The organism is Actinoplanes sp. URMC 104, assembly GCF_051386375.1.
Taxonomy (GTDB): domain Bacteria; phylum Actinomycetota; class Actinomycetes; order Mycobacteriales; family Micromonosporaceae; genus Actinoplanes.
In genome coordinates, this window is sequence record NZ_JBPQTO010000012.1 from 388,897 (window position 1) to 444,502 (window position 55,606).

Genomic DNA, 55,606 nt, shown 5'->3' on the forward strand with positions numbered 1-55,606 from the left:
CCTGGCCGCCGACGACGCGGTAGGCGGTGATGTCGCCCTTCAGGTAGCCGGCCAGCTCTGCGACCGAGGCGGGCGCCTTCCCGTGCACGCCGACGTAGGCGACGATCGCGGAATCGACCGCCCGGCACGTGGCCCGGTCGGCGACGACCTGGGCCTTCCGCTCGACCGCCTCCGAGTCCAACTGGCTGTAGCAAACGCCAGCGACACTCACCGTCACCACGGCAGCCATAGTTACCTGAGACAAGCGCACGAGGGCAGCCTAAGCGTCATCACTCTGCGTACCCACCTGGCCGTTCGGACGAGATCCGACGACTCTCGGTGTTACTCCTCAGGTCCGGCGACCGGCACGTGAGCAGCGAGAAAGTCCAGCATCCGAGCAGAGACCCGTGCATACCGAGCGTCACCCGGCAACAGGAACTCACCGTGACGAGCACCCCGGACGGTCACGAACTGCTTGGGAAACGGCGCGAGTGCGAAAGCCTCCCGACCGGCCGCGAAAGGCACCACCAGATCACGATCGCCGTGCACGAAGAGCAGCGGCACGGCGCCCCCGCCGAACCGCGCGGGAGCACGCCCGCTGATCGACACCCCGGCGCGCAGATAGGCCGGATGCCCCGGCCCGAACAGCCCGAGCGTGGTGGTCCCGCCCGCCGAGAACCCCACGGCGGCGACCCGGTCGACGTCCAGATGCCCGGCCAGCACGTCCCCGCCCGTACGGTCCAGGGCCCGCACGGCCTCGATTACCGCCAACGCGTCCGCCGGCTGCCGGGCGATGTCGCGGCGGTCGACGAGCACCCGCGCGTTCGTGTGCGGATAGGCGGGCGCCGCCACCACGTACCCGGCCTCGGCCCACCCGGCGGCGAGCGGCGCGAACTGCTGCGGCAGACCGCCCAGCCCGTGGCTGAACAGGATGATCGGGTGACGCCCGGTGAGCCGTCCCCGGTACCACAGCGTGGTCGGCAGCGGCCGGTCCGCGCCGCGGGCGAGGCTCAGCGTGCGCGTCACCACGGACTCGCGCGCGGACGCCGGCCGGGCGGGGGCGAACCCGTCCAGCAGCAGCGCCACCAGGGCGAGCACCACGGCGAGTCTGCGCACGCCGTGAGCGTAGGAACGTGACGCAACGACGGCGATCGCCGTTGTGGGTGACGATGAGACGACGAACCTTCCTGGCGCTCGGCGTAACCGCGGGCGCGGCCGCCGGATGGGCGGGGTACCGCAGCCGACCGGGTGACTTCGACCCCGTCGTGCCGGACGCCCCGGCGGGTGACGAGCGACTCGAACGGCGGACGTCGCAGGCCCGCGGCAAGCCGGTCGACTTCTACACCGCCGTGCCCGCCGGCCATGGCGACGGGCGCGGCCTGCCCGTCTGCCTCGTGCTGCACGGCGCCTCCAAGACGGCGGCCGACTTTCCCGCGCTGGGCTTCGGCCGGTTCCTGACCGACGCCGTACGCCGTGGCTCCGAGCCGTTCGTGCTGGCCGGCGCGACCGGCGACCGGCTGAACTGGCGCCCCGCTCCGGGCGGCGACGACCCGCAGCGGATGGTGCACGAGGAGCTGCCCCGCTGGTGCGCCGAGCGCGGCTTCGACGTCTCGCGCACGGCGCTGCTCGGCTGGTCGATGGGCGGGTACGGGTCGCTGCTGCTCGCCGGGACGTACCCGCGCTCCGCCCGGGCGGTCGCGGCGCTGTCCCCGGCCGTACGCCTCGGGGGTGAGATCTTCCAGAACGCAGAGCGGCTGCGGGGCACAAGGGTGGGCCTCTGGTGCGGGCGCCAGGACGGGCTCGTCGACGACGTCCGGGCGCTGGCCGAGGCCCTGCCCGAACGGCCCGTGGCGGGCAGCTTCACCGACGGCCGGCACAACTTCGGCTACTGGTCGCGCTGCCTCCCCGCCGCGATGGACTTCGTGAGTGAAGCTTTACGGCGCTGAGGTCACGTCCGTACCGTGGTGACACAGAGCAACGGCCCACTCGCGCTGGAGGATCCCATGCGTCGTGCCGCCACCGTCCTCGCCCTCGTCCTCGCCGGCCTGTGGATCGCCACGCCGGCGCAGGCCTTCGCCCACAACGCGGTCCACCAGCCCGCGCTGCACGCCCTGCTCGACGCCCTCACGCTGGTCGTGGCGTCCGCTCCGGTCTGGACGGCGCTGCTGTGGAGCCGCGGCAACCGCTGGTGGCTCGCCGCGCTGATCGCCGTCGTGCAGCTGCCCGTCGCGATCATCGGCTTCGTGCCGATCGCCGACCCGGCCCTGCACCTGTCACTCTTCGTGCTCGCGCTCACCCTCACGGCGGTCTCGCTGCGGGTGGTGCGCCGCCAGGCCCGCGCCGCCGCTGCGCCGGTCGAGCCCTGACGAGGAAGCGGTCGCTGCGCCGGTCAAGCCCTGACCAGAGAACCGTCCGGAGCCCGTACGGCCAGACCCACCACGGCCTGGCCGTCGCGCACCAGGTCGACGTCGGGGCACCCCTCGGCGGCCTCGTGCCAGCCGTCGCCGTCGCGGACCGCGTGCCGCCGGCAGTGTTCCTCGTCCACATAGCCCCAGGCCCGCAGCAGCTCGCGCCCGCCCATCGAGTAGCACCCGACGGTCGCGACCCGATCGCCCTCGGGGCGCCGGAAGTAGTCGGCCCGCAGGCCGGGCACGGGTTCCCCCTCGAACGGCGCGTCGAGCACGGTCCGATGCGGTACGAAACCCTCCAGGTCAGGCAGCACCCGGTCATCCCATCACGACGGGACCGGCCGGTGACCGAGTTTTAACCTGCGTGTCAAGTGTGATGCCGGACAATGAGCCGGTGCTGACCGAGACGATGATGCCGGTCAACGGCATCGAGCTGTGCGTGGAGACGTTCGGCGAGCCCGGCGACCCCGCGCTGCTGCTCATCGCGGGCGCGACCGGCTCGATGGACTGGTGGGACGACGAGTTCTGCCGGCGGCTGGCCGCCGGCGGCCGGTTCGTCGTCCGCTACGACCACCGGGACACCGGCCGGTCCACGTCGTTCCCCGCGGGCGCCCCGCCGTACTCCGATGTGGACCTGGCCCACGACGCGCTCGGGGTGCTCGACGCGCTGGGCGTGCACCGGGCGCACCTGGTCGGGCTGTCGATGGGCGGAGGGCTCGCCCAGCGCATCGCGATCGAGCGCCCGCACCGCGTGCTGTCGCTCACGCTGATGTCCACCAGCACCGACCCACCCGCGTACGCGGTGACGCCGCCCGCCGGCGACCCGGGCGAGCCGCCCGAATGGTCCGACCGCCGGTCCGCGGTGGCGGGCATCGCCGCGGCCGCGCGCAGGCTCGGCGGCCCGTTCACGGCCGACGACCCGCACCTGCGCCGGCTCGCCGAGCGGGTCTTCGACCGCACCCACGACATGGCTGCCGCGCAGACCAACCACCTGCTGTGCGCGGGCGGCCCGCCCACCCGCGACCGGCTCTGCGGCATCACCGCGCCCACGCTGATCCTGCACGGCACGCTCGACCCGCTGTTCCCGCCCGCCCACGCGCGGGCCCTGTGCGCCGAGATCCCCGGCGCGCGGCTGGTCCTGCTCGAGGGGGTCGGCCACGAGGTGCCGCCCGCCGCGGTGTGGGCCCAGGTCATCGGCGAGATCCTCGGCCAGGCCGGCCGCCGCACCCAGCCCGCTTGAACGGGCCGGCCTGAGAGGTCAACGGCGGCGCAACATGTCGAGCATCCGCATGCCGGCGAACAGCCCGCCGCCCACCACGATCATGTAGCAGAACAGCAGCGCCGCCGGGCCCGCCGTGCCGGACACCGCGAAGAAGAACGCCGCGGCGAGGGCGGCCGTCCCCGAGCCGACGGTCAGGAACCAGCCGGTGGCCTTCTCGGCGGGCTGCCAGTGCGGCGACGCGCTGGCCATCAGCATCCCGGCGACCGGGCCGACGCCCGGCAGCACGAAGGCGCCCGCGGTCATCAGCCCGACCGCGGTGTATTCGGCCGCTCCCCCGCTGCCGGTGGCGGCCGGCGGCGGGGGAGGCGGGATCAGGGCGGGCAGGCGGATGTGCGCGGGCACCTTGCCGCGCCGGGCCGCCGCCACCAGCGCCTCCGGGGGCCCTAACCGGCGCACGATCTCGGCGGGGTCCTCGAGCGGCGACGCCGGCGAGGTGCGCCGCAGCGCGATGTAGTCGGCAACGGTCGACATGAGCTCGTCGCGCAGCTCGGGCGCGAGGTCCTCGCTCTGCGCCCACAGCGCGGCGAGGTAGTCCAGGACGATCACGTCCGTGTGCTCGAGCGGTGCCGTCGTCATGGTTGTCCCCCTGCCAGGAAATGGTGGATCCAGCATCGGCCCGCGCCCGCCGCGGGACATCGGTCCGGGGACCGGATTCCGGCTATGACTTTCGGCCGAGGACACTCGGGGGATGCGCGTCGTGTCGTTGCTGCCCTCCGCCACCGAGATCGTCTACGCCCTCGGGCTCGGCGGCGACCTGGTCGGCGTCACCTTCGAGTGCGACAAGCCGCCGTCCGCCCGCGCCGAGAAGACCGTGGTGGTGGGCGGCAAGGACACGCGCGGCATGACCCCGGGCGAGATCGACGCGTACGTGCGGGGGCGGCTCGCCGAGGGCGGTGAGCTCTACACGCTGCACGCCGGCGCGCTCGCCGGACTGGCGCCCGACCTGATCCTGACGCAGGACCTCTGCCGGGTGTGCGCGCTGCCGTCCGGCCACGTCACCGACGCCCTGGACCACCTGGGCTGCCGCGCCGACGTGGTCTCGCTCGACCCGTACACGCTGGACGAGGTGCTCGGCACGATCCACTCGGTCGGCGAGGCGGCCGGCGTGCCCGAGCGGGCCGAGAAGCTGGTCACCGGGCTGCGGGAGCGGCTGGACGCCCTCGCGGCGGCCGTGGCCGGGCGGCGCCGGCCCCGCGTGGCGATCGTCGAGTGGGTGGACCCGCCGTTCACGGCCGGGCACTGGGTTCCCGACCTGGTGACGGCGGCGGGCGGCGAGCCGGTGGCGGCGAGCGCGGGGCGGCGCTCGGTGCAGACGACGTATGCCGAGCTGGCCGCGCCCGCCCCGGAGGTCGTCCTCGTCACGCCGTGCGGCTTCCACCTGGACGGGGCGGTCGAGCAGGCCCGGCACGTGGCGCCGCACTTCCCGGACGCCCAGGTGTGGGCGCTGGACGCGGACGGCCTGGTCGTGCGGCCCGGGCCCCGCCTGGTGGACGGCGCCGAGGCGATCGCCGCGATCCTGCACCCGGAGGCCGTGCCCGTTCCGCCGCCGGGCGCGATCGCCCGCGTCAGCTGACGAGAGCCGGCTGGGGCAGATCGGACCAGCGCTGCCGAGCGGCGACGCGGACCCGCTGGGCGCGGTAGAGCCAGAGGGTGTCCAGGCCGAACGACCAGGTCACGGCGGCCAGCGCGACGGCGAGCGCGGCCTGGGCCGTTGCGGTGGGCAGCACGCCGGCCATCACCGCGGCGAGCACGACGCCCTGGAGCGCGGCGACGACCTTGCGCGAGAAGCGGAACGGCAGCGCGGCGTTGAGCCACGGGAACACCCAGGTCGCGACCGCGAACGCGTACCGGTAGAGGCCGAGCGCCAGCCACCACCAGCCGAACTCGTGGCCGACGTAGGCGCCCAGCACCAGCACGAGCACCGAGTCGATCTCCATGTCGAAGCGGGCGCCGAGCGCGGTCGTGGTGCCGGTGCGGCGCGCGACCTGACCGTCCACGCCGTCCATCGCCAGCGCCACCCCGGCGATCGTGGCCAGCACCGGGATGCTGACCGGCTGGACGAACGAGGTGACCACCATCGCGATCACGCCGCCGACCAGCAGGGCGCGGGCCAGCGTCACCGCGTTCGCCGGGCCGAGGCGGCCCATGCCGGCCCGGGAGAGCCCGGCGCCGAGCAGACCGCAGAGCACCAGGCCGTACGCCGCCCCGGTGAGCAGCCCCGCCGTGGTGAGCCCGAGCGTGCTGCCCAGCAGCGCCAGCAGCGCGAGCTGGGCGGCCAGGCCGACCACCGGCGCGCGCGAGGAGTCGCCGACGGGTGCGGGTCGTGGGTTCACCAGAGCCTCCATGTGCAAGATCGGCCGCCGCGTATGGTTGCCGTCGTCAGCTAGGAACACGAGCGCGACCGGCGAACGGTTCAGCGGGTGAAGGGACTTCGGCGATGACGGACGAGGCGTACGCGTTCTGGCTCGCCGAGCCGGGCCGCGGCGAGATCCGCCCGGTCGCGGTGCCGGAGCCGGGCCCCGACGAGGTGCTCGTGCGCACGCTGCACACGGGCGTGAGCCGCGGGACAGAGACCCTCGTGTTCACCGGCGGCGTGCCGCAGAGCCAGTGGGCGGCGATGCGGGCCCCCTTCCAGCAGGGCGACTTCCCGGCCCCGGTCCAGTACGGCTACCTCAACGTCGGCGTCGTCGAGCAGGGCCCGCCCGAGCTGCTGGGACGTACCGTCTTCAGTCTCTACACCCACCAGACCCGGTTCGTGGCGCCGGCGAGCGCTGTCACCCTCGTGCCCGACGGCGTGCCCGCGGCGCGCGCGGTGCTCGCCGGGACGGTGGAGACCGCGGTGAACGCGCTGTGGGACGCGCGGCCACTGGTCGGCGACCGGGTCGCGGTGGTCGGCGCGGGCATGGTCGGGGGCTGCGCCGCGGCGATGCTGGCGAGCTTCCCGGGCGTACGCCTGCAGCTCGTCGACGTCGACGAGGGCCGCGCCGAGCTGGCCGCCCGCCTGGGCGCCGGCTTCGCCCTGCCCGGCGACGCGCTCGGCGACTGCGACCTGGTGATCCACGCCAGCGCCACCTCGGCCGGCCTGACCCGCTCGCTGGAGCTGCTCGCGCCCGAGGGCACCGTCGTCGAGCTCAGCTGGTACGGCGACCGGCAGGTCAGCGTGCCGCTGGGCGAGTTCTTCCACTCGCGCCGGCTGACCGTGCGCGGCAGCCAGGTCGGCGGCATCGTGCCGGGCCGGCGCCGCACGTACGCGGACCGGCTCGCGCTCTCGCTGGAGCTGCTCGCCGACGACCGGTTCGACGCGTTCGTCACCGGGCACTCCCCGTTCGCCGACCTGCCCGACGTGCTGCGCCGGCTGGCCGACGGTAGCCTTCCGGCCCTCTGCCACGTGATCGACTACCCCTGAGGAGCAGGCCTTGTTCAGCGTCACCGTCCGCGACCACATCATGATCGCGCACAGCTTCCGGGGCGAGGTCTTCGGACCGGCCCAGAGGCTGCACGGCGCGACCTTCGTGGTGGACGCCACGTTCCGCCGGCCCGAGCTGGACGACGACAACATCGTGGTGGACATCGGCCGGGCGAGCGAGGAGCTGCACGCCATCTGCGGCGGGCTGAGCTACCGCAACCTCGACGACGAGCCCGACTTCCTGGGCATCAACACGTCGACGGAGTTCCTCGGGAAGCTGATCGCCGACCGGATCGCCGAGCGGATCGCCGCGGGCGGCCTGGGCCCGGGCGCCGCGGGGCTGACCGGCCTGGCCGTGACCCTGCACGAGTCGCACATCGCCTGGGCCACCTACGAGCGCGACCTGTGACCCTGTGGGCGGTGCTGCCGGGGTCCGTCGACGACCCGGCGGCGCCGAGCGGAGGCAACCGGTACGACCGGGCCGTCCTGATGATGCTCCCGGACGTGCACGAGGTCGTGGTGCCCGGGTCGTGGCCCCGGCCAGGCGCGGCCGCCCGTGCCGCCCTCGGCCGCGTCCTCGCGGACATCCCGGACGGCTCCGACGTGCTCGTCGACGGGCTGGTCGGCTGTGGCGTGCCCGAGATCCTGGCTCCGCACGCGCAGCGCCTGCGGCTGGCCGTGCTGGTGCACCTGCCGCTGGGCGACGAGACCGGCCTCTCCCCCGCCGACGCCGCCGAGCTGAGCGGCCTCGAGGGCGAGACGCTGCGCCTGGCCACGACGGTGATCGTCACCAGCGACGCGGCCGCCGACCGCATCCGCGACCTGCACGGCGTCGCGCGGGTCGGTGTCGCCGCGCCCGGCGTCGACCCCGCGAACCTCGCGGTGCCGCACCCGGACGGCCGGCGGCTGCTCTGCGTGGCCGCGGTGACCCCGCGCAAGGGTCAGGACCTGCTGGTCGCGGCGCTGGAGCAGGACCTGGCCGGGCTCGACTGGGAGTGCACGTTCGCCGGGGCACTGCGGCAACCCGTCCCGTACGCCGATCGGCGGCTGCGCTTCGCCGGGCCGCTGGCCGGGGACGCGCTCGACACCGCGTACGAGTTCTCGGACCTTCTGGTTCTGCCGTCGCGCGCCGAGACGTACGGCATGGTCGTCACGGAAGCCCTCGCGCGCGGCATCCCGGTGCTCGCCACGGCCGTCGGTGGCGTGCCGGAGGCGCTGGGCACGGCGCCGGACGGCAGCCTGCCCGGCATCCTGATCCCGCCGGACGACCGCCCCGCCCTGGCCGGGGCGCTGCGGGCCTGGCTCACCGACCCCGCGCTGCGCGAACGCCTGCGCGGGGCCGCCCGCGCCCGCCGGGACACCCTCCCGACCTGGGACGGGACCGCCCGCCGGCTGACCGCCATCCTGCGAGGAGACCCCCGATGACCGGAGAGTTCAGCGAGTCCTGGCTCGGCCTGCGCGAGCCCGCCGACGCGCAGGCGCGCGCCGCCGACCTCGTCGCGCTGCTGCCCGCCGGCGTCCACGTGATCCGCGACCTGGGCTGCGGCACCGGCTCGATGAGCCGCTGGCTGGCCCCGCGGCTCGGCACGCCGCAGCACTGGATCATGGCGGACCGCGACCCGGCGCTGCTGCTCCACGCCACCTCGCACCTGCGCCTGCCGGGAGTCACCGCCGAGGGCGCCCTCGGCGACGTCACGACCCTGACCGCCGCCGACCTGGCCGGCACCGACCTGGTGACGTGCTCGGCGCTGCTCGACCTGCTCACCGAGCCGCAGATCGACGCGCTGGTGGCGGCGCTGGCCGAGGCCCGGGTGCCGGCCCTGTTCACCCTTTCGGTCGTCGGCGAAGTGACCTTCGACCCGGCCCTGCCGCAGGACGCTACGGTGGCCGCGGCGTTCGACGAGCACCAGCGGCGCGGCGCCAAGCTGGGGCCGGACGCGCCGGCGTACACCGCCGCGGCCTTCGAGAAGGCGGGTGCGACGGTGGTCACCCGGCCCAGCCCGTGGCGGCTCGGGCCGGACCGGCCGGAGCTGACCGCCGAGTGGCTGCGGGGCTGGGTGGGCGCGGCCCTCGAGCAGCAGCCCTCGCTCGACCTGGACGGCTATCTGGCGGACCGGCTCGCGCGGCTGCCGCGGGCCTCGGTCGGACATGTCGATCTTTTGGCGACGTTCGGCTGAACCCTTTGTGCCCGCCCCGGCGTACTAGGGGAAAGACGGGCTACTCGAAGGGAACGGCGACGTGGGGCGTATCTGGGCTTGGGCACGGATTCTGGGCGGGGCCGGGATCCTGGCCTTCCTGCTGTGGCGGCTCGGCACCGGCGCCTTCGTCGACGGCCTGCGGGTGATCTCCGCTCCGGCCCTGGCCGCGGCGTTCGGCATCGGGGTCGTGACCACCGTGTTCAGCGCCTGGCGCTGGTGCCTGGTGGCGCGCGGCCTGGGCCTGCGGCTGCCGTTCGGGTCCGCGGTCGCGGACTACTACAAGGCGCTGTTCCTCAACGCCGCGCTGCCGGGCGGGGTGCTCGGCGACGTGGACCGCGCCGTGCAGCACGGCCGCGACGAGGGCGACGTGGCCAAGAGCGTGCGGGCGGTCGTGCTCGAGCGCACCGCAGGCCAGCTGGTGTTCCTCGCCATCGCCGTGTCCGTGCTGCTCACCGTCCCGTCCCCGGTCCTGACCGTGATCGGCCGGCACGGCTTGCCGGTGCTGGTCGTCGCGGGCGCCGCGCTGATCGCGGCGGCGCTGGTGCTGCTCGCCTGCCGCCGGCTGCGCCAGGGCGGCTCGCGGCTCGCCTCCGCCGTGCGCACCGGGGCCGCGGAGATCCGCACCGGCGTGCTGGCCCGCCGCAACTGGCCGGGCGTCACGCTGGCCTCGGTCATGGTGGTCGCCGGGCACCTGGCGACGTTCGTGGTGGCGGCCCGGGCGGCCGGTTCGGCGGCTTCGCTGCCCCGCCTCGTGCCGTTGATGCTGCTGGCGCTGCTGGCCATGTCGCTGCCGCTCAACATCGGCGGCTGGGGGCCGCGCGAGGCCGTCACGGCGTGGGCCTTCGGGGCCGCCGGGCTGAGCGCCACCCAGGGCCTGACGATCGCCGTCGTGTACGGGCTGTTCGCCTTCGTGGCGGCGCTGCCCGGCGCGGCCGTGCTGGTGGTCCGGGCCGTCGCCCGGCTGCGGGTGTCCACCGCCGTACGCCTCGCCGCGCCCGTCTCCCCCGTCCCCTACGGCGCCGCCTCCGCCGCGCCGGCCGTGGCTCTCTCCCAGGCCGCGGCTCTTTCCCCAGCCGCGGCTCTCTCCCCAGCCGCGGCTCTCTCCCCAGCCGCGGCTCTCTCCCCGGCCTCGGCTCTCTCCCCGGCCTCGGCGGCCGCTCCCGCGCCGGCCGGTCACGCTCCCCGGGTGGAGCCCGTCGCGCCCGAGCTGCTGCTGGGCCGCGAGCTGGCCCGCGCCGGCGCGTGACGCATGCCCGGCCTATCCGGTCTCGCCGAAACGGTCCGTGAGCGCGTAACGCAGCAGCACCACGTCGCCGATCTGGCGCACCTCGGCCAGCGTCGCGCGGTGCGCCGGCCCCCACGGGAAGTCGCCGTCGTTGACGAAGCGCGGCGCCCGCGAGTCGCCCACGAAGAACGGCGCCACGACCAGCTGCAGCTCGTCCGCCAGGCCCGCGGTGAGGAACTGCGTGTGGATCGTCCCGCCGCCCTCGACCATCAGCCGCCGCACCCCGCGCGCGGCCAGGTCGGCGGTCACCCGGTGCAGGTCCACCGGGTCGCCGCCGTCGACGACCGTGGCGACCCCGCCCAGTCGCTCCCGCGCCGCGCCCAGCGCCGGCGTCGCGCAGTAGACCAGCTTGTCGGCCTCGCCCACGGCGAAGAACCGGGCGGCCGGGTCGATGTCGCAGCGCCCGGTGACCGTGACCTTGACCGGGTTCGCCGGCTCCCCGCGCGCCACCCGGGCCGCGCGGCGCTCGGCCGAGCGCACCAGCAGCCGCGGGTCGTCCTGCCGGATCGTCGCCGCGCCCACCAGGATCGCGTCGCAGCCGGACCGGACGTCGTCGACACGGTCGAAGTCGGCCTCGTTGGACAACAGCAGCCGCTCCTGCGCCGCGTCGTCGAGGTAGCCGTCGATCGACATGCCACAACTCAGCAAGGTATAAGGACGATCAACCACCGATGACGCCTCCAGGAGAGAGCGACGATCGTCACCCCGGCCGAACAGTTGCGTCCAAGATAATCCGCGACACGATTACAGGCACGTTCGCGGTCAGTTGCCCCTGCGTCACACCGGCGACGGCGACAGCGCACCAACGGGGACCCACAGAGGAGGACCGATGTTGAAAGCAACGGTGCGGCAGCAGGTGAGCGTCCCGCTCCGGTTCGGCGACGGGTACGCCACCACCGCGCGGGTGCTCACCTTCGACGGGCTCGCCGACGGCAAGGAGCACCTGGCCCTCGGCCTCGGCGACTGGCAGCGTGCCCTGAAGAAGTCCGCGGCCGGCGGCCGGGCGCCGCTCGTGCGCCCGCACAGCGAGTGCCTGACCGGCGACGTGTTCGGCAGCGAGCGCTGCGACTGCGGGCCGCAGCTGCGCGAGGCCGTCGAGCGGATCGCCGAGCAGGGCGGCTTCCTGCTCTACCTGCGCCAGGAGGGCCGCGGCATCGGCCTCTACGCCAAGCTCGACGCGTACGCCCTGCAGGACGCCGGCCTGGACACCTACGAGGCGAACGTCGCGCTCGGCCGCGGCGAGGACGAGCGGGACTACACCGCCGCCGCGCAGATGCTGCTCGCGCTGGGCGCCGACCGGATCCGGCTGCTGAGCAACAACCCGGACAAGGCCATCCAGCTCGAGAAGTGCGGCATCGACGTCACCCAGCGCGTGCCCACGGGGGTGCACATGTCGGCCGCCAACGTGCGCTACCTGGCCACCAAGGCGTCGCACACCGCTCACACCATCGACCTGCCGCTGGCCGAGTGACCGGCCCCACAGCCCGTCGGGCAGGATGAGCTGATGGACGACCCCTCGCTGCTGCTGACCGCGGTCGACCAGGTGCCCTTCATCATGGCCGTCTGCGAGGGGCCGGAGCTGCGGGTGCTCTCGCTGAGCGCGGCCACCCGCTCGGTGCTGACCGGCCGCGAGTTCGAGGGCCGGCCCATCCGCGAGGTCATCAGCGACCTGGCCGGGCAGCAGTTCGCCGACGCGTACTACGAGGTCTACCGCACCGGCGAGCCGATTCACGGCCGCGAGTGGCGGGCGCACATCAAGGCGCCGGACGGGTCGGTGCACGAGATGTACGCGACCTTCACCATCACGCCGTGGGAGGTCGGCGGCGAGCGGCGCGGGGTCATCGGCGTGGGGTTCGACGTCACCGACATGGTGCGCGAACGGCAGGCCGCCGCCGACCAGGCGGAGAGCCTGCAGCGGCGGTACGAGCAGAGCCGCACGGTCATCACGGCCCTGCAGCGCGAGCTGCTGCCGCCCGGGCTGCCCGTGCTGCCCGGCGCGCAGGTGGCGGCCAGCTATCTGCTCGCGGAGGCCGACACCGGCGCGGGCGGCGACTGGTTCGACGCGGTGCCGCAGAACGACGGCCGCGTCGCGCTGATCGTCGGCGACGTGGTCGGGCACGGCGTCACCGCGTCGGGCGTGATGGGGCAGCTGCGTGCCGTGCTGCAGGACCGGCTCCAGGACGGCGCGGGCATCGTCGAGGCGCTCACCGCGGCCGACCGGTTCGCGACCCGGCTGCGGGCGGCGCACGCGACCACCGTGGCGCTCGCGGTGCTCGACCCGGTCAGCGGCGAGGTCACGTACTGCACCGCGGGTCACCCCGCACCGCTGGTGGTCACCTCCTCGGGCGCCACCCGCTATCTGCCGCCGACCGGCGGGGCGCCGCTGGGCACGGGAGGATCCTTCCCCGTACGCTCCGACCGGCTCGGCCCCGGCGACCTGCTGCTGCTCTACAGCGACGGCATCCTCGAACGGCCCGGGCGCGACCACGCCACCAGCGCCGGCGAGCTGGCCCTCGTGGCGGCCGACAGCGCGGCGGGCCGGGCGCTGCACGACCCGGGCGCGACCGCCGCCGAGCGGGTCTGCTCGCAGACGGTCGAGCTGCTGGTGCGGGCCACGGGACACACGGACGACATCACGCTGCTCGCGGTGCAGCGGGTGCCGGTGGTCGAGGACCTCGCGGTCGACCTGCCGGCGAACCCGGACGAGCTGCACGGCGCCCGGCAGCGGCTGGGCGACTGGCTTGGCCGGCTCGGCGCGTCCGGCGAGGACGTGTTCGCGCTGCAGCACGCGCTGGGCGAACTGCTGGCCAACGCGATCGAGCACTCCGGCGCCGCCGGCGAGGCCACTGTCTCGCTGCGGGCGACGCTCGACCCGGCCGGCGTGGTGCTGGCGTCGGTCGCCGACCAGGGCAAGTGGCAGGAGCCGCAACGGCAGGTCAACCGCGGCCGCGGGCTGGCGCTGGCCGCCCAGCTGGTGTCGGCGCTCGACCTCGGGCACGAGCCGACGGGCACGGTCGCCCGGGTGTCGAAGGCGCTGTGCCGGCCCGCGCGGCTGCTCGACCTGGGGGCCGGCTCGCCGGCCCGGACCGGCGCCGCGGGCGACCCGGGGTTCCGCATCGTCGAGGACGGGGACGACGAGACCCGCGTGCGCCTCGAGGGCCCCCTCGACCTGCGGACGGCCACGTCGGCCCGGCAGGAGCTGCTGCGGCGCAGCCGGGGCGGCACGGTGCCGCTGACCGTGGACCTGTCGGGGGTCACCCACCTGTCCAGTGCGGGGGTGTCGGCGCTGCATCAGGTGGCGGGACAACACACTCATCGGGACGCTCCTCTCGTGCTGGACGCCGCGCCGGGCTCGCCCGCCCAGGTGATTCTCGAGCTGGTGGCGTTGCTGCCGGCGCGCTGAGATTCTGCCGCCCCACGAGGCCGCCGGAGAGTTATCCACATTCCGGCGTCGTCCACAGGGCTTCGCACGACGGCCGCGCTTCTCTGTACTGTCGCGGGGTGACTTCGACATCCCAGGCTCCCGCCCCCGGTTCGGCGGCCGTCGACGTCCTCAACCGGGTGTTCGGCTACCCGTCGTTCCGCGGGCAGCAGCGCGACATCATCGAGCACGTCGCCGATGGTGGCGACGCGCTGGTGCTCATGCCGACCGGCGGCGGCAAGTCGCTGTGCTACCAGATCCCCGCGCTGGTGCGGCCCGGCACGGGCGTGGTCATCTCGCCGCTGATCGCGCTCATGCAGGACCAGGTCGACGCGCTGCGGACCCTGGGCGTGCGGGCCGGCTTCCTCAACTCCGCGCAGGACTACGACGAGCGCCGCCTGGTCGAGGCCGAGTTCACCAGCGGCGAGCTCGACCTGCTCTACGTCGCGCCCGAGGGGCTGGGCGTGGCCGCCACCCAGCGGCTGCTCGACCGCGGCAAGATCTCGCTGTTCGCGATCGACGAGGCGCACTGCGTGTCGCAGTGGGGCCACGACTTCCGCCCCGACTACCTGGGCCTGTCGATGCTGCACGAGCGCTGGCCCGACGTGCCGCGCATCGCGCTGACCGCCACGGCGACCACCGCCACCCGCGACGAGATCGCGACGCGCCTGCAGCTGACCGGCGCCCGCCACTTCACCGCCAGCTTCGACCGGCCCAACATCCAATACCGGATCGTGCCCAAGGCCGAGCCCCGCAAGCAGCTGCTCGAGCTGCTGCGCACCGAGCACGCGGGCGACTCCGGCATCGTCTACTGCCTGTCCCGCGCGTCGGTCGAGCGCACGGCCGAGTTCCTGGTGCAGAACGGCGTCTCCGCGCTGCCCTATCACGCGGGCCTCGACAACCGGGTGCGCGCGGCCAACCAGTCCCGCTTCCTGCGCGAGGAGGGGCTGGTCATGGTCGCGACGATCGCCTTCGGCATGGGCATCGACAAGCCGGACGTCCGCTTCGTCGCTCACCTCGACCTGCCCAAGTCGGTCGAGGGCTACTACCAGGAGACCGGACGCGCGGGCCGGGACGGGCTGCCGTCGACGGCCTGGCTGGCGTACGGGCTGCAGGACGTGGTGCAGCAGCGCAAGATGATCGACAGCTCCGACGGCGACCTCGCGCACCGGCGCAACGCCGCGCAGCACCTCGACGCCATGCTCGCGCTCTGCGAGACCGTCTCGTGCCGCCGCGCGCAACTGCTGAACTACTTCGGGCAGACCGCCCCGGGGGACAACTGCGGCAACTGCGACACGTGCCTGGCCCCGCCGGAATCGTGGGACGGCACGGTCGCCGCACAGAAACTGCTGTCGACGGTGCTGCGCCTGCAGCGCGAGCGCGGTCAGAAGTTCGGCGCCGGCCAGTCGATCGACATCCTGCTGGGCAAGGAGACCGACAAGGTCCTGCGCTTCCGGCACCAGGAGCTGTCGGTGTTCGGCATCGGCACCGACCTGCGCGAGTCCGAGTGGCGCGGCGTGGTGCGCAAGCTGCTCGCCGAGGGGCTGCTGGCCGTCGAGGGCGAATACAGCACGCTCGCGCTCACCGACGCCAGCGCCGGGGTGCTGCGCGGCCAGACCAAGGTCATGATGCGGCGCGAGGCTCCCGTCAAGGTGCGCACCCCCAAGGCCCGCACCGCCGCGGGGGTTCCCGCGGCCGACCTGTCCTCCGCCGACGCGTCGACCTTCGAGCGGCTGCGCACCTGGCGGGCGACGGTGGCCAAGGAGCAGGGCATGCCCGCCTACGTGATCTTCCACGACGCCACGCTGCGGGCCATCGCCACGCTCAACCCCAAGACGCTCGACGAGCTGGGCACGGTCAGCGGTGTCGGCCAGAACAAGCTGGCCAAGTTCGGCCAGGCCGTCCTCGACACCCTGCACGGCGACGCGCCGCCCGCCCCCGCCGGCGCCGCCCCCGCCCGGCCCCCGGCATCCCGCTTCGGCGACCCGGACCCCACCCCGCCGCTCATCTTCGACGAGGAGCCCCCCGACTACGACGACGAGCCCCCACCCGACTACGCCTGACCCCGGCGGATCACACCCGGCCGTTCGCCCGACGACGCCGAGCCCCCAACGGACACGCTCCGGCCCCCACCCGACGGGCCCGAGCCCCACAGGACACGCCCCAGCCCTCACCCGACGGGCCCGAGCCCCACAGGACACGCCCCCGGCCTCATCCGACGATGCCCGGGCGTTCCACCAAGTCAGGCGTGAGTTCTCGGTCGATCGGACGCGCGCGCCGACCCGAGCACGCCCGAGGGGCTCGGCAGCGGCGGGTTCGGCTCGGTGGGCGCGGCTGACCGGTCGGCGGCGAAAGTCGGCCGGGTGTTGGTGGTGCGGGTGGCGCGGGCACCGTACCGTGCTCGGCGGTAAACGGTAGTGAAGATCGAATACGAGGGGGACGCAACGTGGGGGCACGTCTTGTCGTGACGGGCGCGGTTCTGGTGGCTCTGGCCGGGCTGGGCACGCTGTCGGGGTGCTCGGACGACGAAGCCAAGGAGCCGGCGAAGGTCTCGGACACCGCGCCGAGCCTGCCCAAGGGGGACGAGGCGACCTACCTCAAGGCGCTGCGGGCGCTGGACGCCAACCTGGTCGCGGACGAGAAGACCGCGGTCGACAACGGCTACAACCTCTGCCAGGACAGCGCGAACGGCATGTCGACCAGCGAGCAGGTCGCCGACGCGGAGAACCTGTTCCAGGTGGACGCGAAGAAGGGTCAGCGGATCGTCGCCATCGCGGCGTCCAACCTGTGCAAGACGCCGGCCTCCGCCGGCAGCTGACGCCGCAACCGGCAACTGACGGCGCAACCGGCAGCCGACGGCGAAGTCGGCAGCCGACGGCAAAGTCGGCAGCCGACGGCGAACCCGGCACCTGAGGCCGGGCCAGGAGCGGCCGGACCGCACCGGGATCGGCCGGGCCAGAGCTGCCGGGCCGGGCGTCCTCGACGGGGCGCCCGGCCGGCAGCGGCCGGGTCACTGCGGGGCCACGACGTCGACCATCCAGGGGATGCCGAACTTGTCGACGAGCTGACCGTAGAGGTCGCCCCACATCTGCTTCTCGAACGGCATCTGCACGGTGCCCTCCTCGGCGAGCTTTTCCCAGACCTCCTCGAGGCCCTCGCCGGGGTCGCCGCTGAGGCTGACCGTCATGGCGTCGCCGGGCTTGGCGGTGCCCATGCCGGGCGCCGTGTCGGAGGCGAACAGGATGTAGCCCTTCTCGGTGGTCAGGCTGGCGTGCATGACCTTGTCGGCGATCGCCGGGTCGTCGGACCCGAACTCGCCGAAGGTGTTGATCCGCAGTTCACCGCCGAAGACGGAGTGGTAGAACTCCATCGCCTCGCGGGCGTTGCCGTTGAACGTCAGGTAGGGGTTGAGCTGGGATGCCATCACAGACTCCTTCGGCTGGAACGACCTGTCCGGGCTGACGTTAGACCCGCCGTACGACAAAAAGTCATCGGTGGTCGGATCCGGCGGACTCCACCGCGGCGCGGCCTGCCTCGAGGCGGGCGATCGGCACCCGGAAGGGGGAACAGGACACGTAGTCCAGCCCCACCTCGTGGAAGAAGTGCACCGACTCCGGGTCGCCGCCGTGCTCGCCGCAGACGCCCAGCTTCAGGCCCGGACGCGTCGAGCGCCCCTCGTCCGCGGCGATCCGCACCAGCCGGCCCACGCCGTCGCGGTCGATCGACTCGAACGGCGAGATGCCGAAGATGCCTAGTTCCAGATAGCGCCAGAAGAACGCGCCCTCCACGTCGTCGCGGGAGAAGCCCCACGCCATCTGGGTGAGGTCGTTGGTGCCGAACGAGAAGAACTCCGCCGCCTCGGCGATCTGCCCGGCGGTCAGCGCCGCCCGCGGCACCTCGATCATCGTGCCGATCAGCACCTGGACGCCCGAGTCGCCGACCACCTCCGCGATGATCTTCTCGGCCTCCGCCCGTACGGTCTCGAGCTCCTGCACCGCACCGACCAGCGGCACCATGATCTCGGGCCGCGGCCGGCCGCCCTCGGCCGCCAGCGCGACCGCCGCCTCGGCGATCGCCCGCACCTGCATGGCGAACAGCCCCGGGATGACCAGGCCCAGCCGCACACCGCGCAGGCCCAGCATCGGGTTCTGCTCGTGCATGCGCCGCACGGCCGCGAGCATCCGCTCGTCGCGCTCGACCTGCTCGTCCGACGAGCCCCGCGCCTTGGCGACCGCCACCTGCACCGCGAGCTCCTCCAGCGAGGGCAGGAACTCGTGCAGCGGCGGGTCGATCAGCCGCACGGTGACCGGCAGCCCGTTCATCTCGCGGAAGATCTCGAGGAAGTCGGCGCGCTGCAACGGCTGCAGCGCGGCCAGCGCGTCGTCGCGCTCCGCCTTGCTCTGCGCCAGGATGAGCCGTTCGACCAGCTCGCGCCGGTCGCCCAGGAACATGTGCTCGGTGCGGCACAGCCCGATGCCGCGCGCCCCGAAGCGGCGGGCCCGGGCGGCGTCGGGCCCGGTGTCGGCGTTGGTGCGCACCGCCAGGCGGGCCCGCGAGTCGGCGTGGGTCATGAGCAGGTGCACCGCGGCCACCAGCGGCTCGTTGGCGAGGGCCGGGTCGAGGTCGCCCTCGAAGTACTGCACCACCTCGGACGGCCGGACGGGCACCTCGCCGAGGTAGACGCGGCCGGTCGTGCCGTCGATCGAGATCACGTCGCCCTCGCGGACCACCTGCCCGCCGACGGTGAACTGGTCGCGGCCGACCTCCACCTGGTCGGCGCCGCAGACGCAGGTCTTGCCCATGCCGCGTGCGACCACGGCCGCGTGCGACGTCTTGCCGCCGCGCGAGGTCAGGATGCCCTGCGCCGCGATCATGCCGGGCAGGTCGTCGGGGTTGGTCTCGCGCCGCACCAGGATCACCGAGCGTCCCTCGGCGGCGAGCGCGACCGCCTGCGCAGAGGTGAAGACGACGGAGCCGTACGCCGCTCCGGGCGAGGCGCCCACGCCCCGGGTGAGCGGGGCCGGGTCGCCCGAGAGGTCGAACCGCGGGAACATGAGCTGCGCGAGCTGCGCCCCGCTGACCCGGGTGAGCGCCTCGTCGAGGTCGATCATGCCCTCGTCGACGAGCTGCGCGGCGATCGTGAAGGCCGCCGCGGCGGTGCGCTTGCCGACGCGGGTCTGCAGCATCCACAGCTTGCCGCGCTCGATGGTGAACTCGATGTCGCACAGGTCGTGGTAGTGCCCCTCGAGCGTCGCCATGATCTGCAGCAGCTCGTCGTACGACTTCTTGTCGATCCGCTCGAGCTCGGCCAGCGGGAGCGTGTTGCGGATGCCGGCGACCACGTCCTCGCCCTGCGCGTTCTGCAGGTAGTCGCCGTAGATGCCGCTCTCGCCGGTGGCCGGGTCGCGGGTGAACGCGACGCCCGTGCCGGAGTCGGGTCCGAGGTTGCCGAAGACCATCGCGACCACGTTGACCGCCGTGCCGAGGTCGGCCGGAATGCGTTCCTGCCGCCGGTAGAGCACCGCCCGGTCGGCATTCCACGAGCGGAAGACCGCCTCGATCGCGAGGTCGAGCTGCCGGCGCGGATCCTGCGGGAAATCGTGACCGACGTGCTTGACGAAAACCTTCTTGTACGCCGCGACGAGCGCCTGGAGATCGTCGGCGTCCAATTGCACGTCGTCCGTGACGCCCTTGGCGGTCTTGGCCCGGTGCAGCGCGTCCTCGAATTCCTCGCCCGGCACGTCGCAGACGGTCTTGCCGAACATCTGGATGAGGCGGCGGTAGGAGTCCCACGCGAACCGGTCGTTGCCGCCGGCCTGACGCGAGAGGCCCGCGACCGACTCGTCGTTGAGGCCCACGTTGAGGACGGTCTCCATCATGCCGGGCATGGAGAACTTGGCGCCCGAGCGCACCGAGACCAGCAGCGGGTCGGCCGGATCGCCGAGCCGGCGGCCCATCGACTCCTCGAGCGCGGCGAGATGCCGGTCGATCTCGGTATCGAGCCCCTCGACGTGCGCGCCCTCGGCGAGGAACCGCTGGCACGCCTCGGTCGTGATGGTGAAACCGGCCGGCACGGGCAGGCCGAGGTTGGTCATTTCCGCGAGGTTCGCGCCCTTGCCGCCGAGCAGATCCTTCAGATCCTTGTTTCCCTCGGCGAAGTCGTAGACGTACTTCTGCATCGCCCGGTCACCTCCGGTTTCGATTCAGCGGCCGGACTGGCTTCTGCCGCTGGATTCGTAAGGCTAAGCAGATCGTGGCCGAATAGTTAATAGTGCCGTGGCGTTTTCCACAGGCGTTGGACACTCGCTGTTCGGTAAGCGCTTTCTCCGCGCAGTTCCGCGCAGCCGGGCGTGCGGGTAGCGTGTCCGCGGTGGAGGGACTGCGTCGGCGCTGCGAGGCGAGGCTGCGGGGCGTCCGCGTGCCCGACCCCTTCGACCTCGACGCGTTCTGCGACGAGGTCGCCGCCCGCCGCGGCCGCCCGCTGATCCGCCGCCCGGTTCCCGGGCTGAGCGCCGACGCGCCCTGCGGGATGTGGATCGGCACCCCGCGCGCCGACCACGTCTTCTTCGACCCCGGCACCTCGCCGCTGCACGCCGAGCACATCGTGCTGCACGAGCTCGCGCACATCCTCAGTGGGCACTCCGGCGGCGACGCCACGCTGGCCCGGCTGTTCCCCGACCTCGACCCGGCCACGGTCAGCCGGATGCTCGGCCGGGTCAGCTACACCTCCGAGCAGGAGCGTGAGGCCGAGATGATGGCCTCGCTGATCCGGGGCCGCTCCGGCGGCCCGCCGGGCACCGTGCTGGGCCGGGTCATCGGCGCTCTCGGCCTGGACCGATGATCCTCTCCGCCGCCCTGCTGGTCATGCTGTGGGGGCTGGCGGTGGCCCGCCTGCCCACGATCTGGCGCGACGCGACGCAGCGCGCGCTGACGGCGGCCGTGGTCGCGCTGGCGATCTCGCGGACCGCGGCGTTCGCCGTCGAGCACCACTGGGCGCGCGCGGCCGTCCTGCAGCACCTGGCCGCGCTCGTGGCCGCGTACTTCCTGCTGCGGTTCCTGCTGCTGGCGACCGGCCGCGGCCGGCGGTGGCACGTCGCGTCGGCCGGGGTGGTGCTCGCGCTGCTCGTCGTCGCCGGCGGCGCGGTGGTGCTCGCGCCCGGGCTGCTCGACGGCCCGCTGACGCCGGGCGTGGCCGCGTACTGGGTGCTGCTCGACTGCTATGTGGCCGTGGCGCTGATGGCCGGGGCGACGGTGTTCTGGACGATCGGCGCGAAGCTGCCCGCGCGCTGGTCGGTGGCAGCGTTGCGGGCGATCGCGGCGGGCGCGGGGCTGCTCGCGCTCGACGCGTCGTTCCGCGCGGTCGTGACGGTGCTGCTCGGCGCCGGGCGGACGCTCGACGTGGCCGCGATGGGGCCGCCGGCCATGGTCGGGCAGGCGGCCGGCGGGCTGCTCATGGTGACCGGCGGCGCGGTGACCACGTATCCCCGGGCGCGGGCGGCGCTCGCGGCGTACCGGTCGCTGGTGGTTCTCCGGCCGTTGTGGCGGGCCATGCGGGACGCCTTCCCCGAGGTCATCCTGTTCTCGCCGCGGCGCGCGATCGTGGAGCTCGCCGGCGTCGACGACGTGCACCTGCGGCTCTACCGCCGGGTCATCGAGATCCGCGACGGGATGCTGGCGCTGCGCGGCTATCTGGACGGCACGCCGGACGACCCGGGCCCGGAAGGCGAGGCGAGACGGATCGCGGAGGCGCTCCGGCGGCGCGCGGAGGGCGCCGAACCGTCCGGCACGACCGCGGGCTGGGCACACGTCGGGCCCGGGATGGCCGACGAGGTGGCCTGGCTCGGCCGGGTCAGCAGCGCGTACCGCAGGCTCGCGAAGCGGCCCGTCAGCTCTCCGCCTGCCGCTCGGACTCCCAGACCTTCCGGATCAGCTCGCTGATCGTGTCGCGCCCGCGGGGCGACACGTCCGCGGCACGCAGCGCGATCTCGGTGACCCCGGCGTCGCGGATGGTCCGCAGCAGTTCGAGCTGCGCGTCGATCCGCTCGGCCTGCTCGTCGTCGAGGAAGTACGCCACCGGAACGCCGAAGTAGGCGGCGAGCGCGGTCAGGTGGGTGACGGTCGGGTTGTCGCGCCGGCCGGTGCGCAGCTGCCAGATGTACGTGTGCGAGATCGCCACGCCCTGACCGGAGCGAACCGCCTCGGCCACGGCCATGTAACTCGGCTCGGGACTCGACTGCTTGAACAGCCGGTCCAGCTTGCGGGCGATGGAGAAGGCGCCCACCACGCCCTCCTCCCCCGCTTGTCAGGACCGCCAGGACGCCCATGAGCAGGGACGCGAACCGCGCCCATGCACATCCCCCGATGTAGAACGTCCATAAACTGTGGTTGACGGACCTGCTGAAGCCTAGAACACGACACCCCGCCACTCAAGCCCGGGCTTGTATGGTCAAGCAGTGGCGGACATTGTGGAAAGTCGCGAGGTTTCGGCACTGCTGGACGAGCTCACGACGACGGCGGGGCGTGCGGACCCGTACGGCCACTACGCGCGGCTGCGCGAGCTGGGCACCTTCGTGCGCGCCGGCGACGGCACCGTGATCGTGACCCGGTTCGTCGAGTGCGGGGCGGTCGCCCGCGACCACCGGCTCGGCAAGACGCCGACCGAGCTGCTGGGCGAGGCGGGCCTCGCCGACTGGGCCGACCATCCGGCGCTCTACGGCTACTTCACCAGCCTGCTGGGCATCAACCCGCCCGATCACACGCGGCTGCGGCGGCTGGTCAGCTCGAGCTTCACGGCCCGCCGGGTGCAGGCGCTGCGCCCGGCCACCGAGCGGATGGTCGACGACCTGATCGACGCCATGGGCGAGCGGGACGACTTCGTGGCGGCGTTCGCGTTCCCGCTGCCCTGCAACGTGATCGGCGAGCTGCTCGGCATCCCGCCCGCCGACCGCGCGCAGTTCCAGCATCTGGTGCAGGACTGGTCGGCCGTCCTCGACGAGATCACCCCCGAGGTGCTGCTCAAGGCCGACCCCGCCGCGCAGGCGGTCCGCGACTACCTGGGCGGCCTGGCCGCCGAGCGCCGCAGGCAGCCCCGGGAGGACCTGATGAGCGCGCTGGTCGGCCACGAGGAGGCGGGCGACCGGCTCACCGAGGACGAGCTGCTCACGATGGCCGGGCTGCTGTTCGCGGCGGGCTTCGAGACCACCACCAACCTGCTCTCCAACGGGCTGGTGGCGCTGCTCGAGCACCCCGGCCAGCTGCCGCTGCTGCGCGCCGATCCGGAAGCCGCCGTCCAGGAGCTGCTGCGCTACGACTCGCCGGTGCAGAACATCGACCGGACCGTGCTCGCGCCCACCACGGTCGCCGGGGTGCGCTTCGAGCCGGGTGAGCGGATCGTGGCGTACACCGGCTCGGCCAACCGCGACGAGCTGCGCTTCACCGACGCCGACCGGCTCGATCTGGGCCGTGCCGACAACGCGTCGCTGTCGTTCGGCGGAGGCATGCATTACTGCCTGGGCGCGCCGATGGCGCGGCTCGAGGCGGAGATCGCCTTTCCGCGCATCGTCGAGCGCCTGCCCGGGCTGCGGCTGGAGGAGGGCGCGCGCCGGCGCGACAGCCTGACGATCCGCGGGTTCGACATCCTGCCCGTCGCGACGCGGTAGGGCGGCGCAAAGTAAGACGCCGCTGCGAATTCCACGGGGGAAGAACTCGCAACGGCGCACTGGGAACATTAGACGACGGCGTGCCGTCGTGTCTATCCCACCCGCTTCACGACGCTGCCGACGAGCTTCTGCCAGTCGGCGTCGAAGTTCGGCGACGGGCTCGCGCTGCCCAGGCGATAGATGGCGTACGTGTCGACGAGCACCACGTTGCGGCTGGTCAGCACGGCGACGGCGGTGTCGGCGGCGCCGGGGTGCGCCGGGTCGTACTTCTTGTGGCGGATCACCACGAAGCCCTTCCACCCGGCTTCGTCGAGCGTCTTGATCTCGACCGTCTCGGTGTACGCCGGCTCGGATTTCTCGTCGTTGACCGTCGCGGGCACCGACACGGTCGCCTTGCAGCCGTCGGCGACCGCCCGTAGCGCGGTCCGGGCGGCGGTGGCGAGCGTCTCGTCGCCGTACACCAGGGCCTTCTGGTCGAGGGTCTGCGCGCCCTGCTTGCCCTCGTCCACGAAGGAGGAGGCGACGATCTCGCCACCGGGCGGCACGCTGGGCGCGGTCGACGTGCCGCCGCAGAAGACGGGCAGCTGGTCGGGGGCGGCGCTCTGCTGCGGCGCCGCCCAGGTGGGCCCGATCTCGGCCGCCTGCAGCAGCGCCCCGCGCATCGTGGTGACGTCGATGAGCCGCGGCTCCGGCGCCGGGTCGTCGCCGGACGAGCATCCGGCCACCAGCAGCAGGGCACAGGCCGCGGTCACGACGGTACGAGCGAACATCGGGCCATAATCGCAGACTACGAGGCCGGTCCGTGCCGTCGACGCTGAGTGACGTGCCGGGTTAGGTTGTCGGCGGGAGGGAGGCCCCATGGCGGACATCGATGCGCTCGCCCGGCGGCTGCGTGCGGAGCTCGGCCCCGAGCAGGTCATCACCGACCGGCAGGAGCTGCGGACGTACGAGTGCGACGGCCTCGCCCACTACAAGGTCATCCCGGCCGTGGTCGCGCTGCCGCGGACCGCCGCCCAGGTCGCCGCCGTGGTGCGGGCGTGCGCGGTCGCCGGGGTGCCGTTCGTCGCGCGCGGCTCGGGGACCGGGCTCTCGGGCGGGGCGCTCCCCCACGCCGAGGGCGTGCTGATCGTCACCGCCCAGATGCGGCGCATCGTCGAGGTCGCCGCCGCCGACGAGCGGGCCGTGATCGAACCGGGCGTCATCAACCTGCAGGTCACCAGGGCCGCGACGCCGCACGGCTACTACTACGCCCCCGACCCGTCCAGCCAGCAGATCTGCTCGATCGGCGGCAACGTGGCCGAGAACTCCGGCGGCGCCCACTGCCTCAAGTACGGCTTCACCACCAACCACGTGACCGGGCTGCAGATCGTCACCCCCGACGGCGAGCTGGTGCGGCTCGGCGGGCGCGCCCCCGACCCGCCGGGGTACGACCTGATCGGCGCGTTCGTCGGCTCGGAGGGCACGCTCGGGGTCGCCACCGAGGTGACGGTCAGGCTGACCCGGCTGCCCGAGTCGGTGCGCACGCTGCTGGCCGCCTTCGCGAGCGTCGACGACGCCGGCGCGGCCACCTCGGCGATCATCGGGGCCGGCGTGGTGCCGGCCGCGATCGAGATGATGGACGCGCTGGCCATCGAGGCCGCCGAGGCCGCGGTCGCGTGCGGCTATCCGCCCGGCGCCGCGGCCGTGCTGATCGTCGAGCTGGACGGGCCCGCCGCCGAGGTCGAGGCGCAGTTCGAGCAGGTCACCGCGTTCTGCCGGGGCAACGGCGCGTTCGAGATCCGCATCGCGGCCGACGACGCCGAGCGGGCGCTGTTCTGGAAGGGGCGCAAGTCGGCGTTCGCGGCCGTGGGGCGGATCAGCCCCGACTACATCGTGCAGGACGGCGTGATCCCGCGGACGGCGCTGCCCGAGGTGCTGCGGCGCATCGCCGACGTGGCGAGCGACCACGGCGTACGGGTGGCGAACGTCTTCCACGCCGGGGACGGCAACCTGCACCCGCTCGTGCTCTTCGACGCCCGCGTGCAGGGCGAGGCCGAGCGCGCCGAGGCCGTGTCCGGCGCGATCATCGACCTCTGCATCGAGTACGGCGGGTCGATCACCGGCGAGCACGGCGTCGGCATGGACAAGGCGAAGTACATGCCGCGGATGTACGGCGACGACGACCTCGAGACGATGCAGCTGGTGCGGTGCGCGTTCGACCCGGCGATGCTGTCCAACCCCGGCAAGATCTTCCCGACGCCGCGGCTGTGCGGCGAAAGGCCCGGCTCCGCCGTCCGGGACCGCTTCCCCGGCGTGGAGGTGTTCTGAGTGGGCGCGCTGGCGGAGCTGACCCGGCCGGCCGGCGACGACGACCACGTCGGCGGGGTGCCGGCCCGGCTGGTCGCGGCGCCGGAGTCCACCGAGCAGGCGGCCGCTCTGATCGCCGCCGCCCGCGAGCTGACCGTGGTGGTGCGCGGCGGCGGCACCCGGCTCCACTGGGGACCTCCGCCGAGCGCGCTCGACCTGATCATCGACACCCGCCGGCTGACCGGGGTCGTGGAGCACGCGGCCGGCGATCTGATCACGGTCGTGCGGGCGGGCACGCCGTTCGGCGAGCTGGCGCTGGGCGACCAGCAGCTGGCCCTGGACGCGCCCGCGGCGGCCACGGTCGGCGGCGTGGTGGCGTCCGGCGCCAGCGGGCCGCGGCGCCTGCACTACGGCACGGCCCGCGACCTGCTGATCGGCATCACCGTCGTGCGCGCCGACGGCGTGGTGGCGCGCTCGGGCGGCAAGGTGGTCAAGAACGTCGCGGGCTACGACCTGGGCAAGCTGTTCACCGGCTCGCACGGGACGCTGGGGCTGATCACCGAGTGCGTGTTCCGGCTGCATCCCCGGCCGGCCGTCTCCGCGTACGTGCGCTCGACCGCCCCGGCGCAGGCGGTGCCCGCGATCCTGGCCGCCCAGGTGGCGCCGGCCGCGATCGAAATCGACACGGCCACCGGCGAGCTCACCGTGCTCGTCGAGGGCACGCGGGAGGGCGTACGGGACCGGGCCGCCCTGGTCGAGAAGCTGCTCGCCGGCGAGGTCGCCGACCAGCCGCCGGGCTGGTGGGGGCGCGACCCGTGGGCCGCCGACGAGATCGGGATGAAGCTGTCGGTGCCGCTGTCGAAGGTGCCCGCGCTGGTCGCCTCGGGCGCGGCGCTGCGCGGTTCGGCCGGGACGGGCGTGCTGTACGCGGCGGCGCGCGACATCACCGAGGTGGAGCGGCTGCGGGCGCTGTGCGTGCGCAGCGGCGGGCATGCCGTCGTGCTGACCGCGCCGGAGGGCGTACGGGACATCCTGGACATGTGGGGGCCGGTGCCGGGGCTGGCCCTGATGCGGCGGATCAAGGACCAGTTCGATCCGGGGCACCGCTTCGCGCCCGGCCGGTTCGTGGGAGGCATCTAGTGGTCGACGCGACGTGGGGAACCGGCGAGCCGCCGCGCGATGTGCTGGGCGCGGCCACCGGCGCCTTCGACGACGACCACCCGCCGCGGGCCGATCTGATCGCCGACTGCGTGCACTGCGGCTTCTGCCTGACCACCTGCCCGACGTACCAGCTCTGGGGCGCCGAGGCGGACTCGCCGCGCGGGCGCATCTACCTGATGAACGAGGGCCTCACCGGCGAGCCGATGAGCGACTCGATGGTGGCGCACTTCGACCGCTGCCTCGGGTGCATGTCGTGCGTGACCGCGTGCCCGTCCGGGGTCCGGTACGACCGGCTCATCGAGGACACGCGGGCCCAGATCGAGCGGCGGCACACCCGCGGCCCCGCGGACCGGCTGCTCCGCTCGGCGATCTTCGCCCTGTTCCCGTACCCCCGGCGCCTGCGCCTGCTGCGCGGGCCGCTGCGGGCGTACCAGAGCTCCGGCCTGCAACGGCTGGTCACGCGCAGCGGCCTGCTCGCCCGGCTCACCCCCACGCTGGCCACGCTCGAGTCGCTCGCGCCGCGCCTGCGCAAGGTCCCCTCGCCGCCGGGCCGCGTCCCCGCGCGCGGCACCCGCCGGGCCGTCGTCGGCATGCTCACCGGCTGCGTCCAGGGCGCGTTCTTCCCCGAGGTGAACTCCGCCACCGTACGGATCCTGGCCGCCGAGGGCTGCGACGTGGTGATCCCGCCTAGCCAGGGCTGCTGCGGCGCGCTCAGCGTCCACAACGGCCGCCGCGAGGAGGCCCTCGGCTTCGCCCGGCGCCTGATCGACACGTTCGAGCGGGTCGGCATGGACTACTTCGTGGTCAACGCCGCCGGCTGCGGTTCCTCCCTCAAGGAGTACGGGGACCTGCTCGCGGACGACCCGGCGTACGCCTCGCGGGCGGCGTCGTTCGCCGCCAAGGTGCGCGACCTCGCCGAGCTGCTCGACGAGCTCGGCCCCGTCGCGCCGCGCCACCCGCTGCCGCTGACCGTCGCCTATCACGACGCCTGCCACCTCGGGCACGCCCAGGGCGTCCGCGCCCAGCCGCGCGCCCTGCTGCGCGGCATCCCCGGGCTGCGGCTGCGCGAGATCGCCGACCCGGAGATCTGCTGCGGCTCCGCCGGCATCTGGAACGTGCTCAACCCCGTGCCCGCCGCCGAGCTCGGCGACCGCAAGGCCGCCAACGTCCTCGCCACCGGCGCCGAGCTGCTGGTCACCGCGAACCCCGGCTGCATGATGCAGGTCGCCGCCGCGCTGCGCCGCCAGGGCAACGCCATCCCGATGGCCCACACCGCCCAGGTGCTCGACGCCTCCCTGCGCAACCTCGGCGCCGCGGCCCTCGTCGACGATCAGCGCTGAGGACGACGAGGGCCGCGCACGGTCAGATCTCGGCCAGCGGTTCGTGGGTCGGGGTGGTGTGCCCCAGCACCAGGACGTCGTCCTGCGACGGCTCCCCGGGGTCGATCGGCGCCTCGAGGACCGCCTCCATGAGGTCGACGGGCAGGTTCGGGTTGGCGGCGGCGGGCGCGGTGGTCTCCGGGTCGTCGAACAGCTCCAGCAGCCGCTCGCGGGACAGCCGCGCGTCGCTCGCGACCCAGCTCCGCACGCCGGGGTGCTCGTCGTGGCTGAGGCGTTCGATCAGCTCGGCCGGCGCGTCGGGGTCGAGGACGGCGAGGGCCCGGGCCTCCCAGTGCGGCGAGTCCGCGTACCGGGTCAGGTCCGCGCCGTCGAGCGCCGGGTGCGACAGCAGGCCGCCGCGGGTGACGACCCTCGCCTCCAGATAGGTGCGCACGACCAGGTCGGCCGGCACGGCCCGCTGGCTCTCGCAGAGGAGCAACCGGACCGGGAAGTCGTCGTCGGCGGCGAGCGTCGCGATCTGGCCGGCGGTCAGCCTCGGGTTGCGGGCGGCGCTGCGGCGCACGCCCGGGTGCGCCGAGGACACACAGCGCTGCAGCTGCTCGCCGTCGGCCTCGATCACCCAGGCGAGCCGGGGCAGGCGGTCGTTCTCGGACACCCGGTAGTCGATCGCGGCGCGTTCCTGTTCGCTGAGCTCCGGGCGCATCGAGACGTACAGGCGGACGTCCGGGTCGGGATCCGCGGCCAGGGCGGTGATCACGTCCGCCGGCAGGCCCGGCTCGAGAGCGATCTTGACCCGCTCCCAGGCCGAGTCGCCCGCGAGGACGGCCCGGGCCTGGTCGGCGGTGATCCGTTCCGGCTCCGGCCGCGGCGTGGCCCGCGTCAACTCGTCGTCCCCGAGCTCGGCGAACGCCGCTACCGCGGCGTCCGACAGCTCCCCCGGGCCGAGGAGCGGTACCAGCCACCTGATCTTGGGACGGTCGGCCAGCTTCCGGTACGCCCACCCGGGCAGCGGCTCCGCCTCCCTGCCGTACGGGCCCTCGAGCAGAGCCATCACCACGGCGAGGCTCGGATCGTCGACCATCCTGGCCCGCTGCTCCCCCGTGGCCCGGCCGGACCGGGCCAGCATCTCCCGCAGGTGGACGTCCGGGTGGGCGGCGAGGGTGTCGAACAGCTCGTCGGACCAGGCGCGCGAGTACATGACGGCGGCGATGTTGGCGGCGGGGTGTTCCAGGATCCGCAGCACCAGGGGGTCCGGAAGGGCAGGGTTGCGGCACAGGCCGTCCACCCGGGCGCGCGTCGTCTCGGGGTTCCAGGACAGGTGAGTCTTCTCGACCGGCAGGGCGTCCTCCTCGTTCAGTCGCATCGATGACGGTGATCGACCCTACGGACTCGTTCCCGGCCGGCAAACGGTCTTTCGCCCGAGTGACCCGCACCCGAGTCCGGCGTTACGCTGGAGGCGATTCGGTTCTGCGTGCGCTCACCGGCGTTCGGTCGTGCTGCGTTCGACGGGCCCAGCTGGAAGAGCGTAGGGTCGAGATGCTGTACGGACTTCGCGTCCGGCACGCGCGACTTCTCCACCGCCCGCCCCGATCAGGCACTCCGCTCTGCGCGTCGTCGCTGACGCCGGTCGCCGTCACAGACGCGACGCGACACCGCAACCACACGCCGGCTTCTCCCACTCATGAGGAGGAGCCGGCGAGGCTTCTCAGCGGACAGAAATCACACAGGAGACGACATGGCCCTTGCGGCAGCCCCTTCCACGCTCCCTGCGACAGCGTTTCGCGAGCCTCCGAAGACCCTTCAAGAGAAAGCGGCGAACAGCTTTCACGCCGTCCTCGCCACGGTGCTGGCCGCGGGACTTGAGGACGCACTCGAAGCGGGTGACCATCCGAGAGCGATCGCCTTCATCAACCGCGGCTTCGCGGAAGGCAGTCCTCAGCTGGGCTGCGACCTCCTGTGCAGGGCCATGGCAGTCGTCGGAACCGCCCGCACCTGGACCGTCCAGCTTGCGCCCGTGACACGCGTACCACAACGTTGACGCACCGCGGCGACCTGCACCGCAGGGCGACACCGTCTGCTCCTGACCCCGACGCTGTTCAGTCAGGCGATGGTGGTGGTCGTCGAGGTAGGGCGGCGCGGGCGGGTGCCGAACAACCGCGATTCCTGGTACGAGCCGACCGGGCGCCCGTCCCGGGTCTCGATTCCGACGAACCCGTCGGTGGAGCCGGTGAAGTGAAAGAAACGCAGCACCGTGCCATCCGGGTCCGCGATGTCCAGCCGGGGGCCGGCCGGAGTCTCCTCGATGCCGTGATGCTCTATTCCCAGGCGTTCGCAGCGAGCGATCATCGTGGTCAGCACGGAGCGGTCCGCGGGGACGAACGCGACAACGTCGAAGCCGTGCAGATCGGGTTGCCCGGCACAGGCCTTCCGGTCGCGTAGGGCGATGTTGAATCTGCCCTGCGGATCGATCAGGGCGGCGCCGCGCAGGACGCCGTCCTCCACGAACTCGATCCACAAACGCAGATCGAACAGGTCGCGATACCAGGCGGCACTGCGCGCCAAGTCGGTGACCGGCAGCTTGAGCTGAGCGATACGGTCGAGTCCGGCAACGCCGGTGTGAGTGGTTTCCATGCGCTCGACGTTAGGCGGGTCATCGGCCGCACTCCATGTGTGCGCGTCCGCAGAACCACAGAGTCCGTCCAGGGGATCTGCCGAGCGACGGCGCAGTATCCACCGACGCGCGCCCACCTGCCACGGCCCGGGGACGGCCCCGGACCATCGCTGATCTACGAAAGCGCGAACGACGGGTGCGGCGGCTGGTTGTAGGCGGTGTTCTGCCAGGCGAGGGCCTCGCGGTACTGGATGTCGTGCAGCAGGGTCACCACCCGGCGGTCGGTCTGCACGGGCGTGGCGTAGATGCGCAGCGCGGTGTTGTCGGTGGTGGGCCAGACGACCTCCTCGCGCCAGTCGCCGAGCAGGTCGCCGCTGAGCGACGGGGTCGCCTTGGTGCCGTTGTTCGAGTGCACGCCCGAGGCGGTCAGCAGCCGGGTGTCCGACGAGGTGCCGTACTTGTCGATGCGGGTCTGGTCGAGCAGCTCGCGCTGCGCGTCGCCGTCCCACCAGATCACGAAGTTGGCGGAGCTGGGCTTGCGGCTCGAGACGACCGTACCGCTGGGGCTGCGCACGCCGTCGACCGCGGACGACCACGACTCGGCGCCGGGGCTGCCGGCCCAGATGTCGGCCGAGACGCCGCGCCCGTTGTCGCCGCTCGCGGGGGTGGTCCAGAGGACCTGGCCGGTACGGGCGTCCGCGAACCACGACGACGGCTTGCTCGCGTCCTCGGACACCTTGAAGACCTCCAGCCCGGTACGGGACGGGTCGAGATCGCCGACGTGCAGCGCGTCGCCGTGCCCGTAGCCGGTGTTCCACAGCTTCACCCCGTTGTCGTCGACCGCGAGCGAGCCGTACACGATCTCGTCGCGGCCGTCGCGGTCCACGTCGGCCACGGCGAGCTGGTGGTTGCCCTGCCCGGCCGTGCCGCTGTTGGAGGAGCTGTTGCTGTCGAACGTCCACCGGCGGGTCAGTGCGCCGTTGCGGAAGTCCCAGGCCACGATCACGCTGCGGGTGTAGTAACCGCGCGCCATGATCAGGCTGGGCCGGCTGCCGTCGAGGTAGGCGGTGCCCGCGAGGAACCGGTCGACGCGGTTGCCGTACGAGTCGCCCCAGCTGGAGACCGTGCCGCGCGGCGGCTCGTAGTTCACCGTGGACAGCGCGGCGCCCGTACGGCCGTCGAACATCGTCAGGTACTCCGGGCCGGTCAGCACATAGCCGGAGGAGTTGCGGTGGTCCGCGCTCGCACTGCCGATCACCTGACCGGTGCCGGAGACGGTGGCGTCCGCGGTCTTCATGGCCACCTCGGCACGCCCGTCGCCGTCGTAGTCGTACACCTGGAACTGGGTGTAGTGCGCCCCGGCCCGGATGTTGCGGCCGAGGTCGATGCGCCACAGCCGGGTCCCGTCGAGCTTGTACGCGTCGACGTAGACCGGGTCGGTGACGCCCGACTGCGAGTTGTCCTTGGCGTTCAGCGGCTCCCACTTGAGCACCAGGTCGAGCCGGCCGTCGCCGTCGAGGTCACCCGTGCTCGCGTCGTTCGCGGCGTACAGCGAGCTGTTCGGGTTCTGGATCGGCACGTCGAGGTAGCCGCCGGCGAAGCTCAGCGAGGGGCCCTCCGCGGCCTGCTCGGCCCCGCCCAGGACGGCGCGTACGGTGTACGCGGCGTTCGCCGCCGCGCCCGCGTCGAGGTAGTTGGTCGAACCCGTGATCGGCGACGCGTTGACCTTGGTGGCGCCGCGGTAGACGTTGAACGCGATGCCGGACGGGTCCGTGGCCAGCCACCGCCAGCTCACCAGGTTCGCCGAGCCGGAGCGGACGCTGATCACGCCGCGGTCGAGGCGCTCGCGCTGCTTGCCGTCGCCGGGCGCCACGGTGGTCGGGCCGGGCGCGGGCGGCGGCGACGTGGCCGGAGCGGTCGTCGGCGGGGTCGTGGTCGGCGCGGCGGTGGGCAGGGTCGTGCCTGTGCAGGCCACCCCGTTGAGCGTGAACGCCGCCGGGGTCACGGACGCGCCGTCGGCGTTGAAGCCGAAGCTCGTGGCGGCGTTGGTGGCCAGCGCCGCGTTCCAGCCGGCGTCGCGCACCGTGACCGCCGGACCGGACTGGGTGAGCGACCCGTTCCACAGCTGCGTGATCGTCTGCCCGGCCGGCAGGGTGAACGCCAGGGTCCAGCCGGTGATCGGGTCGCCGAGGTTGGTGACGTCCACGGTGGCGCTGAAGCCGCCCGGCCAGGAGCTGCCGACGGTGTAGCGCACCTGGCAGCCGGCGGCCGCATCAGCCCTGGTCGCGACGAGGACGCCCGTGCCGGCGGCGGCGAGAGCGAGGACGGCCGCGATCTTTCCTCTTCCGGTCACGAGTGTCCTTCGGATCGAGAGAAGTGGATGGGAGCGTTCCCAGAGTGGCGGGTCGCCGGCGGGAGGTCAAGGTTTTCTCGGGAGCGCTCCCATGACATAGTTCTGGAATCCACAGACATCAATGTGCCGAGCTCGTACGGAAGAGGCCGCCATGCACCGTCGACGTCTGACCGTCCTCGCCGCCGCGACGGCGGTCCTGTCCGCGACCGCCGTCGCCACCGCCACCAGCGCCGACGCCGCGGCGGGCTGCCAGGTCCGCTACACCGTCGGCAGCTCGTGGCCGGGCGGCTTCGGCGCGGCGGTCGACGTCACCAACCTCGGCGACCCGGTGTCCTCGTGGAGCCTGACGTTCACGTTCGCAGCGGGCCAGACGATCACGCAGCTGTGGAACGGGTCGGTCACCCAGTCCGGATCCTCGGTCACGGTGCGCAACGCCGGCTGGAACGGCGCCCTGGCCACCGGCGGCACCGCGAGCATCGGCTTCAACGGCTCCTGGACGGGCAGCAACCCGGCGCCCGCGTCGTTCGCGCTCAACGGCGTCGCCTGCACCGGCGCGGTCGTGCCCACGACCCCGCCCACGACACCGCCGGCCACCACGCCACCGACGACACCGCCCACCACGCCACCGGCCACGCCGCCCACGACCCCGCCCGCCGGCGCGCCCGTGAAGATCATGGCGCTCGGCGACTCGATCACCGGCTCGCCCGGCTGCTGGCGCGCCCTGCTCTGGCAGAAGCTGCCCGCCACCCGCGTCGACTTCGTCGGCACGCTGCCCGGCCAGGGCTGCGGCTTCGCGTACGACGGCGAGAACGAGGGCCACGGCGGCGCGCTGGTGACCACGGTCGCCAACCAGGACCAGCTCGTCGGCTGGCTCGCCGCCTCCGACCCCGACGTGGTCCTCATGCACTTCGGCACCAACGACGTCTGGAGCAACGTCGCGCCGCAGACGATCCTCGCCGCGTACACCCGCCTGGTGAACCAGATGCGAGCGTCCAACCCGGCCATGAAGATCCTCGTCGCCCAGATCATCCCCATGAACGCCTCGAACTGCGCCGACTGCGCCCAGCGGGTCGTCAACCTGAACGCGGCGATCCCCGCCTGGGCCGCCGATATCTCCACCGCCGCGTCCCCCGTCACGGTCGTCGACCAGTGGACCGGCTTCTCCCCCGCCACCGACACCTACGACGGCGTGCACCCCAACGACAACGGCAACGTCAAGATCGCGAACCGCTGGTACCCGGCCCTCGCCGCGGCGCTGTCGCTCCCCTGAGGTCAGCCGATCGCCAGACGGGCGCCGGTCAGCGTCACGTACCGGTCCGAGTCGGTGAAGCCGGGCCCGGTCTCCGCGCCGATGTAGGCGTCGATGTGCCGGTCGCCGCCGAGCCCCGGCGTGAACTCGTCGGTGATCCGCCAGCCGCCCCCGCGCAACGACGCGCAGGTGGCGGCGGGCGGCACGGAGCCGTCGTCCTGCCGCCCGCAGCCGACGATCGAGAAGCGGGTCCCGTACGGCAGGACGTCCGGATCCGCGGCCGCCGACACGAACGGGACGAGCCGCCGCCCGTCGGCGCCGCGCGGCGCGGTGTCGAGCCAGAAGCCGACGTCGTACGACCAGTTCAGGTACGCCCCGGCGGCCGTGCGCCCGGTCCCCTCGTCCTGCACCGCCTGCACGAAGTCGGCCGGATAACTGCCGAGGTCGTCGTCGCCGCCGGTGCAGGCCAGCCGCCGGCACCCGGTGACCCGGGCTGGCTCGCCGTCGTGGAACCGCTCCACGGCCGTGTAGTACACCGTGATCTCCCAGCCGCCGCTGACCGTCCGCGCCCGGCTGCTGCCGGCCGGTGACGGGGCACCGCGGGACGGAGTTCGCGCGGCCGTGACCGAGGGCGGTCGGATCAGGGAGGGGACCGAAGCCGGGGTGCCGATCAGGCTAGGCGAGGGCGAGGGCGAGGGCGTGTTCAGCGGTGCCGGCTTCGTGCCGCAGCCGGCCGTCAGCACGACGACCACGGCGGCGCAGAGGGCCGGGCAGGGGCGCACGAGCCGAGCATGCCACCTGGGCGGCACCGCGAGGCGGGGATCGCCGCAGATGAGCGGGGGTCACGGTGCGAGCTCGTCGAGCAGCAGACGCCCCTGGGGCGAGTAGAAGCGCTCCCGCGTCCCCGCGGCCCAGTCCTCGATCGAGGGGTCCTCCGAGGTCGCCAGCCACTCGGCGAGCCGGTCGTGCTCCTCGGCGTGGCCGTGCTCCGACAGCCAGTCGAGCGTCTTGCGCCGGCCCGCGCCGAAGATGGCGTGGGCGTCGAACCCGATGCCCAGGTCCATGTCGCCGGTGCGGAACTTCGCCGCGTACAGGCGCAGCGAGTCGGCGGGATCACCGATCAGGAACAGCAGGAACGCCGCCACGTAGATCTGCTCGAACTCGTCGTCCTCGCCCGGGTCGGGGCCCTCGCGCCAGCTCCTCTCGAGGTCGAAGATCTCGCGCAGCAGCGCATGGCCCGGACGGGGATCGTTCACGTCGATCCGGCGCAGCGCCTCCCGGCGGGAGGACGGGGTCGAGAGGTCCACGGGTGCGGGCACGGCTGCACCGTAGCCGAGCGGGGCTCGTTGTTGTTCCTGGCGGCCCGTCCGGGCTGCCGTCCTCCAACAAGGGAGCAGACAGTGCGGTCTTTCGTTTCCCGTACGCTCGGTGGCCTCGTCGCCGCCGCCGTCGGCCTGGGTGTCGCCGCGACGCCCGCCGCGGCCGCGACGAGCACGTCGTTCCGGCTGGTCGCCGACGGCGTCGTCGGGTACGGCACCTACGAGCACATGATGGGTTCCCCGGAGCGGCCCGTGCCGCCGATCCGGATCGCGGGCACCTTGGTCGGGCGCAGCCCGTTGCGCTGCGCAGTGATCCAGGTGGCCCGCAGCGGCCCCGCGGACGGCCTCGAGTGGCGCACGTTCGGCCGGCACTGCGGGCGCGGCCGCACCGACGTCCGGGTCCAGACGTCGTACCTGTTCCGGGGCGTGCAGCCGCCGGTGCGGCTCTGCGCGGGCTGGTCGGTCGCCCAGGCCGAGCGTGCCCGCCGGTGCGACCAGTTCCGGCCGCCGGCCGACCGCTGACGCACGCCGACGCCCGTGGCCGAGCCGGCCACGGGCGCAACCGGCACGGCGTGCCGGGCATGATGTCGGCATGGCAGTCCTGCTCGTCGACGATCTGCGCTCGTTCCTCGACGGCCGCAGCGCGGACGTGGCTCGCACCAGCGCGGCCGGGGTGCGGCTGCTCCGGGGCTACCGGAACCGGCGCCTGGACGAGCTGTGGCTCGACCACGACCTCGGCGGGGACGACACGATCTGGCCGGTCGTCGAGGAGCTCGAGCGGGCGGCCTTCGACGGGCGGCCGTTCGACGTCGGCGTCATCCACGTCCACTCCGCCAATCCCGCGGGCGCCGCGAAGATGGCCCAGGCCCTGCGGCACTGGGGTTACCGGGTCGTCCCCGCCTCCGGCTCGCCGCTGGTCGGCTATCTCGACGAGCCCGCCGCGGCCTCGCCCTACACGAGCGGCGGCAGGGGTGGGCGGTAAATCCGTCGGCGCGCGGGCGGGAGATCGCTATCGTTCCGGGTCATGAGCGAGACCTTCGTGCCCTCCGGGCCGCTGCGGCTGTGGACCGAGCGGATCGGGGACCCCGACCGGCCCGCCGTCCTGCTGGTCATGGGTTCGGCCGCCCAGGGTTACTCCTGCCCGGACGGGCTGGTCACGCGGCTGCTCGACCGCGGCGTGCAGGTGATCAGGTACGACCACCGCGACACGGGCCTGTCGAGCACCGTGGATTTCGACCGGCAGCCGTACGGGCTGGCCGACCTCGCCGCGGACGCGCTGGCCGTGCTGGACGCGTACGGGCTGGCGTCCGCCCATATCGCCGGCGGGTCGATGGGTGGCCTGATCGCGCAGTGGCTGGGCGTGCACGCGCCCGCCCGCGTCCGGTCGCTGACCCTGATGTCCACCACGCTGCTGAGCTTCGACCACAACACGGTCTGGGGGCGGGCCTTCGACGGGAAGCCCGCCGACCCCGCCGAGCTGCCCCCGCCCGCCCCGCGCTACATCCGGCACCTGATCGACTCCGGGGACGTCCCGCCCGGCGTGGAGTCCGACGTGGCGCTGTTCCGGGTCATGCACGGCGACGTCCTGCCGTTCGACGAGCCGGCCGTACGGGCGATGCTCGAGCGCTGCTGGGCCCGGGCCGTCGACCCGGCCGCCGCCGCGCACCACAGCCGGGCCGGCGGGGCGCTGACCCCGGACCGGCTCGTCCCGCTCACGGCGATCGCGGCGCCGACCGTGGTCGTCCACGGCGATCAGGATCCCGTCTATGCCCCGGTCCACGGCGAGGCCCTGGCCGCCGCGATCCCGGGCGCCCGCCTGCGGGTCGTCGAGGGCATGGGGCACGTCTACTTCTCCCCCGGTCTGCCCGAGCGGCTCGCCGACCTGATCCGCCTGGACGACGCCTAAGGCGCTAGACGGTGGCGACCACGATGCGCTCGCCGACGAACACCGCCATGGACCGGCCCAGCGGCCGCAGCAGCCGCTCCCGGTGCTCGTCGGCGCCCACGTCGGCGTGCACGCGCAGGCCCCGGTCGGCCAGCAGCCCGGCCAGCTCGCGCGGGTCGAAGGCGCTCCGCCAGCCCAGGCGCCGCGCCCAGCCGGCGTGGCGGGGGTCGCCGCGGACCGCGCGCGACAGGTAGGTCAGCACCAGCCGGCTGCCCGGCGCGAGGCTTCCCGCGTACGCGAGCAGGTTGCCCACCGCGCTGTCCGGCACGTACATCGAGACCGCCTCGCACACCACCAGCGTCGGCGCGCCGAGGTCGGCGCCGGCGGCTCGCAGCACGTCGGCCACCGGCCGGGCGACCAGGTCGATCGGCGCGAAGCGGACGTGGGTGGGCGGCCCGTCGAGCACCCGGGACAGCGCCGCCTTCTTCGCGTCCTGCACCGCGGGCAGGTCGAGCTCCCACACCCGGGCCGCGGCCATCCCGGGCAGCCGGTACGGCCGGGTGTCCATGCCCGCCCCGACGAGGACCACCTGCCGCAGGCCCGCGGCGAGCGCGGCCCGGCACTCGTCGTCGATCACCCGCGTACGGCACACGACCGCGCCGTAGAAGCCCGGCCCGGCCCGGTCGAGCGCGCCCAGGAAAGCCCGGCGCAGAGCCCGGCGGCGCACCATCACGGCGGCCCAGCCGGTGAGCATCCGCTCGGCGAGCGGGTCGTCGAACAGCGGCTGCCGGGCATGCCCCTCCAGCGCCCGCATCACCCCGACGCCGACGGCCGTCCGCACCTGCCCGCTGGCTGCCACGACCCTCCCCCCGCCGCCGCCAGCATAGTCCGGCATCGATACGCGCAGGGGCCGGCGGAGAAAAAGGCCGGTTGCTCTTGAACCGGTCGGGCGCCGCGGCGGACAGACTGAGCAGGACGGCCCGAGAGGGGGTCATCGTGGACGACGCCGCCCTTCTCCGCTCGATCGCCGCGGGCGACCGGGAGGCCCTGGCCGCGCTCTACGCCCGGCACTCGCCGTGGCTGCAGGTGCGGCTGCGGCGGCGCTGCCCGGACGACGACGTCGTGGCGGAGGCGTTGCAGGAGACGTTCGTGGCGGCGTGGCGCGGCGCCGGGCGGTGGCGCGGTGAGGGGGACGTCGCCGCCTGGTTGTGGGGCATCGGGGTCCGGCGCCTCGTCGACCAGCTGGCGCGGCGGCCACGGCACAGCCCCCTCTCGGACGTTCCCGACCCGGCAGTGGCCTCCGCGGAGGAGCAGGTGCTGCTCGGCGTCGAGCACGCCGACGTGGCGGCGGCGCTCAACAGCCTGTCGCCGGAACTGCACGCGGTCGTGCAGGCGACCGTGCTGGACGGGCTCACCACCCGCGAGGCCGCCCGGCTGCTGCACATCCCGCAGGGCACGGTGAAGACCCGGATGGCGCGCGCCCGCGTGCTGCTGAGGGAGGCGTTGTCATGACCTGGCACGCGGACGGCGCGTTGCTCGAGGCGTACGCCCGAGGGGCTCTCGACCCGGCCCGGGCGGCCTCGGTGGAGCAGCATCTCGCGGGGTGTGCCCGATGCCGTACGGCCCTCGCGCCGTACGCGGACGGTGCTGTGCTCGCCCGCGCCTGGGCGGACACGCTCGACGTGCTCGACCGGCCGCGGGTCACGCTGATGGAGCGCGCGCTGACGGCCGCCGGCATGCGCGCGGCCGACGCCCGGCTCGCGGCCGGCGCCTCCGCGGCCCGGCGCGCGTGGGTGGCCGGCTGCGTGCTGGTCGCGGCGTTCGCGCTCGTGGCCGGCGACGCGCCGGGCCGGGCCGCGTTCTGGTTCCTCACGGTCGCGCCGCTGGCCCCGCTCACCGGGGTCGCGCTGGCGTACGGGCCGGGGACGTTCACCATGCACGACGTCGCGGCCGCCACCCCGTACCCCCGGCTCCGGCTCGTCCTGCTGCGCTGCCTGCCGGTGCTGCCGATGACCGCTTTCCTGCTGGTCGTCGGCGGTCTGGTGCTGCCGCGCACGGCGGCCGCCGCGCTGTGGCTGCTGCCCGGCCTCGCGCTGGCGTCGCTGAGCCTGGCCGCCGAGCGGCTCGTCGGCGCCCGCGCGTCCATCGCGGGGCTGGCCGGGCTCTGGATCACCTTTGTGACGGCCACCCGGTTCGTCACCGGCTCGGTGCTCGGCGCCTTCGCCCCGGCCGTCCAGCTGCTGTCCCTGACCATCGTCGTCGCCGCGGCGGCCCTCGCCGTCGCCGGCGCCCGCCGCACGAGGAGTTTCCCATGAGCGACATCAGGCTCATCGCGGTGAGCAAGAGCTACGGGCGTCAGCAGGTGCTGAACGCCGTCACGACCGAGGCCGGCACCGGGATCGTCGGGCTGCTCGGGCCCAACGGCGCCGGCAAGAGCACGCTGCTGCGCATCCTGGCCACCGTCACGGCTCCCGACGCGGGCCGGGTCGAGCTGCTCGGCCGCGACGCCGGCGACCGGGCGGACCGCGACGAGATCCGGCGCCGGCTCGGCTACGTGCCGCAGGAGACCGGCTTCCCCAGCGGGTTCACGGCGTTCGAGTACGTCGACTACGTCGCGATCCTCAAGGAGATGACCGACCGCCGCGCCCGGCACGACGAGGTGCGCCGGGTGCTCGACGTGACCGGCCTGGGCGCGGTGGCGCGGCGCCGGGTGCGGCGGCTGTCCGGCGGCATGAAGCAGCGCCTGGTCATCGCGCAGGCCCTGCTCGGCGATCCGCGGCTGCTCGTGCTCGACGAACCCACCGTGGGGCTCGACCCGGAGCAGCGGCTGCGCTTCCGCGACACGATCTCGGCGCTGGCCGAGGACCGCTGCGTGGTCGTGTCGACGCACCAGACCGAGGACGTGACGGCGTTCTGCCCGCGGGTGGTGGTGCTGCACGAGGGCGAGGTCCGCTTCGACGGCCCGCCGCGCGGGCTCGCCGCCGCCGCGGCCGGCCGGGTGTGGGTCTCGCAGCGGCGCGAGCCGGGGGCCCGGCTCGCCTGGCGGACGGCCGACGGCGCGCTGCGGCAGGTGGGCGTGCCGCCGGCGGGGGCCACGCTGGTGGAGCCCTCGCTGGAGGACGGCTATCTGCTGCTCGTCGGGGCGGCGGAGTCCGGTGTGGAGGTGGCGGCATGAGCACCGCGACCCAGGCCCTCGGCGCGGTCGAGGCCCGGCGGATGCTGCGGCACCCGGCGTACCCGGTCGGAATGATCTACATCGCCGCCTTCACCATCGCCGCGATCACGAACAACGAGGGAGGCACGGCGCCGAACCTGACGTACATCGTGCTGTCGCTGGCGCTGCTGCTGATCTACGCGCCGCTGACTTTCGTGTCCGCGAACCGGGTCTCCGGCGCCGCCTACCGGCGCCGGGTGCGGGAGGTCTTCGACGTGACCCCGCTCGGCGACCGGCGCCGAACGCTCGCGGCGATGCGCGGACTGCTCCTCGGACCCGTCGCGGTGTCGCTGGCGGGCGCCGCCGCCCTGGTGGTGCTGGGCGAGTTCACCACCTCGCAGACGGCCCGCCCCAACGACACCGTCCACCCGCTCCTCGCCCCGCAGTACCTGCAGATACCCGTGCTCGTCCTCGGCGCCGGGCTGCTCGGCATCGCGGTCGCGCGGTGGCTGCGCTGGCCGGGGGCGCTGCCGCTGTCCGCGCTGGTGCTGTGGCTCGGCACGATCGCGCTGTACCAGTACAGCTCGTCCACGACGGTGCAGGACCGAACCTGGTTCGCGCTGTGGCCGGTCTGGCTCTCGTCGACCGACGGCATGATGCCCCGCCAGCCCCTGGACCAGGAGATGTGGCACCTGACGTACCTGCTGGGGCTCGGGCTGCTGGCGGGCATCGCCGCGCTGCTGTCCACCGCCGGGCCGCGCCGCGCGCTGTACGCCGCGGCGGGCGTCACCGGCGTGGTGACGGTGCTCGCGGCCTGGCTCCAGCTGGGCTGATGGGCACATACGGGTGGCGGCTCGCCCGGCCCGCCTGGCCGGCCGGCGCGAGCGCCACCGTCCTCGCCGTCGCCGCGCTCGCCGCGGTGCTGGACTGGGCCGACGACGTGCCGGGCACGCTGGCGGTGGGCCGCCGGACAGGGCTTGTGGTGGCCGCCGTGGCCGCGGCGGCGCTGCGCGACCCGGCGGCCGGCGTGCTCGACGCCACGCCGTACCCGCGCCGGGTGCGCCGGCTGCTGCCGTCCGCCTGCGCGTTGCTCGCGCTCGCCCCGGCGGCGCTCGTGCCGGCGCTCGTGCAGGCCGGGCGGGTGCCCGGGGTGCCGTGGTCCGGGCTGGCGCTCGAGGTCGCCGCGATGGCGGCGCTGGCGTGCGCGGCCGGGGTGTGGTGCACCGGCCGGGTCGACCCCGGGCTGGTCGGCTGGGTGGCGCCGATGCTGCTCCTGCTGGTCGACGAGACCACGCCGATGGGCCCGTGGCTGACCGCCGCACCCGGTCCCCGCTGGGCCGAGGGCCGCGTCGGGTGGGCCGTCGCGGGAGCGGCCGGCGTGGTGGTGCTGCTGGCCGGGCTGCGGGACCCGGCCGCCCGCCGGGCGTTGCTCAGCCCGTACAGGTGATGTCCCGGTACGGCGGACCCGCGGCGGTGCCCGCCTGCGGGCCGGTCAACCGGCGCTGGACGGTCTCCCCGCGGATCAGGGACGTGCCGTTCCAGGTCCAGCGGGTCGCGACGGTGGACGCCGCGACGATGGCGCCGGTGGCCGGGTCGCGGTCGAAGCGCGCGCTGCCCGACACCAGCTCGCGCCGGCCGTCCCGGTCGGCGTCGGAGCAGCCCAGGCCGGCCGTCCCGGACAGCGACGAGGCGATCGGGAACTGCCGGCCGACGAGCACCAGGCCGTCCGCGGTGAGCGTCGCCGGGCGCACCACGGATCCGGACTGGAACGCGACCTCCTCCCCCGGGCGGCCGTCCAGGTCGAGATCCGCGACCACGGCCGGCGTCTCCTCGCGGGTGTACGGAAGCGCAAGGTCGGACACCCGGCCGGCGGCCAGCACGGCCCGGGCCGTCCAGCGGTCGTCGCGGAGATAGAGCAGCAGGCTGTCGGTGCGCCCGTCGCCGTCGAGGTCGGTGCGCGCGACGCCGCGGCAGTCGGCGCCGGCCGGCAGGAACGCGCCCGGGCGGCAGTCCCGGGCCGCGGCGAGCCGCGCGGCGTCGGCGGCCGGGAACTCGCCGACGGGCACGTCGTAGGTCAGCGCCGTCCAGGTGCCGTCGAGCGCGACGCACAGACGGTAGTCGCGCCCCTGCCCGGCCGTCTGGCGCACGATGCCGATGTCCTCGGCGGGCAGGCCCAGGTCCATCAGCCGGGCCGGGTAGGTGAGCAGGTTCGGGTCGGCGAGCCCGTAGACGTAGCCGTCGCGGGCGGTCTGGTCGCAGGGCCAGCGCAGCGGCGGCGTGGAGACCAGCGCGGCGACGGCGGTCGTGACCGCCGGGCCGGTGAGGCCGGTGTTCGACCACACCAGACCGGCCGGCGGCACCACCTCGGGGAGAGCGTCGCGCATGGCCGCGGCGTACAGCTGCTTCTGGGTCCGGATCACGGCGGCGGGGATCTGGCCGCCCGGCTCGTTGAGGGCCTTGCGCGGGATGACCGGGCTGCGCCGCGCGGTCACCCGGAGGCTCGGCAACGGATCCGCGGCGACCGCGGGCAGGCGTCGCATCGCCGCGATCACTTCCTGGCGTACGGCGGCCCGCTCCCGCCGAGCCTGGTTCTCCTCGGCGTCGGAGGCCTCCGCGGGCAGCACGCGCGCGCCGCCGAGCACGTCGGTGACACAGCGCAGCGCCTGATCCGGGGCTGCGACGGCGCACCGCACCGCCCGCACCGTGACACCGGGGGCGACGTACGCGTCGCTCATGACCCGCAAGACGTCCTCGGCGACCGCCACGTCGGGCCCGCCGCGCAGGACGAACTCGACGGAGCCACGGCTGCCCGGCAGAGCGAGGTCCAGAGTGCCCCCGCCCGGCACGTGCGTGAGGTCGCGATCGGCCTCGGCCAGCTCACGCCACACGGCGTCGGCCACGCCGCGGGCGCCCGGCCGGGTGACCACCATCGGCGGATGGCCGGCGAGCTCGGCGAACTGCCCGTACGGCCGGTCGCTGACCAGCCGCAGCAGGGCGGTGCGGTCGGCGGCGCCCGCGGCCACGCAGGTCCGCGCCGCGCCGTTCTCGACGTAAACGTTCCAGCGTTGCGACCGGGTGGTGCCGCAGTCGGGCTCCGGCGTGCCGGTGTCACCGCCCCCGGGCGTACGGGCCGGGCCCTCGGCGGCGGCCGACGCGGCCGAGAAGATCGCGAGGTGCCCGACGGTCGTCGTGATGGCGCCGCCCGCGACCGTGCCGCCCTCGGCGCTCCACACCCCGGCGTCGTCCTGCGACACCACGGTGGACAGCCCGCCGGCGCCGTCGTCGCGCACGGGCAGCGTGACGGTCGCCGAGGTGCGCAGCGCCGCCGCGCCGATCGTGATGTCGACCGGCTCGGCCAGCCAGGTGAGCCCGCCGGGCGCCGGGATGCTGGGGCGCGGCACGATGCGCACCTCGGTGTCCGCGCTCAGCGCGCCCGGGCCGAAACGCACCGAGACCCCGTCCTCGGTGGTGACCGTGCCGCCGGCCGCCGCCGTGATCCGCGCGGCCGTGACCGGGGACCGCAGCGACCAGGCGACGGCACTGCCGGCCACCAGCAGCACAGCCGCCACCACCGCGGCCAGGGCCACCCGCACGACTCTCCTCCAGGGCTCCGGGAAACCCACGGTAGGGAGGCCGCTCAAGGGCGGTGAACCTCCGCTCGGACCTACTTGACGGCGAGTTCGCCCAGTTCGGACCAGCCGTCCTGGTCGATTGTCTGGCTAATGATCTTGGGAGTTTCCGACAGATACCGTGGCAACTCGCGCTGCGCCTGCCGGAAGTGGTCCGAGCCCACGTGCGCCCCGCCGGCCTCGCCGTCGCGGAACGCCTCGACGAGCACGTACTCGGTGGGGTCGTCGACGCTGCGGGACCAGTCGAACCACAGGCAGCCCTCCTCGGCCCGGGTCGCCTCGGTGAACGACCGCGAGATCTCGGGCCAGTCGTCGGCGTGCTCCGGCTTGACCGGGAACTTGGCCGTAATGAAGATCATCTCTGCCTCCCTTTCGCGTCCTGGGTCAATGCTCTTCCCTGCGCCATTCTCCCGAAGCAGGCTGGGGACATGAGCGGCAAGGGCACCGGCGTCCTGCAATCCGTCGAGCGGGCCATGCGCGTCCTCGACCTGGTCGCCTCGGCGCCCGGCCCCGTGCAGGCCAAGCAGGTCGCCCGCGAGCTCGGGCTCACCCTGCCGACCACCTACCACCTGCTCACCACCCTGGTCGGCGGCGGCTACCTGGTGCATCTGAGCGACGAGCGGGCGTACGCCCTGGGCCACCGCGTCGACGACCTGGCCCGCGGCCTGCACCGCCAGATCGAGGCCCCGCCCGAGGTGCAGCGCGTGGCCTCGGTCGTGCACCGCGAGGCGCAGGCCGCCGCCTACTACGCCGCGCTGCGCGACGCCGAGATGATCGTCGCGTACGTCGCCGAGTGCGCGCTGCACCCGCGCATCCGCACCCTCGCCGTCGGCTTCCACCAGGCGCCGCACGCCACCGCCTTCGGCAAGCTGATGCTCGCCACGCTGCCGGCCGACGACCGCGAGGCCGTGCTCGACCACACCGGCACACCCGCCGTGACCGCCGCGACGGTCACCGACCGTGGCGTGCTGGCCCGCCAGTTGCTGCAGGTGCGCGGCACGGGCCTGGCGGTCGAGGTCGACGAGTTCCAGCAGGGGCTCAGCTGCATGGCCGCCCCGGTCACCGACGCCGCGGGCCGCTTCGTCGGGGCGGTCGCCGTCTCGATGCCCACCGCGCGGTTGCGCTCGGACCGCTGGTCGGTCGAGCGGGCCGTCCGCCTGGGCGCCGTCCGGGCGACCCGCGCTGTCGCCCTGACCACCGCCGCCCGCCGCGGCCGGCTCAGCTAGCCCGCCCCGGCGCGGACGTTCCGCGCCGGCCGAGCCCCGGCAGCGCCCCGCCTCAGGTCGCCCGGCCAGCCCGCGCAAGCCGCCTGCCAGCCGCCGGCCCCGGGCAGCCACTCGCCGCCGCCCCGGGCCGCCACTCGCCGCCGCCCGGGCCGCCGTTCGAGCGCCGTTCGACGCCATTCCGGGGCCACCACTCGCCGCACCCGGCCGCTCGCTGGGCAGCCGCTCGCCGTCCGATCGAAGCGCCGCCCGCCGCCGCCCCGGCGGAGCCGCCGGCCCACGGTGGGCCGCCGCCGCGCCAAGCCGCTGCCCGCGCCAGGCCGCCGCCCGCGCAGGCTCGCAGCAACAGGCCGGCCGAAGCGCCGCCCCTCCCGGAGTCCCGTCGCTCATTCTGCCGGAACGAGCGACCCCCGTGCCCCGCCCTGTGGATAACCGCCAACTGTGGACAAAGCCGAGCCGCACTCCCGACCGAGCTAAGATCGGGCCAGCCCCCGGGTGGGCGGTTTCAAGGGGTCGTTGCAACACGGTCGGTGTGCAGGAGTTTAGTCAGGCGTTCGGCTGGGGTGTCCCAGTCGAGGGTCATGCGTGGCCGGCCGTTGAGTTCGGCGCGACCGCGGCCAAATGCTCAGGGCTGTGCTGGGTCAGGTCGGTGCCTTTGAGGAAGTACTGGCGTAGCAGCCCGTTGGTGTTCTCGTTCGATCCGCGCTGCCAGGGGCTGTGGGGGTCGCAGAAGTAGACCGGCATGCCCGAGGCCAGGCTGAACTGGTGGTGTAACGCCATTTCGACGCCTTGGTCCCAGGTCAGTGACCGGCGCAGATGCTGCGGCAGGGTGGCGACGGTGGCCAGCAGGGCGTCGCGGACGTGTTCGGCGTTGCGGCCGGCGGCCAGGTGCAGCAGCAGCACGTAGCGGGTGGAGCGTTCGACCAGGGTGCCGATCGCGGACTGGTTGTCCTTGCCGACGATCAGGTCGCCTTCCCAGTGCCCGGGCACGGCCCGATCGGCGGCTTCGGCGGGCCGGTCGCTGATCATCACCATCGGGCTGGTGAACCGCTGCTGGCGTTGCCCCGGTGTGCGGTGCGGGCGGCGCACGGCCCGGCCGGTGCGCAGGGCGGCGGCGAGTTCGCGGCGCAGGCTGCCGCGGCCTTGCACGTAGATGGCCTGGTAGATCGTCTCGTGCGACACGTGCCATCCGCTCTGTCCGGGGTGATCACGGTGCAGTCGGCGGCTGATCTGCTGCGGGCTGTACCGGCACTCCAGCATCGCCTGCACCACCCGGTGCAACCCCGGATGGGCGGCAAGTTTGCGGGTTTTCGGCCGCGGCCGGCGGGCGCGGGCACGTTCCTGGGCGGCATAGGGCCGGTAGTCGCCGGTGACCGGATGCGCGTTACGGCGCACTTCTCGGCTGATCGTGCACCGGGGTCGGCCCAGCTCGGCGGCGATCTGGGTCTGGGTGGCGCCTTCGCGTAGCCGGTCGGCGATCACGATCCGCTCGTCCTGCGACAGATACCGGGCGCAGATCGGCGCCCGCCGGGCTGCGACCACGGCCCGCTTCCTGGCTTCCTGCCGGGCGTCACGGGCTTGGCGCCAGGCGGGATGCCGCCAGTCGAAGCCGGTCTTGCGGTCTACGCCGACCCGCCGGCATGCCTCACTGGTGCCTACACCCTGCGCCACAAGACCCAAATATGCCTGCCGCTGCGCGGCTTTGGCCGTGCCCGCAAGCCAGCCCTCGGCATCGTCATCTGACACCTGCTACCCCTCGGTGAGCTCAAGTGTTGCGACGATCCCTTGAAGCCGAGGTGGGCGGGGGTAGGGCTGGTCAGAGGCGAGCAAGACCATAGCGAGTCTCGAGCAGACCCCGGCAGAAGCCGGCGTTGCCCTCGATGCTGACGCGCACGGTCCGGGCGAACCGCAACCACCCCGGCAGGTCGGCCTCGCTCAGCCGCCCCCCGCGGTCGTCGCAGAGCGCCCACTCCGAGACGACCCCGAGCCGGGCCCGCCGCCGCGCCACGCCCTCGGCCTCGGTCGGCGCCAGCCGCCGCGCGGCCGCGAGGGTGAGCGAGGTCAGGTCGTCGGCCTGCGGAGCGAGCGCCCGGGCCAGCCGCTCCTGGGCGGCCAGGTGGGCCTTGCGCTCGAAGGTCGACCGCAGCTCCGCCAGTGATGGGTCACCGCCGTCGGCGGCGAAGGCGGAGTCGAAGAGCACGGCGGCGGCCACCCCCTCGTTGATCTCGGCGGAGACGAAGTGCTCGAGCAGCACGATGGTGACCCCGGTGGCGCCCGGGAGCGCCGCGACGGCGTCCCGGGCGTCGGCGACCATCAGCCACGCGAAGTTCGGCGCGCAGAAGTAGGTGGGCAGGCGCAGCTCCACCCGTACGCCGGGGTCGGTGCGCACCGAGGCGACGAACCCCAGCGTGGTGATCGGCTCGTCGAGCTCGGGGTCGCGCACCGTGGCGAGCGCCGCCCACACCTGGCCGGGGGTCACGCTCACGCCGTCGCCGCCTCGGGTTCCGGGGACGAGCCCACGGGACGGGTGCCCGAGTCCTCGGCGTGGCCGGGCACCTCGATGTCGTAGAGGCGCGCGGCGTTGAGCCCGAGGATCTTCTTCTTGATCGCGGGCGTGAGGGTCCCGTACTCGCCCTGCATGTCGTCCGGGATCTGGAAGTCGACGAAGCGTTCGACCAGCCACTTCGGCTGCCAGATCGCGTAGTCGCTGCCGAACAGGATCCGGTCCTCGCCGAGCCAGTAGAGCAACTCGCCGATGATCTGCGCGAAGTAGCGCGGCCGGCTGTGGATGAACGGCATGGCGACCGCGAGCCCGCCGTACACGTTGGGTTCCTGGGTGGCGATCCAGCAGAAGTCCTCGAGCCGGGGCAGGCCCACGTGCTCGACGATGAAGCGCAGCCCGGGAAATGCGGTGGCGGCGTCGTCCACGTCGGCCACGTCGAACGCGTCGCGGTTCATCGGATAGACCGTCGGGCCCTTGTGCACGTGGACGTTGCGGATGCCCAGCTGTTCGCACTTCTCGAGATACCGGTACGCCCACGGGTCGCTGAGCTTCCAGCCCTTGCTGTCGCCCTTCCACTCGGCCGTGTAGACCTTGACGCCCTTGAGCTGCCACCGCTCGTGCAGCGCCTCGAGCTTCTCGAGCCCGGCCTCGCCGTCGCGCGGGTCCCAGCGGCCGTTGACGATGAACCGGCCGGGGTGCCGCTCGGCCATCTCGCCGTTCTGCTCGGTGGTGTTGAAGCCGTTGACGTACCAGTCGGTCAGGTACGTCGACTGCAGGATCGCCAGGTCGGCGTAGCCCACCTCGAACAGGTCGCGGATCATGCGCTCCTCGGGGTAGCGCTCGAACTCCTCCAGCGTCCACTTGTACTCGTCCGGCGAGAGGTTGCTGTGGTAGTCGTAGAAGCACTTGATGAAGCCCTCGCCGTACCGGTTGATCTGGTTGGCGGGGCTGCCGTCCCAGAAGTGGGTGTGCCCGTCGACGATGAAGTAGTCGTTGCCGTCCTTGCTGTACACGACCCGCCTCCTCAGGGGACCAGGATGCCGCGGCCCTGGAGCCGTCCGGCCTCCAGGTCGTCCATCGCCTCGTTGACCGCCGCCAGCGGGTACTGCCGCGTGTGCAGCGTGACCCGGCCCTGCGCGGCGAGCGTCATCAGCTCGTCGAGGTCGTTGTACGAGCCGACCAGGTTGCCGACGACGTTGCGCTCGGTGGAGATCAGGTCGATCGTCGGGACGTCCACCGAGCCGCCGTAGCCGATCACGTAGTAGCTGCCGGCCCGGCGGGTGATCTCCAGGCCTGCCTTCTCCGCGCCCTGCTCGCCGACGAAGTCGAGCACCACGTGCGCGCTGTCGGCCAGGTCGCGCCCGTCCGCGTACACCTCGTGGGCGCCCAGCTCGCGGGCCAGCTCACGGGCCTTCTCGTTGGGGTCGACCACGACGACCCGGGTCGCGGTCAGCGCGAGCAGGCACTGGATGCCGATGTGCCCGAGGCCGCCCGCGCCGATCACCACGCACGTCGTGCCCGGATACAGCAGCGGAACCGCCTTGCGGACGGCGTGGTAGGCCGTCAGGCCCGCGTCGGCGAGCGCGGCCACGGCCGCCGGCTCCAGCCCGTCGGCGAGCTTGACCACCGAGCGCGCGCTGGTCAGCAGGTACTCGGCCATGCCGCCGTCGGTGTCGATGCCGGGGAACTTCGAGTTCTCGCAGTGCACGTCGTCGCCGGAGCGGCACGGCCGGCACAGCCCGCAGGTCACCAGCGGGTGCAGGATCACCGCGTCGCCGGGCGCCACGTTGGTGACGGCGCTGCCGACCTCGCGCACCCATCCGGCGTTCTCGTGCCCGATGACGTACGGCAGCTGCACGCCGGACTTCTCGGCCCACTGCCCCTCGACGATGTGCAGGTCGGTGCGGCACAGCCCGGCCGCGCCCACCTGCACCAGCACGTCCCACGGGCCGGTGACCCGGGGTTCGGGCACGTCGTCGACCGACGGCCGCTTGCCGTACGAGTGCACCCGGATGGCCTTCATCGGCCCACCTCCTGCTCGCTGTCCCGGACCTCTGCCGGGACTGTGCCGGGCGGAGCGGGCCCTGCGTAACAGGCCGTTCACATACTGATAACGCGATCCCTAGCGTTGGTCGAGGACGGCGAGCACCTCGCCCAGCCACTCGATCGACTCGACCGTGATCGGGTCGACCACGAGCTGCACGTGGGCCGCGCCCGCGCCGGCCATGGCGGCGATGTGCCCGGCGATGTCGGCCGGTGTGCCCTCGACGGGGCCCGCCTCGACCGTCTGGGCGTACGAGGAGGCCCGGCCCGCGCCGCCGGGCAGCCGCACCAGCACGGCGGCGGTCGCGGCCACCTCGCCCGGGGCGCGCCCGGCAGCGGCGGCGGCCTGCTCGACGCGTTCGCGCACCGCGGCGAAGCCCTGCGGGGTGTTGCCGTAGTCGGCCCACCAGATGTTCCAGGAGTCGACGTGCGGCAGCCCGAGGCGCAGCATGCGCGGACCGACCGAGCCCAGCATCAGCGGGGGGCCGCCCGGGCGCACCGGCGGCGGGTCGAGGCGGCAGTCGGTCACGTCGACGAACCGGCCGTGGAAGTCGGCGTGGCCGTCACGCAGCAGGCCGCGGATGACGGTGAGCGCCTCGTCGAACCGCGAGACGCGGTGGTCGTACGGGAAGCCGAACGCGGTGAACTCGCGCTCGTTCCAGCCGGCGCCCAGCCCCACGATCAGCCGGCCGCCGGAGATCGCGTCGACGGTGGCCGCCTGCTTGGCCAGCATCGCGGGGGCGTGGAACGCGGTCGCGGCCACCAGCGGGCCCAGCTCGACCCGCTCGGTGACCGCGGCGAGGGCGGCCAGCGTGGTCCACGCCTCCCACGGCCCGCGCACGGACCCGTCGGGCATGTCGTAGAGCAGGTGGTCGCCCACCCACACGGAGTCGAAGCCGACCCGCTCGGCGGCGCGGGCCATCGCCGTCAGCTCGGGCCAGGTCATCCGGCGTTCGACCTCGGGCAGCTGGACACCTACTCGGCAGGGGCGCGGCACCAGCACACTGTAGCCGCGCCCCGAGCAGGGCCGGAGATCAACGGGCCGGTTCGGGCTCCGGCTCGGGCGCCGCGTCCGGGACGGCCGGGGTCGGGTCGTCCGGCTTGTGCGCGAGCTTGCTGGGCCACCACATCCACCGGCCGACGTCGAGGTTCAGCGCCGTCACCAGCACCGACCGGACGATCAGCGTGTCGAGCAGGACGCCGAACGCGACCGCGAAGCCGATCTCGACGAACGCCACCAGCGGCAGGCTGGCCAGCGCCGCGAACGTGCCCGCCAGCACGATGCCCGCCGAGGTGATCACGCCGCCGGTGGCCCCGAGGCCGATCAGGGCGCCGCGGCGGGTGCCGTGCTGCAGCGCCTCCTCGCGGACCCGGGTCATCAGGAAGATGTTGTAGTCGATGCCCAGCGCCACCAGGAACACGAAGACGAACAGCGGGAACGACGTGTCCTCGGCCGGGAAGTCGAAGATGTGCCGGAACACGAGCACGCTGACGCCCAGCGCCGCGGCGAACGAGAGCACGACCGTGGCGATCAGGATCAGCGGCGCCACGATCGCCCGCAACAGCAACCCGAGGATGATCAGCACGACCAGCAGCACCAGCGGGATGATCAACTGGTTGTCGTGCCGGTTGGCGTCGTTGATGTCGACCACCACCGCGGTGTAGCCGCCGACCTTGGCGTCCGCGCCCGCGACGGCGTGCACCGCGTCGCGCGCCCGCTCGACCGTCTGCTGCGCGGCCGCGCTGTCGGGAGGACTGGCCAGGGTGCCGTCGACGAGCGCCAGGTCGCCGCGGACCACCGGCTCGGCCACCTCGCTGATGCCGGGCACGGCCGCCAGCGACTGCCGGACCTGCTCGGCGCTCGACGCGTTGGCGATCACCGAGACCGGCTGGCCGCCGCCCGCCGGGAAGTGCCGCGCCAGCGCCTCCTCGGCGACGGTCGACGGCTGCTCGGTGGTGAACTGGTCGGCCGAGGTGAGCCCGACGGCGTTCATCTGCAGCAGGCCCAGCGCCATCGCGCCCAGCGCCACCGCGGTGGTGACCCACACGACCCGCGGGCGGCGGGCGATCCGGCCGCCGAGCCGGGCCCACAGACCGGTCGCGGTCGGCTCCGGGGTGCCGTACCGCGGCTTGACGGGCCAGAACAACCAGCGGCCGCAGATCACCAAAAGCGCCGGCAGCAGCGAGACCATGGCGGCCAGGCCGACGACGATGCCGAGCGCGGCGACCGGGCCCAGACCGGCGGTCGAGTTGAGCTCGGCCAGCGTCAGGCAGGACATGCCGACGGCAACGGTCGCCGCGCTCGCGATGATCGCCGGACCGGCCCGGTGCAGGGCGAGCTGCATCGCCTCGTGCCGGTCGGAGTGGCGGCGCAGCTCCTCGCGGTAGCGGGCGACCAGCAGCAGCGCGTAGTCGGTGCCGGCGCCGAACACCAGCACGGTGAGGATGCCCGCGCTCTGCGCGTTGACCGACAGGTCGGCGTGCTTGGCGAGCAGATAGATGACCGCCTGGGCGCTGGCCAGCGCCACACCCGCAGTGATGATCGGCAGCAGCCACAGCACCGGGCTGCGGTACGTGATCAGCAGGATGATCGCCACGACGGCGAGCGTGGTGTAGAGCAACCGGCCGTCGATGCCCGCGAACGCGTCGGCGGAGTCGGCGGCCGCCGCCACCGGCCCGGCCAGATAGACGTCGAGGCCGGCCGGCGCACCGGTCTCGGCGGCCGACTTGATGGCGCCGGCGACGTCGGGCAGCGCCTCCCAGCCGTCGTCGTCGATCCGGACCGGGACGAACACCTCGATCGCGGCCTTGTCCTTCGACGGGACGGGCCCGACCACGTCGCCGGTGACGTTCTGGACGGCGCGCATCGCCGCGACGTCGGCCTGCGCCTTGGCCAGGTCGGCCGGCGTGAGGCCGCTGGAGCGCTCGTAGACGACGATCGCGGGCGCGATGTCGTCGGGCTGGAACTGCCGGCTCAGATCGGCGACCTGAGTGGACTCCGCACCCCCCGGCAGCCAGGCCGCGTTGTCGTTCTCCTGGACGCTGCCGAGCTTGCCGGCCAGCGGCGCCGTCAGCGCCAGCACCACGATCCACAAGGCGAGGACGATCCATTTCGTCCGGCGGCCGCAGACCAGCCTCGCCACCCCACCCGTAGCCATCTCGATTCCCCCCGAGACTCCGGTGTTCCGACCGGCGGAGCGTAATCCCGTGCTCGCGCACGGTCCAACGACTTTCAGGGTTTTCTCAGGGGTTTCGGCCTGCGGTTTGTCCACATTGACCGGCTCATCCGCCGACGTCCCCGGTCGCGGTTGTCAAGGTCATGTCGGCATAATCCCCGGGTGACCAATTGGGAATACGCGCGGCTCGAATACCGGGCCGCCGGCACGCTGGGCGCCGACCGGTACATGGACTGGACCGCCACCTTCCACCACCCCGGCGGCATCCTGCGCTGGGGCACCGACGAGCGCTTCGACGACCTGCGGCACCTCAACCGCGCGGGCGCGGCGGGCTGGCAGGCGTACGACCGCGCCGCCATGCACGTGCAGAACGAGCCCCACCGGCTGAGCAGCGTCACTTATTCGATGCGGCGCCCCGTGCCGTGAGGCTAGGGTCTTCGGCGTGAGCAGGGAGACCGGGCGCCGGACGATCGCCTCGAACAAGAAGGCGCGGCACGACTACGCCATCCTCCGGACGTACGAGGCGGGCATCGTGCTGGCCGGCACCGAGGTGAAATCGCTGCGCGAGGGCCGCGCCTCGCTGGTCGACGCGTTCGCCCAGGAGCACAACGGCGAGATCATGCTCTACGGGCTGCACATCGCGGAGTACGGCTACGGCAGCTGGACCAACCACGCGCCGCGCCGCACCCGCAAGCTTCTGCTGCACAAGTCCGAGATCGTCAAGATCCTCGGCCAGCTGCGCGACGGCAACGGGCTCACGCTGGTGCCGCTGTCGATGTACTTCAGCGAGGGCTGGGCCAAGGTCGAGCTCGGCCTGGCGCGCGGCCTGCGCTCGTACGACAAGCGGCAGGTGCTCGCCGAGCGCGACGCGAAGAAGGAGATCGCGCGCGAGATGGGTCGTCGTCTGAAGGGCCGCACGCGCTGACGGTCCCGGCGACCAGGGTCCGTTCATCCCCCTGACCCGTCGACGATGCGTGATCTACTCTCTCGGATGTGAAGCGGCGGGCGGTTCTCCTCCTGAGCGTGGCCCTCGTCCTCGCTGGGGCCGCCGGCGTAGCGGGCCTGCGATGGTGGCACAACCGGGCGCCGTACGGCCCGGAAGTGCTGAACGCTCAGGCGACGCTTCGGCTCGTGGACCAGGCGACCGCGGACGCCGCGCTCGCGCCGGTCGACGCGGAGCAAGCCGGCGAGGGCGATCAGATCGTCCTCGGCCGGGTCAGCTGGTCTCCACCCCGCCATCCGCGCAGGGGCGACTCCTTGCGGATCGTGCTGCTCGACAAGCGCAGTCACCTGCTGCCCGGCTTCATCGTCGCCACGTCGGCCCGGCCTCAGGAGGTCAGCACCGGCATGGACAGCGCTCTGGACGTTGCTCAGAAGCGCAACCCATGGCTGCGAGGCGCCGGCACGCAGCAGATCGGCGGGTCGTACTGGGCCGCGGGCAGTGCCATCTTCGTGGAGTCGCTCGACGCGTCACCGGTGACGTTCCAGACCGTTTTCCGCGCGGTACGCCCCGAGACACCTCCCACGCACCGGGTCGTCACAGCGCCGGTGGCGGTCGAAGACCTCTTGATCGCCCTCATCGGTGTCGGGCCCGACGGCCAGGTCTACTGGGCGCACCGGCTCCTGAACTGAAGACGCCTGCCCGGATCGCTCGACGCCCGGCGCGGTGGCGCTGAGTTCGGACCGGAGCACGAACGGCACGTTCAGAGGCTGTCGGTCTCGTAGCGGCTGCGGAGCTGCGAAAGCAGGTCGACGGTGAGCTCGGTGCCGGCGGCCACCGCGGCATGGACGTCGCGGAAGTACTGTTCGTAACCCGGCGGGGTGTACATGCAGAGGGCCCGGACGGGCGTGTCGTCACTGGCGTTGCGGAAGCCGTGCACCGAGCCGCGGCATGCCGACGCCAGGTCCGAAGGGCCGAGGACGATCTCACCGCTCTCCGTTGCCACCGTCAACTCACCCGACAGGACGTAGAAGTACTCGTCGTGGCCCCGGTGGATGTGCGGCCGCGCCCCCACCGTGGCCGGCGGCACGGTGAA

At 73.6% G+C, this 55,606-nt stretch carries 55 protein-coding genes and 2 pseudogenes (2 of these 57 running past the window's edge); 32 read left to right on the forward strand and 25 right to left on the reverse strand.

Going from position 1 to position 55,606, the window contains the following annotated elements:
• On the reverse strand, nt 1-211 hold the 5' portion of the coding sequence (locus ACSNN8_RS40720; protein WP_436656326.1) for a hypothetical protein. The gene continues 23 nt to the left of window position 1, outside the view; only the first 211 of its 234 coding nucleotides appear in the window; it begins with the start codon at nt 209-211; its stop codon lies beyond the left edge, outside the window.
• Between the two features lie 110 nt (nt 212-321).
• Nucleotides 322-1,095 carry an alpha/beta hydrolase family protein gene (locus tag ACSNN8_RS40725; protein ID WP_436656328.1) on the reverse strand — a complete coding sequence of 258 codons (774 nt, stop codon included), beginning with the start codon at nt 1,093-1,095 and terminating at the stop codon, nt 322-324.
• Between the two features lie 53 nt (nt 1,096-1,148).
• Between ACSNN8_RS40725 and ACSNN8_RS40730 the strand changes: the two genes are divergently transcribed.
• Nucleotides 1,149-1,925: an alpha/beta hydrolase gene (locus tag ACSNN8_RS40730; RefSeq protein WP_436656330.1), complete on the forward strand. Its 777-nt coding sequence runs from the start codon at nt 1,149-1,151 to the stop codon at nt 1,923-1,925.
• Between the two features lie 57 nt (nt 1,926-1,982).
• Nucleotides 1,983-2,345 carry a hypothetical protein gene (locus ACSNN8_RS40735; RefSeq protein WP_436656332.1) on the forward strand — a complete coding sequence of 121 codons (363 nt, stop codon included), beginning with the start codon at nt 1,983-1,985 and terminating at the stop codon, nt 2,343-2,345.
• Nucleotides 2,346-2,368: 23 nt separating this feature from the next.
• Here the strand turns inward: ACSNN8_RS40735 and ACSNN8_RS40740 are convergent, their stop codons facing one another.
• Complete coding sequence (locus tag ACSNN8_RS40740) at nt 2,369-2,701, reverse strand: hypothetical protein (RefSeq protein WP_436656334.1); 333 nt, start codon at nt 2,699-2,701, stop codon at nt 2,369-2,371.
• A gap of 80 nt (nt 2,702-2,781) precedes the next feature.
• Here ACSNN8_RS40740 and ACSNN8_RS40745 point away from each other — a divergent pair, with 80 nt between their 5' ends.
• A complete protein-coding gene (locus tag ACSNN8_RS40745; protein ID WP_436656336.1) occupies nt 2,782-3,627 on the forward strand; it encodes an alpha/beta fold hydrolase in 846 nt (281 codons plus the stop codon).
• An 18-nt stretch (nt 3,628-3,645) separates the two neighbouring features.
• On the opposite strand, the gene ACSNN8_RS40750 is transcribed toward ACSNN8_RS40745, so the two are convergent.
• Complete coding sequence (locus tag ACSNN8_RS40750) at nt 3,646-4,245, reverse strand: HAAS signaling domain-containing protein (protein ID WP_436656338.1); 600 nt, start codon at nt 4,243-4,245, stop codon at nt 3,646-3,648.
• 112 nt (nt 4,246-4,357) lie between these two features.
• Between ACSNN8_RS40750 and ACSNN8_RS40755 the strand changes: the two genes are divergently transcribed.
• Nucleotides 4,358-5,242, forward strand: coding sequence for an ABC transporter substrate-binding protein (locus ACSNN8_RS40755; RefSeq protein ID WP_436656339.1), 885 nt, complete (start codon nt 4,358-4,360; stop codon nt 5,240-5,242).
• Here the strand turns inward: ACSNN8_RS40755 and ACSNN8_RS40760 are convergent.
• Complete coding sequence (locus ACSNN8_RS40760) at nt 5,235-6,002, reverse strand: CDP-alcohol phosphatidyltransferase family protein (protein ID WP_436656341.1); 768 nt, start codon at nt 6,000-6,002, stop codon at nt 5,235-5,237. The genes ACSNN8_RS40755 and ACSNN8_RS40760 overlap by 8 nt on opposite strands.
• A gap of 104 nt (nt 6,003-6,106) precedes the next feature.
• Between ACSNN8_RS40760 and ACSNN8_RS40765 the strand changes: the two genes are divergently transcribed.
• The 5 genes and pseudogenes from ACSNN8_RS40765 to ACSNN8_RS40785 form a co-directional block, all read left to right on the forward strand.
• A complete protein-coding gene (locus ACSNN8_RS40765) occupies nt 6,107-7,075 on the forward strand; it encodes a zinc-dependent alcohol dehydrogenase (protein WP_436656343.1) in 969 nt (322 codons plus the stop codon).
• Between the two features lie 10 nt (nt 7,076-7,085).
• The gene (locus tag ACSNN8_RS40770) at nt 7,086-7,484 is read left to right on the forward strand and encodes a 6-pyruvoyl trahydropterin synthase family protein (protein ID WP_436656345.1); all 399 of its coding nucleotides are present in this window, start codon (nt 7,086-7,088) and stop codon (nt 7,482-7,484) included.
• On the forward strand, nt 7,481-8,500 hold the full coding sequence (locus tag ACSNN8_RS40775; RefSeq protein ID WP_436656347.1) for a glycosyltransferase family 4 protein: 1,020 nt from the start codon (nt 7,481-7,483) through the stop codon (nt 8,498-8,500). The genes ACSNN8_RS40770 and ACSNN8_RS40775 overlap by 4 nt, the downstream gene beginning before the upstream one ends.
• Nucleotides 8,497-9,252: a methyltransferase domain-containing protein gene (locus ACSNN8_RS40780; RefSeq protein ID WP_436656349.1), complete on the forward strand. Its 756-nt coding sequence runs from the start codon at nt 8,497-8,499 to the stop codon at nt 9,250-9,252. Before ACSNN8_RS40775 ends, ACSNN8_RS40780 begins: the two co-directional genes overlap by 4 nt.
• A gap of 61 nt (nt 9,253-9,313) precedes the next feature.
• Nucleotides 9,314-10,258, forward strand: a pseudogene (locus tag ACSNN8_RS40785) (lysylphosphatidylglycerol synthase transmembrane domain-containing protein); the annotation flags it as partial.
• Nucleotides 10,259-10,531: 273 nt separating this feature from the next.
• Here the strand turns inward: ACSNN8_RS40785 and ACSNN8_RS40790 are convergent.
• A complete protein-coding gene (locus ACSNN8_RS40790; protein WP_436656351.1) occupies nt 10,532-11,227 on the reverse strand; it encodes a RibD family protein in 696 nt (231 codons plus the stop codon).
• Between the two features lie 160 nt (nt 11,228-11,387).
• On the opposite strand from ACSNN8_RS40790, the gene ACSNN8_RS40795 reads away from it, so the two are divergent.
• The 4 genes from ACSNN8_RS40795 to ACSNN8_RS40810 all read left to right on the forward strand — a co-directional run bounded on the left by ACSNN8_RS40795 (nt 11,388) and on the right by ACSNN8_RS40810 (nt 16,797).
• Nucleotides 11,388-12,029 (forward strand): GTP cyclohydrolase II, encoded by a 642-nt coding sequence (locus ACSNN8_RS40795; RefSeq protein ID WP_436656353.1) that lies wholly within the window; start codon nt 11,388-11,390, stop codon nt 12,027-12,029.
• Nucleotides 12,030-12,062: 33 nt separating this feature from the next.
• Nucleotides 12,063-13,961 carry a SpoIIE family protein phosphatase gene (locus ACSNN8_RS40800; RefSeq protein ID WP_436656355.1) on the forward strand — a complete coding sequence of 633 codons (1,899 nt, stop codon included), beginning with the start codon at nt 12,063-12,065 and terminating at the stop codon, nt 13,959-13,961.
• Between the two features lie 98 nt (nt 13,962-14,059).
• On the forward strand, nt 14,060-16,042 hold the full coding sequence (recQ, locus tag ACSNN8_RS40805; protein WP_436656357.1) for a DNA helicase RecQ: 1,983 nt from the start codon (nt 14,060-14,062) through the stop codon (nt 16,040-16,042).
• Between the two features lie 383 nt (nt 16,043-16,425).
• Nucleotides 16,426-16,797, forward strand: coding sequence for a DUF732 domain-containing protein (locus ACSNN8_RS40810; RefSeq protein ID WP_436656359.1), 372 nt, complete (start codon nt 16,426-16,428; stop codon nt 16,795-16,797).
• Between the two features lie 192 nt (nt 16,798-16,989).
• Here the strand turns inward: ACSNN8_RS40810 and ACSNN8_RS40815 are convergent, their stop codons facing one another.
• Nucleotides 16,990-17,403, reverse strand: a complete 414-nt coding sequence (locus ACSNN8_RS40815; protein ID WP_436656361.1) for a VOC family protein — start codon at nt 17,401-17,403, stop codon at nt 16,990-16,992.
• A gap of 64 nt (nt 17,404-17,467) precedes the next feature.
• A complete protein-coding gene (ppdK, locus tag ACSNN8_RS40820) occupies nt 17,468-20,158 on the reverse strand; it encodes a pyruvate, phosphate dikinase (protein WP_436656363.1) in 2,691 nt (896 codons plus the stop codon).
• Between the two features lie 191 nt (nt 20,159-20,349).
• Between ppdK and ACSNN8_RS40825 the strand changes: the two genes are divergently transcribed.
• Nucleotides 20,350-20,820 (forward strand): hypothetical protein, encoded by a 471-nt coding sequence (locus tag ACSNN8_RS40825; protein WP_436656365.1) that lies wholly within the window; start codon nt 20,350-20,352, stop codon nt 20,818-20,820.
• A complete protein-coding gene (locus ACSNN8_RS40830) occupies nt 20,817-21,917 on the forward strand; it encodes an MAB_1171c family putative transporter (RefSeq protein WP_436656367.1) in 1,101 nt (366 codons plus the stop codon). The genes ACSNN8_RS40825 and ACSNN8_RS40830 overlap by 4 nt, the downstream gene beginning before the upstream one ends.
• On the opposite strand, the gene ACSNN8_RS40835 is transcribed toward ACSNN8_RS40830, so the two are convergent.
• Nucleotides 21,865-22,260, reverse strand: a complete 396-nt coding sequence (locus tag ACSNN8_RS40835) for a helix-turn-helix domain-containing protein (protein ID WP_436656369.1) — start codon at nt 22,258-22,260, stop codon at nt 21,865-21,867. The two genes, ACSNN8_RS40830 and ACSNN8_RS40835, sit on opposite strands and share 53 nt — an antisense overlap.
• A gap of 172 nt (nt 22,261-22,432) precedes the next feature.
• Between ACSNN8_RS40835 and ACSNN8_RS40840 the strand changes: the two genes are divergently transcribed.
• The gene (locus tag ACSNN8_RS40840; protein ID WP_436656371.1) at nt 22,433-23,638 is read left to right on the forward strand and encodes a cytochrome P450; all 1,206 of its coding nucleotides are present in this window, start codon (nt 22,433-22,435) and stop codon (nt 23,636-23,638) included.
• Between the two features lie 92 nt (nt 23,639-23,730).
• Here ACSNN8_RS40840 and ACSNN8_RS40845 read toward each other — a convergent pair whose 3' ends face one another.
• Nucleotides 23,731-24,408, reverse strand: a complete 678-nt coding sequence (locus tag ACSNN8_RS40845; protein ID WP_436656373.1) for a hypothetical protein — start codon at nt 24,406-24,408, stop codon at nt 23,731-23,733.
• 88 nt (nt 24,409-24,496) lie between these two features.
• Between ACSNN8_RS40845 and ACSNN8_RS40850 the strand changes: the two genes are divergently transcribed.
• The 3 genes from ACSNN8_RS40850 to ACSNN8_RS40860 are packed head-to-tail and all read left to right on the forward strand — an operon-like array spanning nt 24,497 to nt 28,425.
• On the forward strand, nt 24,497-25,945 hold the full coding sequence (locus ACSNN8_RS40850) for an FAD-linked oxidase C-terminal domain-containing protein (protein WP_436656375.1): 1,449 nt from the start codon (nt 24,497-24,499) through the stop codon (nt 25,943-25,945).
• Nucleotides 25,946-27,064 carry an FAD-binding oxidoreductase gene (locus tag ACSNN8_RS40855; protein ID WP_436656377.1) on the forward strand — a complete coding sequence of 373 codons (1,119 nt, stop codon included), beginning with the start codon at nt 25,946-25,948 and terminating at the stop codon, nt 27,062-27,064.
• Nucleotides 27,064-28,425, forward strand: coding sequence for a (Fe-S)-binding protein (locus ACSNN8_RS40860; protein ID WP_436656379.1), 1,362 nt, complete (start codon nt 27,064-27,066; stop codon nt 28,423-28,425). Before ACSNN8_RS40855 ends, ACSNN8_RS40860 begins: the two co-directional genes overlap by 1 nt.
• Before the next feature lie 22 nt (nt 28,426-28,447).
• Here the strand turns inward: ACSNN8_RS40860 and ACSNN8_RS40865 are convergent, their stop codons facing one another.
• The 3 genes from ACSNN8_RS40865 to ACSNN8_RS40875 form a co-directional block, all read right to left on the reverse strand.
• The gene (locus ACSNN8_RS40865; RefSeq protein WP_436656381.1) at nt 28,448-29,788 is read right to left on the reverse strand and encodes a hypothetical protein; all 1,341 of its coding nucleotides are present in this window, start codon (nt 29,786-29,788) and stop codon (nt 28,448-28,450) included.
• Nucleotides 29,789-30,525: 737 nt separating this feature from the next.
• Nucleotides 30,526-31,056: a VOC family protein gene (locus tag ACSNN8_RS40870; RefSeq protein WP_436656383.1), complete on the reverse strand. Its 531-nt coding sequence runs from the start codon at nt 31,054-31,056 to the stop codon at nt 30,526-30,528.
• A gap of 155 nt (nt 31,057-31,211) precedes the next feature.
• Complete coding sequence (locus tag ACSNN8_RS40875; RefSeq protein ID WP_436656385.1) at nt 31,212-33,389, reverse strand: cellulose binding domain-containing protein; 2,178 nt, start codon at nt 33,387-33,389, stop codon at nt 31,212-31,214.
• A 151-nt stretch (nt 33,390-33,540) separates the two neighbouring features.
• Here ACSNN8_RS40875 and ACSNN8_RS40880 point away from each other — a divergent pair, with 151 nt between their 5' ends.
• A complete protein-coding gene (locus ACSNN8_RS40880; RefSeq protein ID WP_436656387.1) occupies nt 33,541-34,659 on the forward strand; it encodes a cellulose binding domain-containing protein in 1,119 nt (372 codons plus the stop codon).
• Between the two features lie 2 nt (nt 34,660-34,661).
• On the opposite strand, the gene ACSNN8_RS40885 is transcribed toward ACSNN8_RS40880, so the two are convergent.
• The gene (locus tag ACSNN8_RS40885) at nt 34,662-35,420 is read right to left on the reverse strand and encodes a hypothetical protein (RefSeq protein WP_436656389.1); all 759 of its coding nucleotides are present in this window, start codon (nt 35,418-35,420) and stop codon (nt 34,662-34,664) included.
• A gap of 60 nt (nt 35,421-35,480) precedes the next feature.
• Nucleotides 35,481-35,957: a hypothetical protein gene (locus ACSNN8_RS40890; RefSeq protein WP_436656391.1), complete on the reverse strand. Its 477-nt coding sequence runs from the start codon at nt 35,955-35,957 to the stop codon at nt 35,481-35,483.
• A gap of 81 nt (nt 35,958-36,038) precedes the next feature.
• Between ACSNN8_RS40890 and ACSNN8_RS40895 the strand changes: the two genes are divergently transcribed.
• The 3 genes from ACSNN8_RS40895 (at nt 36,039) to ACSNN8_RS40905 (ending at nt 37,863) form a co-directional block, all read left to right on the forward strand.
• Nucleotides 36,039-36,479, forward strand: a complete 441-nt coding sequence (locus ACSNN8_RS40895) for a hypothetical protein (protein WP_436656393.1) — start codon at nt 36,039-36,041, stop codon at nt 36,477-36,479.
• Between the two features lie 70 nt (nt 36,480-36,549).
• A complete protein-coding gene (locus ACSNN8_RS40900; protein WP_436656395.1) occupies nt 36,550-36,939 on the forward strand; it encodes a cyclic-phosphate processing receiver domain-containing protein in 390 nt (129 codons plus the stop codon).
• A gap of 42 nt (nt 36,940-36,981) precedes the next feature.
• A complete protein-coding gene (locus tag ACSNN8_RS40905) occupies nt 36,982-37,863 on the forward strand; it encodes an alpha/beta fold hydrolase (RefSeq protein WP_436656397.1) in 882 nt (293 codons plus the stop codon).
• Nucleotides 37,864-37,867: 4 nt separating this feature from the next.
• Here ACSNN8_RS40905 and ACSNN8_RS40910 read toward each other — a convergent pair whose 3' ends face one another.
• The gene (locus ACSNN8_RS40910; RefSeq protein ID WP_436656399.1) at nt 37,868-38,701 is read right to left on the reverse strand and encodes a class I SAM-dependent methyltransferase; all 834 of its coding nucleotides are present in this window, start codon (nt 38,699-38,701) and stop codon (nt 37,868-37,870) included.
• 137 nt (nt 38,702-38,838) lie between these two features.
• Here ACSNN8_RS40910 and ACSNN8_RS40915 point away from each other — a divergent pair, with 137 nt between their 5' ends.
• Genes ACSNN8_RS40915 through ACSNN8_RS40935 form a run of 5 tightly spaced genes read left to right on the forward strand, consistent with a single transcriptional unit; the run spans nt 38,839 to nt 42,443 of the window.
• Nucleotides 38,839-39,354, forward strand: a complete 516-nt coding sequence (locus ACSNN8_RS40915) for an RNA polymerase sigma factor (protein ID WP_436656401.1) — start codon at nt 38,839-38,841, stop codon at nt 39,352-39,354.
• Nucleotides 39,351-40,157, forward strand: a complete 807-nt coding sequence (locus tag ACSNN8_RS40920) for a zf-HC2 domain-containing protein (RefSeq protein WP_436656403.1) — start codon at nt 39,351-39,353, stop codon at nt 40,155-40,157. Before ACSNN8_RS40915 ends, ACSNN8_RS40920 begins: the two co-directional genes overlap by 4 nt.
• Nucleotides 40,154-41,017 (forward strand): ATP-binding cassette domain-containing protein, encoded by an 864-nt coding sequence (locus ACSNN8_RS40925; RefSeq protein WP_436656405.1) that lies wholly within the window; start codon nt 40,154-40,156, stop codon nt 41,015-41,017. Before ACSNN8_RS40920 ends, ACSNN8_RS40925 begins: the two co-directional genes overlap by 4 nt.
• A complete protein-coding gene (locus ACSNN8_RS40930) occupies nt 41,014-41,829 on the forward strand; it encodes a hypothetical protein (RefSeq protein WP_436656407.1) in 816 nt (271 codons plus the stop codon). The genes ACSNN8_RS40925 and ACSNN8_RS40930 overlap by 4 nt, the downstream gene beginning before the upstream one ends.
• Complete coding sequence (locus ACSNN8_RS40935; protein WP_436656409.1) at nt 41,829-42,443, forward strand: hypothetical protein; 615 nt, start codon at nt 41,829-41,831, stop codon at nt 42,441-42,443. Before ACSNN8_RS40930 ends, ACSNN8_RS40935 begins: the two co-directional genes overlap by 1 nt.
• On the opposite strand, the gene ACSNN8_RS40940 is transcribed toward ACSNN8_RS40935, so the two are convergent.
• Nucleotides 42,427-44,589, reverse strand: a complete 2,163-nt coding sequence (locus tag ACSNN8_RS40940; protein WP_436656411.1) for a hypothetical protein — start codon at nt 44,587-44,589, stop codon at nt 42,427-42,429. The two genes, ACSNN8_RS40935 and ACSNN8_RS40940, sit on opposite strands and share 17 nt — an antisense overlap.
• Before the next feature lie 71 nt (nt 44,590-44,660).
• The gene (locus tag ACSNN8_RS40945; RefSeq protein ID WP_436656413.1) at nt 44,661-44,984 is read right to left on the reverse strand and encodes a putative quinol monooxygenase; all 324 of its coding nucleotides are present in this window, start codon (nt 44,982-44,984) and stop codon (nt 44,661-44,663) included.
• Between the two features lie 69 nt (nt 44,985-45,053).
• On the opposite strand from ACSNN8_RS40945, the gene ACSNN8_RS40950 reads away from it, so the two are divergent.
• Nucleotides 45,054-45,851: an IclR family transcriptional regulator gene (locus ACSNN8_RS40950; RefSeq protein WP_436656415.1), complete on the forward strand. Its 798-nt coding sequence runs from the start codon at nt 45,054-45,056 to the stop codon at nt 45,849-45,851.
• 502 nt (nt 45,852-46,353) lie between these two features.
• On the opposite strand, the pseudogene ACSNN8_RS40955 reads toward ACSNN8_RS40950, so the two are convergent.
• The 6 genes and pseudogenes from ACSNN8_RS40955 to ACSNN8_RS40980 form a co-directional block, all read right to left on the reverse strand.
• Nucleotides 46,354-47,528: pseudogene (locus ACSNN8_RS40955) on the reverse strand (IS30 family transposase).
• 136 nt (nt 47,529-47,664) lie between these two features.
• Nucleotides 47,665-48,333: an iron-sulfur cluster assembly protein gene (locus tag ACSNN8_RS40960; protein WP_436656417.1), complete on the reverse strand. Its 669-nt coding sequence runs from the start codon at nt 48,331-48,333 to the stop codon at nt 47,665-47,667.
• Nucleotides 48,330-49,364: an amidohydrolase family protein gene (locus ACSNN8_RS40965; RefSeq protein WP_436656419.1), complete on the reverse strand. Its 1,035-nt coding sequence runs from the start codon at nt 49,362-49,364 to the stop codon at nt 48,330-48,332. Before ACSNN8_RS40965 ends, ACSNN8_RS40960 begins: the two co-directional genes overlap by 4 nt.
• An 11-nt stretch (nt 49,365-49,375) precedes the next feature.
• The gene (locus tag ACSNN8_RS40970; RefSeq protein WP_436656421.1) at nt 49,376-50,374 is read right to left on the reverse strand and encodes an NAD(P)-dependent alcohol dehydrogenase; all 999 of its coding nucleotides are present in this window, start codon (nt 50,372-50,374) and stop codon (nt 49,376-49,378) included.
• Between the two features lie 99 nt (nt 50,375-50,473).
• On the reverse strand, nt 50,474-51,391 hold the full coding sequence (locus ACSNN8_RS40975) for an LLM class flavin-dependent oxidoreductase (protein WP_436656423.1): 918 nt from the start codon (nt 51,389-51,391) through the stop codon (nt 50,474-50,476).
• A 37-nt stretch (nt 51,392-51,428) separates the two neighbouring features.
• Entirely contained in the window at nt 51,429-53,552 is a 2,124-nt protein-coding gene (locus tag ACSNN8_RS40980) for an MMPL family transporter (protein WP_436656425.1), read from the reverse strand.
• Nucleotides 53,553-53,732: 180 nt separating this feature from the next.
• On the opposite strand from ACSNN8_RS40980, the gene ACSNN8_RS40985 reads away from it, so the two are divergent.
• The 3 genes from ACSNN8_RS40985 to ACSNN8_RS40995 all read left to right on the forward strand — a co-directional run bounded on the left by ACSNN8_RS40985 (nt 53,733) and on the right by ACSNN8_RS40995 (nt 55,202).
• Complete coding sequence (locus ACSNN8_RS40985) at nt 53,733-53,996, forward strand: hypothetical protein (protein WP_436656427.1); 264 nt, start codon at nt 53,733-53,735, stop codon at nt 53,994-53,996.
• Nucleotides 53,997-54,012: 16 nt separating this feature from the next.
• Nucleotides 54,013-54,495, forward strand: a complete 483-nt coding sequence (gene smpB / locus ACSNN8_RS40990) for an SsrA-binding protein SmpB (protein WP_436656429.1) — start codon at nt 54,013-54,015, stop codon at nt 54,493-54,495.
• Nucleotides 54,496-54,563: 68 nt separating this feature from the next.
• Nucleotides 54,564-55,202: a hypothetical protein gene (locus ACSNN8_RS40995; protein WP_436656431.1), complete on the forward strand. Its 639-nt coding sequence runs from the start codon at nt 54,564-54,566 to the stop codon at nt 55,200-55,202.
• A 71-nt stretch (nt 55,203-55,273) separates the two neighbouring features.
• Here the strand turns inward: ACSNN8_RS40995 and ACSNN8_RS41000 are convergent, their stop codons facing one another.
• Nucleotides 55,274-55,606, reverse strand: partial view of a cupin domain-containing protein gene (locus ACSNN8_RS41000; protein WP_436656433.1) — the 3' portion only. The gene runs 132 nt beyond the window's last position; 333 of the gene's 465 nt are visible here — the last part of the coding sequence; its start codon lies off the right edge, out of view; it ends in the stop codon at nt 55,274-55,276.

Excerpts from the sequence above, each read along its gene's own strand:
- ACSNN8_RS40730 (WP_436656330.1), top strand. The coding sequence starts at position 1,149 with ATGAGACGACGAACCTTCCTGGCGCTCGGCGTAACCGCGGGCGCGGCC.
- ACSNN8_RS40735 (WP_436656332.1), top strand. The coding sequence starts at position 1,983 with ATGCGTCGTGCCGCCACCGTCCTCGCCCTCGTCCTCGCCGGCCTGTGG.
- ACSNN8_RS40750 (WP_436656338.1), bottom strand. The coding sequence starts at position 4,245 with ATGACGACGGCACCGCTCGAGCACACGGACGTGATCGTCCTGGACTAC.
- ACSNN8_RS40755 (WP_436656339.1), top strand. The coding sequence starts at position 4,358 with ATGCGCGTCGTGTCGTTGCTGCCCTCCGCCACCGAGATCGTCTACGCC.
- ACSNN8_RS40765 (WP_436656343.1), top strand. The coding sequence starts at position 6,107 with ATGACGGACGAGGCGTACGCGTTCTGGCTCGCCGAGCCGGGCCGCGGC.
- ACSNN8_RS40780 (WP_436656349.1), top strand. The coding sequence starts at position 8,497 with ATGACCGGAGAGTTCAGCGAGTCCTGGCTCGGCCTGCGCGAGCCCGCC.
- ACSNN8_RS40795 (WP_436656353.1), top strand. The coding sequence starts at position 11,388 with ATGTTGAAAGCAACGGTGCGGCAGCAGGTGAGCGTCCCGCTCCGGTTC.
- ACSNN8_RS40800 (WP_436656355.1), top strand. The coding sequence starts at position 12,063 with ATGGACGACCCCTCGCTGCTGCTGACCGCGGTCGACCAGGTGCCCTTC.
- ACSNN8_RS40815 (WP_436656361.1), bottom strand. The coding sequence starts at position 17,403 with ATGGCATCCCAGCTCAACCCCTACCTGACGTTCAACGGCAACGCCCGC.
- ppdK (WP_436656363.1), bottom strand. The coding sequence starts at position 20,158 with ATGCAGAAGTACGTCTACGACTTCGCCGAGGGAAACAAGGATCTGAAG.
- ACSNN8_RS40830 (WP_436656367.1), top strand. The coding sequence starts at position 20,817 with ATGATCCTCTCCGCCGCCCTGCTGGTCATGCTGTGGGGGCTGGCGGTG.
- ACSNN8_RS40845 (WP_436656373.1), bottom strand. The coding sequence starts at position 24,408 with ATGTTCGCTCGTACCGTCGTGACCGCGGCCTGTGCCCTGCTGCTGGTG.
- ACSNN8_RS40850 (WP_436656375.1), top strand. The coding sequence starts at position 24,497 with ATGGCGGACATCGATGCGCTCGCCCGGCGGCTGCGTGCGGAGCTCGGC.
- ACSNN8_RS40865 (WP_436656381.1), bottom strand. The coding sequence starts at position 29,788 with ATGCGACTGAACGAGGAGGACGCCCTGCCGGTCGAGAAGACTCACCTG.
- ACSNN8_RS40870 (WP_436656383.1), bottom strand. The coding sequence starts at position 31,056 with ATGGAAACCACTCACACCGGCGTTGCCGGACTCGACCGTATCGCTCAG.
- ACSNN8_RS40880 (WP_436656387.1), top strand. The coding sequence starts at position 33,541 with ATGCACCGTCGACGTCTGACCGTCCTCGCCGCCGCGACGGCGGTCCTG.
- ACSNN8_RS40900 (WP_436656395.1), top strand. The coding sequence starts at position 36,550 with ATGGCAGTCCTGCTCGTCGACGATCTGCGCTCGTTCCTCGACGGCCGC.
- ACSNN8_RS40905 (WP_436656397.1), top strand. The coding sequence starts at position 36,982 with ATGAGCGAGACCTTCGTGCCCTCCGGGCCGCTGCGGCTGTGGACCGAG.
- ACSNN8_RS40920 (WP_436656403.1), top strand. The coding sequence starts at position 39,351 with ATGACCTGGCACGCGGACGGCGCGTTGCTCGAGGCGTACGCCCGAGGG.
- ACSNN8_RS40925 (WP_436656405.1), top strand. The coding sequence starts at position 40,154 with ATGAGCGACATCAGGCTCATCGCGGTGAGCAAGAGCTACGGGCGTCAG.
- ACSNN8_RS40930 (WP_436656407.1), top strand. The coding sequence starts at position 41,014 with ATGAGCACCGCGACCCAGGCCCTCGGCGCGGTCGAGGCCCGGCGGATG.
- ACSNN8_RS40935 (WP_436656409.1), top strand. The coding sequence starts at position 41,829 with ATGGGCACATACGGGTGGCGGCTCGCCCGGCCCGCCTGGCCGGCCGGC.
- ACSNN8_RS40945 (WP_436656413.1), bottom strand. The coding sequence starts at position 44,984 with ATGATCTTCATTACGGCCAAGTTCCCGGTCAAGCCGGAGCACGCCGAC.
- ACSNN8_RS40950 (WP_436656415.1), top strand. The coding sequence starts at position 45,054 with ATGAGCGGCAAGGGCACCGGCGTCCTGCAATCCGTCGAGCGGGCCATG.
- ACSNN8_RS40970 (WP_436656421.1), bottom strand. The coding sequence starts at position 50,374 with ATGAAGGCCATCCGGGTGCACTCGTACGGCAAGCGGCCGTCGGTCGAC.
- ACSNN8_RS40980 (WP_436656425.1), bottom strand. The coding sequence starts at position 53,552 with ATGGCTACGGGTGGGGTGGCGAGGCTGGTCTGCGGCCGCCGGACGAAA.